A 57,671-nucleotide genomic window follows, 5' to 3' on the forward strand; every position below is an offset into this window, starting at 1 on the left:
AGACTAATGCTTGAGCGTAATTAAGGATGGTTAACATTAACTTATTACATTGTTTATACGTCCTTTTTTTCACATTTGGGCACCAAATGCAAGGGCTAATTGAGAATGGTGCAAGATCTCAGTTTTAACCGACTGAATAGCTAAGACTCTATAGCGAACACTGAATAGCCAAATCAAACCATCGCTCATTTCAGTCCTCTTGAGAGGACTTGCGCTATTAGACAGGGAATTCATTCCCTGGCGGACTGTCGGGCTGGCTACTGTATTTCTGCTATTTATTCTTCATTTCCAACCAAACGAGCATAAGATCCTCCCAGCTTTTGCAACTCCTCATGAGTGCCTCTCTGAACAACTTTCCCCCCTGCTAGCATAATAATTTCATCGCAATCTCGAATCGTGCTCAAACGGTGAGCAACCACAATACAAGAAGTACCGCGACGCCTCAAATTGCGATCGATAATTAACTCTGTTTCAGCATCCAGAGCAGTTGTAGCTTCATCCAGCACCAACACCGCCGGATTTCTTACTAACGCCCTGGCAATTTCCAAACGCTGCCGCTGTCCGCCGCTCATATTTGTCCCCCCTTCATTGAGTTGAGCATCGTATCCTCCCGGCATATTCAAAATAAGTTCGTGAATTGCCGCATCAATGCACGCTTGCACTAAATCTGATTCCGGTACTGTCGGGTCCCAAAGCGTCAGATTTTCCCGAACAGTGCCGGCAAATAGAAATATCTCTTGTTCGACCATTGCCAGCGAATTTGCTAGGATAGAACGGGGAATCAAATTGCGGGGAACCCCGTCAAATAAAATTTCGCCATTCATTGGTTCGTAAAGGCCGGTCACAAGTTTGGCAATAGTAGATTTGCCCGAACCGCTGCCCCCAACTAACGCTACCCGCTGACCGGGTTTTACGGTTAAGTTCAAGTTGTCAATTAGCGGCGCTTCCAAGCGGCTGTAGCCAAAACTAACACCGCGCAATTCAATGCTTCCTTGCAGGTGAAAAGAATCGGGTGCAAGGGCGGCGCGACCGTTTTTACTATTAAAAGAATCGCGGTCTGCTTCTGGATCGATCGGGTTTTGCAGAACGTCATCAAGTCGGTTTAAATCGGCTTCTAATTCTTGCAGAGTGCTGCCAAAATTGACTAGATTGTTGACTGGTCGGAGGAATTGTTGAGTGAGACTTTGATAGGCAATTAACATCCCGATACTCAAACCGCCGTTCATCACCCGCAAGCCCCCGACAACTAAGATAGCAGTTGCAGCTAATGCCGTTAAAAAGGCTGGTAATATTGACAATATTTGAGTGGGCAAAGCCAATTCTTGCTGGGCGTTGCTCATTTTGGCATAGTACCCGGCAAACTTAGAAAATAAATCGAATTCTAAGCCGCTAGCTTTGACAGTTTCAATAGATTGAATGCCTGCAATTGCAGCACCGCCAACCTTACCTGTTTCCTGAGCTAATCTGGTGTTAGCATCGACGCGGCTGCGGGATAAAGATTGCAGTGCCAAAAAGTTTAAGGCTGCAAAAACAGCAGCAACACTGGTCAATACCCAGTCGTACATAACCATAATTATTGCATAGAAAACCATCATCACCGCGTCGATCGCAGTTGCAGCAAGTTTCCCCGATAAAATTTCAGCAACCTTATCATTCACTTGGCAGCGACTGCTAATTTCACCGGCAAACCGCTGGGCGTAAAATCCCACAGGCAAGCGTAAAGTATGCCAGAGAAACTGTCCCGACATCGAAATCGCCAGCTTGTTGGCCAGCCGCCGCAAATAGAAAAGCCGCATCCGCGCTAGCAGCCCTTGAACGACCGCCGCAAACAGCATTCCCAGTATTAAAGGCCGCAGCCACTCGTGACGGTTTTCGACGAGAATTTCATCTACAAAAATTTGGGTAAATGCCGCGCCAGCCAAACGGGGAACAGTCAGTAATAAACCAGCAATTAAACAAAATGCGATCGCCCAACGGGAACTTTGCAATCGGGAATCTAAAGCACTGGCAATATTCGGTTTTTTCCCACCCTTTTTAAACTCAGACCCAGGCTCAAAAGTCAAAACAACGCCAGTATAAGCCGACTTAAATTCTTCTAGGGAAACAGTCCTCGGCCCCGATGCGGGATCGTTGAGATAAACGCGCTTTTTCTTAATCCCCTCAACCACCAAAAAGTGATTGAAATTCCAAAAAACAATAAAAGGTGGCGGTACAGTTTTCAACTCTTCAACAGTTTTTTTAAATCCTTTAGCATCTAAGCCGTAAATTCGGGCTGCTTTGAGGATATTAGAAGCTTTACTGCCATCGCGAGAAACGCCGCACTCGCTCCGCAATTGGGCTAAAGGTACCGGGTGTTCCCAGTAACTCAAAATAATTCCTAAAGCAGCAGCACCGCACTCTACTGCTTCCATTTGTAAGAGGGTGGGAGTACGAACTCGCCTTAAGTTGCGCGGCGTAAAAAACTTGTGAATCCAGGGTATTTTCATCGGCTATAAGGCTGAAGCCCATCCATAATAAATTTTGCTGGTATTCGAGTCTCGATCCCCCTAAATTCCCCTGGTTGTTGGGGGACTTTGACTGCTCTTGTTCCCCCTTTGTTAAGGGGGGTTAGGGGGGATAGAGACTTAGATATAAACAAGAGAAACGGTCGGTGTAACGTATTTGTTGTCAGCAATTATCTCTCCATGGGGACGAAAAAAAATTGACTCATAACAGTTAGTAAACCCCAGTCAAAGACCGAAAAATAGGAATCACGTAAGAAATCGGTGCTAACTGCCCGATTTGAACCCGAACTAGCGCCGTAGTACCGGGGGAAATCTTGAGAGGAGGCCCGTTCGAGGAAGACCATTTATAACCGCTGATAGTGTTCGGATCTTGTTGCAATTCCACAAAGATTTGCACGGGAGCACCGCCGCCAGCGATGCTTTTGGCGATGCTGTCAGCCAAATTTTCATTGCCAATAATTGCCGACATATCTTGATTAGTAACTGGAAAAGGAGAAACTTGGGTTACTTTGCCGACAATGCCACCGTAGCGTTCTCGCTTGACGACGCTAGGGGTAACTTGTACGGTCATTCCCGGTTTAATTTGCTTACCGTCTCTGTCAGCAAAATAGACAAGACTGACCATTTTTTCGCGAGAATTCTCAGATTCAACTGTCCCGATTCTTGTACCGATGTTCAGCATTTGACCTGCAACGGCGCTAACTTCTAAAACGCGGCCGTCGTATTGGCTGGTAATTTTGCTGTCGGCCGTCAACTGATTCTGCAAGTGGGCAATCTTGCGTTTAACTTCCTGAATTTGATTTGTTTGGGCGATCGACTTCTCTAAATCTTGTTGAGCTAGTTTGACCGCTTGGGTTTCCATGTCTTTAATCTTAGTTTTGATTTCGTCAATTTTGTTAAGGTTTTGCAGGTACTCCCGTTCGGTGTTACTTTTCTGAACTTTAAGTTCTTGGAGATTGTTTTTAATTTCGTTAAGGCGGTTGAGATTTTGCAGGTACTCTCGTTCGGTATTGGTAGCTTCTACCTTGAGTTGCTGCCGGCTGTTTTTGAGGTCGTCAATTTTATTGAGATTTTGCAGGAATTCGCGATCGCTATTGGTTTTCTGAACGTCGAGTTCCTTTAACTGCGTTTCAATATCCGCCAGTTGCATCTGAGAGTCCGCGAATTCCTGTCTAGCTTGCAGCATTACATCCTCGCTGATCGCCCTTTCTTGTTCGTAAAGAACGCGACGAGTTTCAAACCGCTGCTGCAAAGTTTCCACCAAAGAAGTGATGTGCTGTTTTCGCTGCAAAAGACTGTCGCGTTTTTTGGCGATCGCGGCCAGAGTTTGCTGCCGCAATATCGGCGCAACTTGTTCCCGCCGCAAACTTTCTTCCAAACTTTGGCGTTTTTCTGCTAATGCTGTCAGAGTTTGCTGCCGCAGTACCGGCGCAATTTGTTCTCGACGCAAACTTTCTTCCAAACTTTGGCGTTTTTCCTCTAATGCCACCATACTTTGCTGGTGCAATAGCGGTGCAACTGACTCTCTATTTAAGCTTTCTTGAAGGTCTTTCTTCTGTTGTTCTAAGGTTTTTAATTCCAGGGCAGTCTACTGTTTTTGCAGCTTATTAGTATCTTGTTTTTGCCCTTGCAGTTCAGCTAATTTCGCTGTTTCTTGCTCTAACTGCTGCTTGAGGTCGAGTTTATTAATTCTGCCGATTTCCTGACCCCGTTTAACAACATCTCCAGGCTTGATATTCAGCTTTACCAATTGACCGGAACTAGCAGCTTGAAATTGCACGACTCGGCGGGGCAGAAGCAACACGCCTTGACCGGAAACAGTCAGCGGAATTCGCCCGATCGCACTCCAAACCCCCGCAGCCGCAACTAAACAGCCAATTGCAGTTAGTGGCAGCCACGATCGAGGACTAACCACCTGCATCATTTCGTCGAGGCGTTCCGGTGAAGATAAGCGATCGATCGCTTCGGTAGTGAAAAGTTTGTTTTGTTTTACCTGCATCAGCTATTCCTTTCGAGAGTGCGATCGCGCTGTCAGCAGGGGTGTATTTGAAGGGAAAATTCTTTGCAAGTCAATGGAGGCACAAACAATTTCCCAACAAACGTTCAAAGCTTCCGTCCAATTACTTGAATCTTCTCACTCCTGTTTGCAGCTTGCCTGTAAAATCACTTTACGACAATTAACCCTCGTAAGACCTAACTAACAGTAGAGTTTTCAGCTAACAAAAAGACCAGCTTGCAGCCCATCTGCCGACGGGGGAATGACCCGAACTTTCGGCTAGGTATCGCCCGCAGCCAGTGTCTACACATTGGCCACCAGTTAAGTTAAAAACACTTTTGTCAATGAGTAGAATTACTCTAAGCTATCGAAGTAGCAACTTAAAATGTGGTGCGGTTTGTTCAAGGAGGTTGCAAGAAACACTGTTCAGGACTTCGCCCAGTAGCAGAAAAAGGGGAAACAATTAGCCGATTTTTAGGTTTTTGCGATCGCTGGACTATTCTTAAATCCAGATTTTGGGGTTCAGCAAAATACTCAACTTGGTCTAAAGCTAATACTTTTTGTTTAGCTATTATATAAAAATGATAAATCCCTCAATCAATCATCTCTAAAGCAATCGGCTCCAATGAAATTTCTAATTCCTCCCTCTGCAACTACATCTCCTATAGTAATCCTAAATCATTTGTGAATTTCTTACTCCCTCCCCTTAGTATAGTAAGGGGAGGGTTGGGGTGGAGTAAAAAGTTTACGACTCCTGCAAGGATTTCTATATTAAGGGTGCTAGTTTTGTTTTTGATAAGATGACTGAAGCAACCCTAGTGTAACAAAAGGTTCTAGTTTTGCTTGGTGTTTCTCTAATTTATACGCAGTAAACCGGGGGCGAAAATCTTTATTTCAAAAGCTTACTCTACACTGAATCTGCCTTTTGTCAATTGGGGAAGTTTAGTGTAATTGGTGATTGGTAATTGTAGGTGGGGTAGAACGAAGGGAAACCCCACCTACAATTACTATTAACAGTCAGCAGTCAACAGTCAACAGTCAACAGTCAACAGTCAACAGTCAACAGTCAACAGTCAACAATTAATTGTTAACTGTTGACTGTTAAAGGGAATGCCTGTGCCGAACTCGCTAGAAAATGCCTGAATGGCTGTTCATTCTCTCGATTTAGAACTTTTGGAGAGCTTACCCTCAAAAGGTTGAACTCCACTATTTGGATAGTTGTCATCGCTGGGGCTAAAAATCCGCACCGCTGCTTCCGAGACGTAACGCATCGCGTTTGCCAAAGATTTAGAAAGATTCATAGAATCTGCCTCTCTTGTCTGGGTTCTGATACTTTTAATATTACTCTGATTTTTGGGCGGTGGATGAGTTTAGCAATATTTATTTGAATTACTTATTGGTCTGCAACATTGAAGCAAGCTGAAGGTTTAAGAAATTACGTATTGTTGGACGATCGACCTTTTGCTGGTAGATTTTTCCTTGCTCAACTCAATCAGTGGCGATCGCCATCCCGACGCTCAGAAACCCGGTTTTCTACATATTTCCAAGGGCTGGAACCAAATATGTTCGTAAAAAATCGGGAACGCTTGAGTGTTTGTGCTTAATTCCTGAGTTTGTTAAAGTAAGTATTTATATTGATTTTACCATAATATTAATGTATCAATTAACCTAAATCCGTTATTAAAGGGCATAATCAGCGAATTTATTCCACAATATTTGCAATCTTTATCAAAATTTTACAAACAGATATGGTATTATTCACTATAATTTAAAAAAAGAAGTTTGTCCGGGGTTTTTCTTATGGAAACTGCGACAGAAAGCCTGCAGCTCACAGGTTTTGAAGAAATATTAGAAGACCGGGAACTGACGGTTTCTTCAGCAGATTACAGCCTTTTGACCGATCTCTACCAGCTAACGATGGCCGCTTGTTACGTCGGGGAAGGACTCGACGGGCGGGCATCGAGTTTTGAGTTGTTCGCGCGCAGGCTGCCAGAGGGTTTTGGCTACGCGATCGCGATGGGTTTGGCTCAAGTTATCGATTATTTGGAAAAATTTCGGTTTTCGCCGGCGCAAATTCAGGCTTTGCACTCCACTGGGATTTTTGCAGGTGCCCCGGAGCGATTTTGGACTTTACTCGCCACAGCCCGTTTTACTGGCGATGTTTGGGCGGTGCCGGAGGGGACGGCGGTGTTTGCCAATGAGCCACTGCTGCGAATTGAGGCTCCTCTGTGGCAGGCTCAGTTAGTGGAAACTTATTTATTGAATGCCATAAATTATCAAACTTTGATTGCGACGCGGGCAGCGCGGCTGCGGGATGTGGCGGGCCCGGAGGCTATGTTGCTGGAATTCGGGACGCGCAGGGCTTTTGGGCCTCAAGCTGCTGTTTGGGCGGCTAGGGCTGCCCTGGCTGCGGGATTCGACGGAACTTCTAATGTTTTGGCTGCTTTGAAGTTGGGCCGCAAGCCTGTCGGTACGATCGCCCATGCTTTGGTAATGGCTGTGGCTGCCCTCGAAGGCAGCGAGAATCAGGCGTTTGCAGCTTTTCACCGCTATTTTCCGGGGGCGCCGCTGCTGATCGATACTTACGATACTGTGGCGGCGGCGCGGATGTTGGCCGATCGAGTCAACAGCGGTGAAATGCAGTTGGAAGGCGTGCGGCTCGATTCCGGCGATTTGGCGCTGCTGTCTCGGGAAGTTCGATCGATCCTTCCGGGCGTTCCAATTTTTGCTAGTGGCGATTTGGACGATCGAGAAATTGCTAAATTAAAAAGTAGCGGTGCTTGCATTGACGGTTACGGTTTGGGAACCAAGTTGGTCAGCGGTTCCCCTGTGAACGGTGTTTATAAGTTGGTGGAAATTGACGGAATTCCGGTGATGAAAGAGGCAAGCGGCAAGGTAACATATCCAGGAAGAAAGCAAATTTTTAGACAGATTGAAAATGGGCAAATTCTCGGAGATTGTTTGGGATTGTCGGGAGAAAATATTCACAATTGCGATTCTTACTTACCATTAATGAAGTTGGTTGTCAAGGATGGCAAACGAGTCCAGAACCCGGAAAGTTTGGAGGAGATCGCCAAACGCACTGCTGCTTCAGTCGCCAGTCTTCGACCCGAAACTCGCCAACTTGACAACCCGATTTCGCCGTCAGTGGAAATTTCTACCGATTTGCAGAGTCTCACCCAAAAAACGAAAAAGAGTCAGTAGTCATTAGTCATTAGTCATAAATCAACGCCGTCAACAGTCAACAGTCAACTATTCCCCATTAACTATTAACAATATTACCGATTCCCTATGCAGAAAATTGCTCTTTTTGGAACCAGTGCCGATCCGCCCACAGCAGGACATAAAACAATTCTGAGTTGGCTTTCGCAACATTTTGACTGGGTAGCAGTTTGGGCGTCGGACAATCCTTTTAAGTCGCACCAAACTTCTCTAGAACACCGATCGGCAATGCTGCTGTTAATGATTCAAGAAATTAATTCGCCGAGACACAATCTTTGCTTGCATCCAGAGCTCAGCAGTCCAAGGACTCTAGAAACTGTGGAACAAGCAAGATTGCTGTGGCCGGATGCAGATTTGACACTGGTAATAGGTTCCGACTTGGTGGGGCAACTGTCTCGCTGGTACAAATTTGAACAATTGTTAAAAGAAGTGGACTTGCTGATAGTACCGCGACCCGGTTATCCATCAGAGCAATTAGATTTGTGGCAGTTGAGGCGCATGGGTGCAGACGTGGCGATCGCATCTTTGAGTGCTCCCAATGTTTCTTCTACTTCCTATCGGGAAACAGGAGACAGGGAAGCTCTGACTCCGACCATCGAAGATTACATCCATAGGGAGCATTTGTACGCATGGCACGAGGCACAAAAAAGAGCGAGGGTTGCTCATTAGCTGACTTTAAAGTAGGAGTAGATAATGTTATTTTTTCCGTCGATACCGTGCAGAACCGCTTGTTGGTGCTGTTGGTAATGCGGCAAGACGAACCGTTTATCGATTCTTGGAGTCTTCCCGGTACTTTGGTGCGTCAGGGCGAGTCTCTTGAAAATGCGGCTTACCGAATTTTGTCTGAGAAAATTCGGGTAAAAAATTTGTATTTGGAGCAATTGTATACTTTCGGAGAACCGGGCCGCGATCCTCGGGAAGTTACCAGGGGCGATCGTTATCTTTCGGTTAGTTATTTTGCTTTGGTTCGCTTTGAGGAAGCTGAGTTAATTGCTGGGAGTGTAGTGGCGGGTGTGGGCCACCGCGTCGGCGGTATTGCTTGGTATCCCGTGCAACAAGTTCCTAAGCTGGCCTTCGATCACAATCAAATTCTCGAATACGGATATCGACGACTGCGTAACAAACTTGAATACAGCCCGGTAGCTTTTGAAGTTTTGCCGGAACTTTTTACTTTGAGCGATTTGTATCAACTTTATACAACTATTTTGGGGGAAAATTTTTCTGATTATTCTAATTTTAGAGCTCGATTGTTGAAATTGGGTTTTTTGTGCGATACCGGTGTTAAGGTTTCGCGCGGGGCGGGCCGCCCTGCTAGTTTGTACCGCTTTGATGCGGCCGCTTTTGCTCCTTTCAAAAATAAGCCGCTGGTGTTTATCTAGCTGTTCCTTAGATGACATTCTGGGATCAATTTAGTAACATTAGAATAGAAGCTATTAAGGAGTGCAGACGATGAAAGACCCTGATGAATGCGCTAATATTCACGAAGTTCGGGAGGAAATTGATATTATCGATCGAGAAGTGATCGAGGCTTTGAGCAAGAGATTTCAATACGTCATCGCGGCAGCAAGGTTCAAAACGAGTGAAGCTAGTGTTCGATCGTTCGATCGCTTTCACGATATGTTACAGCAGCGGCGCGAGTGGGCTCAACAATCGGGTTTGAATCCTGATGTGGTAGAAAATATTTACCGGGATTTGGTAAATTATTATATTGAGGAAGAGTTGAAACATTACAAATCTGAGTAATCTTTCGCTACATTCAAATCTAGGACTATAGGAAAGTGAGTCCGCCCGGGCGGACTGTTAGCAATATTTATTAAGTGATTTGGTGATATGAAAATTGCGATCGCACAACTCAATCCTACTATTGGTGATATCTTGGGCAACTCCAACCTAATTCTGGAGGCTGCGAAAAAAGCTGAGGTTGAGGGCGCAAACTTATTGCTAACACCGGAACTTTCCCTGATCGGTTATCCGCCGCGCGATTTGTTAATTAATCCGAGTTTCATTGCAGATGCAGGTGCACAGTTGCAGCAACTGGCGCAAGCTTTGCCACGAAAGTTGGCAGTTATAGTAGGCACAGCCTTACCTAATGCTAAGGCTGTTAAACTCGGCGGAAAATCATTGTTTAATAGCGCTGTTTTGTTGCAAAATGGCGTTGTCAAACAAGTTTTTCATAAACGCTTGTTGCCTACTTATGATGTATTTGATGAAGATAGATATTTTGAACCTGGAGAAAACAGCAATTACTTTTCTATTGGCGAAGTCAAAATTGGCGTGACAATTTGTGAAGATTTGTGGAACAATGAGGAATTTTGGGGTAAACGCAGTTACGCAGGCGATCCTGTTTCCGATCTGGCAAAATTGGGGGTAGATTTAGTGGTGAATTTGTCGGCATCGCCTTACTGTGCGGGGAAGCGGGGAGTGCGATCGGCGATGTTACAGCACAGCGTCATCCGCTGCGGGATACCGATTATTTACGCTAATCAGGTAGGGGGAAATGACGATATTATTTTTGACGGCAGCAGTTTTGCTGTGAATCGAAAGGGTGATTTGATTCAGGTATTAGCTTCTTTTGAAACGGATTTTGCGGTGCTGGAATATGACGCCGCTAAACAAGATTTAGTTGGCAGCAATCAGCCAAGTGCAGCAGGAAGTGAGGCTGCGCCGTTGAGTTTTCATCCGGCAGAAGGAGATGCAGAAATTTGGGCTGCTTTGGTTTTAGGAGTGCGAGATTATGTCCGCAAGTGCGGTTTTTCTAAGGTTGTACTCGGTTTGAGTGGCGGGATAGATTCGGCTTTGGTGGCGGCGATCGCCAGTTGCGCGATCGGGCCCGAAAATGTTCTAGGGGTGCTGATGCCTTCTCCCTACAGTTCCGATCATTCGGTTAATGATGCTTTGGAATTAGCCCGCAATCTGGGCATCGCGATCGAACTATTGTCGATCGGCGATTTGATGAAAACTTACGATCGCACTCTCGCCGATTTGTTTATCAATACAACTTTCGGGATTGCTGAGGAAAATATTCAATCACGGATTCGAGGCAATCTGTTGATGGCAATTTCTAATAAGTTCGGACATTTGCTGCTTTCGACTGGGAATAAGTCTGAAATGGCGGTGGGTTACTGTACTCTCTACGGCGATATGAATGGGGGATTGGCGGTGATTTCTGATGTCCCGAAAACTCGCGTGTATTCGCTTTGTCGGTGGCTGAATTCTGGGAGTGATAAAATTAAAAATCAGGCTGACTTGGGAAAGGCAATTATTCCGGTTAATATTATTACTAAGCCGCCGAGTGCTGAACTGAAACCTGGTCAAATAGACCAAGATTCTTTGCCGGATTACGATGTTTTGGATGACATCTTGCAGCGGTTGATAGAAAATCATGAATCAGCGCAACAAATTGTGGCTGCGGGACACGATGAAGCCGTGGTTAAACGTGTAGTAAAATTAGTGAGGCAAGCGGAGTTTAAACGGCGGCAAGCAGCCCCGGGTTTGAAAATTAGCGATCGAGCTTTTGGTACCGGTTGGCGGATGCCGATCGCCAAATCTTCATTTTATTAAACGCATCATTAAACGCAAAATGGTTAACATCGACGGTAGTTTCGGCTTCGATTTTCTTCTGGGAACTCTCAGCAACGATACGATTAGAGGATTTGCGGGTAATGATACTGTTCAAGGTTTGGGGGGAAACGACCGGATTTTTGGCGATCGGGAAAATGATTTGCTGGCAGGAAATGAAGGCGCTGATACGCTGTCTGGCGGTCAGGGAAGCGATACCATCTATGGAGGACAAGAGTCGGATTGGATATTTGGCGATCGGGGTAACGATTTGCTAATAGGCGGCGAAGGCGGGGATATCTTGACAGGAGGCGGGGGGGAGGATTTATTTGTGATTGAAATAACCTCCGCCGCATCTACTATTACTGAAGCCGATATAATTACAGATTTTGGCAACGGCAATGATAAAATTGTCTTGACAGAAGGCATGAAGTTTAGCGATTTAGAGCTTTCTGTTTCTGACAACCAAACTATTATGAAAGATAAAGATTCTGGCAAATATTTAGGAGTTGTTTCGGGAAATTCTAATCTGACTGAATCCAACTTTATTTCGCTGTTTGGCGGGATAGATAGGGGTCAGCTTTTGCCAATTTCGGTTAACACGATTATAGCCGATCGCGCGATCGGACTGGAAGTGGCGCAAACTCCCCAAGAGCAAGCCACAGGTTTAATGTTTCGGACAGAATTGCCAGACGACAGAGGAATGTTTTTCCCGATCGAACCCGCGCGAAACGTGCGTTTTTGGATGAAAAACGTGTTGATTGAGCTCGATATGGTTTTTCTGCGGGAAGGCGTAGTGCAGGCGATAATTCCTAACGTACCGCCGTGTTTGAGCGAAACCTGCCCCAACTACGGCCCGGATGTTCCCGTTGACGGAGTTATTGAACTCAGAGGCGGAAGGGCGGCCCAATTGGGACTCAAAGTTGGCGATCGGATTCCCAATTTACCCTAAAAGGTATATGATTTTATCGCAGCCTTCAACATTTGTGCATCCAATGAATCCTATTGAATTAAAAATAATCCCCCATCAAACTCAAGACAGTTTAGCTTACCAACATTTGCGATTGCGTATTACAACTCAAGACGGTATCATCACGCCAAATGATTTACAAGGTTTGAAACTTCCTCAACACGTTCAATTGAGCCAAGGAATTGTCATTGAAGGTAGAGGAGCAATTTGGCTTTACGGGTATTTAGTACACGAATGTCATCCTGCGGCTTGGGTTGGATGTTACGATCCGCGATTAGAAGGTGCCGTGGTAGTAGCGACGCACAAGCACGAGGTATCAGTTGGACAGGTATTAAAATTGAGTTTACCGAGCGATTAAGACTCTCCGTAGCGGGTGTAGCGGCTTTGGTTTTGAATGCCAATCCGAATCTTACTCCGGCCCAAGTTGAGTATATCTTCACGACAACAGCCAACCCAAATGGGATAATAGCCTAGAAAAAATAGGCAGCCACTATTCAGAAACATTAGTCGATCGCCATACAACCGCGCAAATCTGTTTTGTCCGAACCTCCGCGCGGATGGCATGTGGATGCAATCCAGCAATGGCAAATATTGATTGACTTCGCAGTTAGAAGTTTGGCATAAACTCGGCGGTTCTAGTTGTCGAACTTGTGAAGGTTAAATTCAAAATTTTAGCAAGCAAGTAGGATGGAACATGAGCTCGCAAGTAAGTCCTATACCAAGGGAGTTTCCAGGCTAGTATCCAACAGTTGCTGCATGAATTTGGCAAAGTTATGTTGACAGCGATAAAAGCATAACTAGGTACAGTCTTTTTGCTGGCGCGCAGACATGACAAGCGTGGAGAGTTACAAAAATTAATCTGTTTTCTACTTTCGCTTGCGGCAAATAACAGTTAATACCGCATATTCCAGGTTCATGAACTAGAGTAGCAGCTATATTGTGTGGTGTTAATCTGTAGGGTGCGAATCTGCGAGATATTCGATAAAACTTGCAGATTGTTGATGGCAACGCACCTTACTTGCTGGACTTTTCAATGCTTTTTACCTATGCCTGTTTCTCACAAATCATTTAGGATTGCTATAAATTGAGAGGGGTTTAATAATATTGAGGAATTGCTGCAAAATGGTGGACGAATGATTAGGCCGCCAAACAGCAGTTAATTGAGTGGTTGTCGTTTGTTCCTGAATCTGACGATAGACCACTCCTTCGCGTTGAATATTCTGTACGTGAGATGGCAGAATGCTGATACCTGTTTCGCCTGCGACTAATCCCAAAATTGTGACCATAAAGACGGCTGTTTGAGCAACTTTAGGAACAAACCCTGCTTGCGAACATACATGGTAAATTTCCTCAGATAAGCCAGCCACAATCTGATGAAGGGGCATTACAAATTCTTGATCCTTTAGGTCGGAAAGCGAAATTTTGGATTGGGCTGTAAGCGGATGGTTTTTGGGTAAAACGACGACAAGTGGTTCTTGCGTGAGAGACATCGTTTCTAAATCATTGGCTTCAGAAATATCGTGGTAGAGATAAAGAAAAATGATATCAGTCTGGCGATCGCGCAACCTCTGAATTAAGAAAGCACTGTGTTCTTCCTGCAAAATCAGTTGTACCTCTGGATATTGCTGTCGAAAATTTCGCAGAATCTCTGGAAAGACACCATTCGCAATCGAACTGGGAAAACCCACCGTCAAATAACCCAATTCACCCTGATCGATGCGCTGGGTTTTATGTACCGCTTGTTCTAACTGTACCAAAGTTGCGCGAGCTTCTTCTAAAAACGCTTGTCCTGCTGGGGTTAGCTGAATCGGGTGACTTTTGCGATCGAATAGCTTCACACCCAGTTCAGCCTCTAAATCTTTAATTTGTTGACTTAGGGGGGGTTGGGCAATGTGCAATCGCTTGGCGGCGCGACTAAAGCTCAGTTCGTCTGCCACTGCAATGAAGTAACGAAGATGGCGAAGTTCCATAGGTTATACGATTTTAGATTTTAGATTTTAGATTTGAACGATTGGGAATGAATGATTACTATGATGGTTTGGAGCAAGGGCCTACAGTTACATTCTCTTTTGTAACGGGGATTAAATACTATATTTTTTAAGTATATTTTTATATAAAAAATAGTATTTGACATATAGAACTAACTTCTTTATCTTGAAAGTAATAGTTATAAGTTTCGGCACGAAATACCCATTTAAGTATTGCTTAATGAGGATTATTCATGATTTCGCAAGTAATTCGACGAGTTGCAGTTGTAGGAGGAACCCACGGAAACGAGTTGACTGGGGTTTATCTGATTAAGAGGTTTCAACAATTCCCAGACTTACTGAAACGATCGAGCTTTGAGGTGGTTACTCTATTAGCTAATCCTCAAGCGGTAAAGTCCAATCGGCGTTATGTCGATCGCGATTTGAACCGTTGCTTTGCCGAGGAAGATTTGTCTAACCCAGATTTGATGGGTTACGAGAACAGACGTGCTAAAGAAATCTCCGCCCAACTATGTCCGAAAGACGAACATGGGGCTGATGCGATCGTTGACCTTCACAGCACAACGGCCAACATGGGGCTGACAATTTTACCATCTAGCAAACATCCATTCAATTTGCAATTATTAGCTTATTTGAGTGAGATCGAGCCCTCACTGCGAGTTTGTGTGGGAGAGCATTCTGGTGAGGATGCCCCAATGCTTCGATCGCTGTCTGCTTTCGGTGGCACCGTAGAAGTTGGGCCCATCGCCCAGGGAGTCGTCAATGCCCATCAGCTTCAGCAAACCGAAATGCTGGTTCACGCCATTCTGGATTATCTCGACGCACAAAATCGGGGAAAGCCGCTTCCTATACCATCACATTTAACTTTATATCAGGCGATCGGCTCAGTAGACTATCCCAGAAATTCAGTAGGTGAACTGCAAGCTGCGATCCATCCCCAACTTCAGTTCAAAGACTATGAACCCTTACATCCCGGTGAACCGATGTTTCTCACATTTGCGGGAGAATCACTCCCCTATCAAGGAGAATCCACTGTTTTCCCTGTATTCATTAACGAAGCTGCCTATTACGAAAAACACATAGCGATGGTTTTGACGCAAAAACAACAGCTTCAGCTTGAAACGGCATAACTTGCCGAAAAATATGACTTTTATGAAATTAGGGTTATGACTTTTATGAAATCAAGCAATGAATTTATGAATAGACTTATCATCTCGCCGATGGAAGAATGTTAATTAATTTAAAATCAAGCATTGTCTCCCGTCAACAAAAGTGAATCTCAAATTATCGGAGCCAATTTATGGAAAGTACGCTCGGTCTACTTGCAATCGATCGCGAACAGCAGCTCACACCAGCATTAACAACCTTTGGTAATAGCGGTCAGCTTAATTTTTTCACTGCCTCCAGTCAATTTAACGGTAGCGTTCCCGGCAACGGCTTTGACGCTGATAATTTGACAGGGATCGGCACCAACGAACCACAACAAATAGCAAATTTTATAGTATCTCAAAATAGCGAGATTTTCAGTTACTCAGGCAGCGATCGAGCCACTAGCAGTACATCTCCAGTTCAACAAAAATCGAATTCAGAAGCCATGACTGCCGGCACAGATCCGCTAACCGGAATGAGAACGCCTTCTCAGTTGGATTTATCAGACCCAGGCAACTCCTTAGCCACTGCACGCAATATTGGTGTTGCTGATAACAATCGCCTCACCTTCAATGATTTTGTCGGAGTTGACGATAACGAGGATTATTATCGCTTTACTATTAACAACAATAGCGATGTAAGCTTGCGTATCGATGTTTTGAATGGAGCAGGAATCGAGTTTATTCAAGATAAGAATCGCAACGGCGAGGCTGATTATGATGAACTTCTTGGCAGCGATTATGCCTCACCCGGTGCATCCGGCGAGATAAATTTCTTCAACCTGACTCCTGGAGATTACTATGTCGCAGTTTATAGTTACTTTGACTATAAGAATTACAACCTGAATCTGGCTGCAACGCCTGGTACTGGTTTTAGCAGCAATTACGGATACGGTTTAGTGGATGCAAATGCAGCAGTAGCCGGCACTTTTAACAGTCCAGTTAAGTTCCCCGAAGTTCCTAATTTGGGCGGGAATGATTGGGCAAGAGACATGGTAAATGCGCCGGAAGTTTGGCAGGGCGGAATTACCGGAAATGGGATTGTTGTAGCTGTCGTCGATACCGGCGTTGACTACACCCATCTCGATTTAGATGCCAATATTTGGCAGAATGCGGATGAGATTCCCAATAACCGAATTGACGACGATCGCAACGGATATATTGATGATATTCGGGGTTGGGATTTTGCGTCTGGTGATAACAACCCGATGGACGAGAAGTTTTTAAGAAATGGTCAGCTTTTCGGTCACGGGACTCACGTAGCAGGTGCGATCGCGGCCGAACGCAATGGTTTTCAAATCACAGGAGTTGCCCCGAATTCCAAGATTATGCCTGTGAGAGTTTTGCCGACAGTTGGTTTCGGTAATCCGATTAATATTGCTGCTGGAATTCGCTATGCTGCTGATAATGGAGCTAATGTAATTAACTATAGTGCGGGCGGCTGGTTTCCTAGCAGGGAAATTGATGACGCAATTAAGTATGCAACAGACAAAGGAGTTGTTGTCGTCATGTCAGCAGGAAATGATGGTTTTAGCGAACCAGGTTATCCAGCTAGATATGCCGATCGCTTCGGAATTGCTGTGGGAGGAATTGATATAAATGGCAGGATGGATCAATTATTTAACCGTGCAGGTTCCCGACCTTTGGATTACGTAGTTGCACCGGGAGTAGATATCTTTTCTACAACTCCCGATAACACCTACAAAACCTACAGCGGCACATCGATGGCAGCCCCTCACGTAGCGGGTGTAGCGGCTTTAGTTTTGAATGCCAATCCGAATCTAACTCCGGCTCAAGTTGAGCAAATTTTGACTTCAACAGCCAACCCAAATGAGATAATAGCCTAGAAAAAATAGGCAGCAACTATTCAGAAACATTAGTCGATCGCCCTACAACCGCGCGAATCTGTTTTGTCAGAAGCTTGGGGCGATCGACAAAACACTCGTAAATTTAGCAAATTTGCAATTTTAGTGTGAGGACTTATGACCATTACTCGCGTCTCTGTTGACTCAGCAGGCGATCAGGCGATCCGCTTCTCAGTCGGCTCCTCCATCTCCGCCGATGGCCGGTTTGTCGCGTTTGCATATGGCACCAGCCTCGTACCGGCGGGCGCTAGCGGTAGCGGCGACATCTTCGTGCGCGACTTATCAACCAATACTACCACCCCCGTCTCTGTTGACTCAGCAGGTAATCGGGCGATGGGTGTGGGGTTCTTCCCAGGTTCCTTCTCTCCCTCCATCTCCGCCGACGGGAGGTTTGTGGCGTTTGAATCTAATGCCACCAACCTCGTGCCGGGGGACACTAACTCTTACGGAGCCATCTTCGCGCGCGACTTGTCAACCAATACCACCACCCTCGTCTCTGTTGACTCAGCAGGCAATCGGGGGAACAACTACTCCTTATCTCCCTCCATCTCAGCCGACGGGAGGTTTGTGGCGTTTTATTCTAATGCCACCAACCTCGTGCCGGGGGACAACTATAACTTCGACATCTTCGTGCGCGACACGCTCGCCAATACCACCACCCCCGTCTCTGTTGACTCAGCAGGCGATCGGGGGAACAATGACTCCTACCGCCCCTCCATCTCAGCCGACGGGAGGTTTGTGGCGTTTGAATCTGATGCCACCAACCTCGTGCCGGGGGACACTAACAATGGCAGAGACATATTCGTGCGCGACACGCTCGCCAATACCACCACCCGCGTTTCTGTTGACTCAGCAGGCGATCGGGGGAACAGTGACTCCTACCGCCCCTCCATCTCAGCCGACGGGCGGTTTGTGGCGTTTGAATCTGATGCCACCAACCTCGTGCCGGGGGACACTAACAATCGCAAAGACATCTTCGTGCGCGACACGCTCGCCAACACCACTACCCTCGTCTCAGTCAGTTCCAGCGGCGATCGGGCGATCGGTTTCGATTTCTTCCCAGGTTCCAGATCTCCATCCATCTCGCCAGATGGACGATTTGTGGCCTTTTCATCTGATGCCATCAACCTCGTGCCGGGAGACACTAACTATTACGAGGACATCTTCATGCGCGACACGATCGCCAAAACCACCACTCTCGTTTCTGTTTCAGGGGCTGGCGATCGGGGGAACGGCTACTCCTTATCTCCCTCGATCTCAGCCGACGGGCGGTTTGTGGCGTTTTATTCTCAGGCCGCCAACCTCGTGCCGGGGGATACCAACAATAGCGGTGACATCTTTGTTGTTGACTTAACCAGCACTCCAGGTGGCAACAATAACTCTGCAAACGTCATCAACGGCACTCCCGGCAACGAGAACCTCACTGGCACTCCCGGCAACGACACCATCAACGGTTTGGCAGGCGATGACGTGCTCAATGGTTTGCGGGGCAACGATATCATCAATGGTGGCGACGGCAGCGATAGCCTGTCTGGGGGAAAAGGTTTTGACACCCTCAACGGCGGTTTGGGCGACGATAATCTTGTCGGCGGCGCGGGCAACGATGTATTTGTTTTAGGTGCGGGATTGGGAGTTGATACAATCTGTGATTTCGGCAACTATCAAGATACCATTCAATTAATCAACGGCTTGACCTTCGGACAGCTATCAATTTCTCCTGGAACTAACAGCACATTAATTAGAGTAGCCAGCAGCGGTGAAGTTTTAGCTGCTTTGACAGGCGTTGCTCCCAATTTCATTGGCCCTGAAGATTTCGTGTCTGTTTAGATATCTGCCGATGCTCAATTGTTTGCTGTGTCCTTTCACCGAATATCTCACCTTTATTCAAAGAACACGATCGCGATTTACGAACTCCGACAGAGAAACCGGGTTTTTTACCGAATCTGCGAGTCACAACGCAGTATTTTCCTAAAAAACCCGGTTTCTGATCCCCGTGCAAAAGCCCTAGCAAAAAATGGTTTGACGCGCAATATACTGTTAGCTTTTAGTTATTAATTATGGCAAATTACAGAACTGTATTGTTGTTCAATAGTCTAATTTTAGTGCTAGTTGGGTTAGTGACGGCGTGTCTGAGTTTATTCGGTTCTTCAGTAAAAGGGTTATTTTTGCCGCCTTGCTCTGCCACGTATCCGGGTGCAGGTTTCTTTTTCTTGGCGTTTCAAATGTTATTTTATTTATCGGTAATGGTGTGCGCTTTTACCTTTGGATTGCTGAGAATTATTCAACCCGATCGCCCAGAAAATAGATTTATTTTATATTCGGCACTGTTTGCCGGTTGCTTTCTGTTCAATGAAGTTTTTCGCACCCACGTTCATCTGGGACGTGCGGGTTTCCCGAAAGTAACAATTGTCATATTTTACGCCGTGCTGGCTGTTGCATACGGATTAGCTTTTCGGAGACAAATTCGCTCGACTCCCTATGCTTTACTGCTGAGTGGCGTTGGTTTGTTATTTGTTGCCTTTTTTGCAGAAGCGCTGCCTTTAAAAAACGAGATAATTTCGAGCTTGCTGGAGGGAATACCGAAGCTGTTGAGCGGGATTAATATTGCACTTTATTGTTGGTTTTTGTGTCAGGGCTTGATAGTGCAATCGCTCAATTTTTCTAACAGTAAATCAAATCTTGAATGAAGTAAGAGGAAGATTTGCCGTTGGGTGGGGGCGGGTTTTTGAGATTGTCTATTTTTGGAAAATATTGTTGGTAAAACCCGCCCCTACATGATTGTATAATCGGTTAAAAAAGAGATACTGCACCATTTTAAATTAGCCTTTTATGAACAGGCAAGATGCCTGTTGCACAAAATATAAATTTTCTTGTGGAACAGGCATCTTGCCTGTTGCTGAAAATGGTGCAAGATACCAGTTAAAACAAAAAGTATCGCTGCGCCATTGGCAAAACTGTTGCCGGTTCGCAAGTTAACAATTCCCCATCCGCCCTAACTTCATAAGTTTCTGGATCGACTTCCATTTGTGGCAAATAATCGTTGAGTTTCATATCTCTTTTACTAATTTGTCGGGTGCCGGAAACTGCTACAGTGGGCTTTTGCAAACCGAGCTGTGCGGCAATATCTCGATCGCGCGCAGCTTGGGAAACAAACGTCAGACAAGTCGCCCCAATCGCCCCGCCAAAACTGCCAAACATCGGCCGCATATGCACCGGTTGCGGGGTCGGAATGCTGGCGTTAGCATCTCCCATCTGCCCGTAGGCGATCGCCCCTCCTTTAATTACCAACTCCGGTTTCACCCCAAAAAAAGCCGGCCGCCACAAACACAAATCCGCCAATTTCCCCTCTTCCACCGAACCCACATACTGACTAATTCCGTGAGTAATCGCCGGATTAATTGTATATTTGGCAATGTACCGCTTCGCCCTAAAATTATCGTTAATTTCCTCTGTTTCCCCCCCTTGGTTAGGGGGGGTTAGGGGGGGTAAATGTCCCCGCTGCACTTTCATTTTATGTGCCGTTTGCCAAGTCCGAATAATCACTTCCCCAACTCTTCCCATCGCCTGCGAGTCCGAAGAAATCATACTAAACGCCCCTAAATCGTGCAAAATATCCTCAGCAGCAATAGTTTCCCTTCTAATTCTCGATTCAGCAAAAGCCACATCTTCAGGAATGCCTCGATCCAAATGGTGGCAAACCATCAACATATCTAAATGTTCTTCTAAAGTATTGACAGTGTAAGGGCGAGTCGGGTTAGTTGACGAAGGCAAAACATTAGCTTGTCCGCACACTTTAATAATATCCGGTGCATGTCCGCCGCCAGCACCTTCAGTGTGGTAGGTGTGAATAGCGCGATTTTTGAAAGCGGCAATTGTAGCTTCCACAAATCCCGCTTCATTGAGAGTATCCGTGTGAATTGCAACTTGGACATCGTACTCGTCAGCGACACTCAAACAAGTGTCGATCGTTGCTGGTGTAGTTCCCCAATCTTCGTGGAGTTTCAAACCCATTGCACCGGCAAAAATTTGTTCGACTAATCCTTGAGGTTGACTGCTATTTCCTTTACCTAAAAATCCTAGATTTACGGGGAAAGCGTCAGCAGCTTGCAGCATTCGGTACATATGCCAAGGGCCGGGAGTGCAGGTGGTGGCGTTTGTACCCGTTGCAGGGCCTGTGCCACCGCCGATCATTGTCGTGATTCCAGAGGCGATCGCCACTTCAATTTGCTGCGGGCAAATAAAGTGAATGTGACTGTCAATTCCCCCAGCGGTGAGAATCATTCCTTCCCCGGCAATTACTTCAGTACCAGGCCCGATAATAATATCTACCCTATCTTGAATATAAGGATTTCCGGCTTTACCAATTTTGTAAATTTTGCCGTCTTTAATACCGACATCTGCTTTAACAATTCCCCACCAGTCTAATATTAAAGCATTAGTAATTACCGTGTCAACAGCGCCGTGTGCATTAGAAATAGGCGACTGTCCCATGCCGTCGCGAATGACTTTGCCGCCGCCAAACTTAACTTCATCCCCGTAGGTTGTGAAGTCTTTTTCAACTTCTATGAATAATTCTGTATCGGCTAACCGGACGCGATCGCCCACAGTCGGCCCGAAGGTTTCCGCGTAAGCGCGGCGATCCATTCTGTAACTCATCCTTGCTCCTAATATTAATAAATTTTTACTTAGCAGTTGAGACCTACTTGAATTATAGTATGTGACGAGTTCCTCAATCTGCAACAGTAAAAAAAATACAACATTAGGCAAGCTTTAAAATCCCGATAGGCATCAATTCTTGCCAATCGAAAATCGAAAAGGCTGTGAAGGGGCAAATTTACTCCAGCATTTTCTGGATTTCCCTTTTCAAAATCTCCACATCCACTGTCATATCCATGCCAATCAAACTCCAATCTTCCGCTACATTTTTGTCATCAACCATACGAGAGTATTCTAATCCCAGTAGCTGGCAAATGTAATAGAAATATGGCGGAGTGTATCCTCCATAAAAGAATTCCAATACTTTGGTTCCCGGCTGACACCACAGCAAATTTGTAAAACCAGCCCCGTGAGGGCCGACAACCACCGCCGCTTCTGCAAACAGACGAATTTGTTCATCAACAGTGCGCGAGATATCTTCCAAAATTTCAAAATCAAATTCTTTCAAAACCTCTCTCACTTCTACTTCATTTTTAACCTTGCGCCGGCCACTTCTCGACAGATAAAGTTTTCTAGAAGGCTTTACCTTTTCCTTAAGACAGAATTTTTTCCGCAAAAGCTCTATATCGTAAGGACTCGGAAAATACCAGTCTTGATTGTTTCCCACCACCAGACTTTCTGCATGATATCTCGTATCTCTAGCCCGAGTGTCGATTAGTGAACTTTCAGGAATACCGAGTTTGGTCATAAAGCCCAACTCAAAATCTGTATGTCGTAAAGGATAACAAATTTTAGCTTTTTGCCAAATTTCCTTACCTAAAGCCTCTTCAATTCGACAAAGTTTAGCCAACACAAAAATGATAAAATCATAATAACTACACCACAAATGCGACCAAGGAGCAACTACAAGGGGATAGGTAATTTTGTTAGGTTTGTAAGGCCATTCCAGAATGCCGGCACCGCTAATCCGAAAATCTAAGTCTAAAACTAACTTGTTATTCAGCAGCGTGTTGCCAGAGGTACAAATAGTTAGAGAATTTATTTTTTGATTTAGCGAAATCTTCCACACATAATCTGGGTCAAAAGACACGGGTTTTTCTGTGGCAAAAAACCGAGCAGGCACTTTGTTTACCGAGGTTAATGCGGGTATATTGATAGGTTGGTGCTGCTTTTTATAAACGATGCAGTCATCTAACAATTTGATGCTGGTGCGTCGGTCTAACGGGGTTCTCCAGACACGCCTTGATGTTGCCAGCAAGCTCTGCTTCAAGGTCTGTTTGATCTGGTCAACTAATTTTGGGTTCATCACGCACTTTTGCTGTATATCTTTGCAGTTTTAACAACCACATTAGACCGCAAACGGCTGATTTTAAATCGCTCAAAAGTAGGAGATTGAACTAACAAAAAAAGCCCGAAGGCAGTTATACAGAAGGCAGAGAAAAAGGTTTGAGCTTACTTTATCACTCTCCCGGCATAGGGCGGAAAATGATACCATTTTCGATTTTCGATTTGGGATTGGGAGGACTGATCACTATCATTGTGTGGAGATTGCTTACAGTTGCATTCTGTTTTGAAACTGTTTGAACTTTTAAGTTAAAAAGTTTCAAATTCCCAACTCAACCATCGTCAACTACCTTGTGGCTTCATACTTCAGCATCCAGATGACCGTTGACTTTTCCATTAAAGCCGTAGACTTGACGACTACCAACAAACGGCACTAATTGAACTTCCCTTTCATCTCCAGGTTCAAACCTGACTGCTGTACCTGCGGGGATATCCAACCGCATTCCTTTTGCTTGTTCTCGATTAAATTCTAAGGCTTCGTTAGCCTCATAAAAGTGATAGTGTGAACCAATTTGAATGGGTCGATCGCCTTTATTTCCTACCAGCAAACGCACGGTTTGGCGAGTGGCATTTAATTCTATTTCGCCTGCTGAAACAATCATTTCTCCTGGAATCATCTTTTCCTCCTATGAGTCTCTGTGGTTGATTTTTTAACGGATCGGATCGTGCACTGTTACCAACTTAGTTCCGTCGGGGAAAGTCGCCTCCACCTGGACTTCATGCACCATTTCTGGTATCCCTTCCATGACATCTTCCCGCGTCAGGAGAGTTGTTCCATAACTCATTAAATCGGCGACGGTGAGGCCATCTCTGGCTCCTTCTAAAATGGCTGCGGAAATGTAGGCTAATGCTTCTGGATAGTTTAATTTTAAACCTCTTTGTTTCCGGCGCTCTGCTACCAGGGCGGCGGTGAATATTAGCAGTTTGTCTTTTTCTTGGGGGGTGAGTTGCATTTTTATTCTTGTAAGTGCGATCGCATTATTTGGTTATGATATCGTTTACGGTTGTTTCTGAATGATTAAACCGCAAAGGGCGCAGAGGGCGCAGAGGAAGAGAAGAGAGAGATGAATAATCTAGTTAGGAGGGGAACTATACATTGAACCTCAAAGATCATCCTATTTTATCCAAACTCTGGGCAAACAGCAAGGGCGTTCTGAAAAAGATAAGCGCAGCAAGTGCCAAATGCTGACGAACCAGTCTCTCGCTGCGGTGGTGGATGTACCGCGATATCGGCACAGCAAACCGTTAGGAATACGAGTCACGCCGACGGTGGAATTACCTGGATAAATTGTTGTCTCCGATGGCAAATCTCGCACTTTTTCCACGAACTCTGTGGTGACTGGTTCGCCTACCCAAGCGAGGGTGGCGACTACGGGTTTTCCTGCGAGACCGTGAGGACTTTCGAGCATTTGTTCTCCACCTTTGAGCAATTGTCTGTCAATCCATAAAGGGCTGTTTTGTTGCCAGACTTCGGTGTGCGAGATCCATTCTCCAGACAAGAACTTTTCGCCCCTAGCACTGCGTCCAAATCTGGTAATTTCCCACAGTAAAATCCTTGCTGTTGGTGCTAATTCTACCCGCAAATTTTGCCGATATATTGCGCCGTCAAAAACTATTGTTTCCTGTGGCAGCCATTCTAAATTAGCACTGATATCTAGTTGAATGTCAATATTTTGTTGTGATTTTAATCCGCTGCTGCGATAGATTTTACCAGCGGCGGCCGTGGTAATCAACGCTTTGGCGTTGGGTTGGAGGTGAAAATGGCTGGAAAGTCGATCGCCCCCGACAACTCCCCCAGCCGTGTGCAAGATGACGCTGTGACAAACGTCTTGCCCTTCAGGATAAAACGGGCGCTGCACCTTGAGGGGTGCTTGCATTTGATTGTGAATGATTTGAGTTGAGCCGCTGCGGTTGGCATAGACTAAATCTAGGCGGCCGTGCCATCCTGTTTGAATGTTATTTGTAGGTGTTTCAGTCGATTTTTGAATCACAGATTTTTATAATTAAATGTTAAATTGGAAAGTTTTCTCATTTTTTTGATAGGTATATTTATCATTTTTTTGCTAATATCACATAGTCATCAAGTGCATAATTGGAGTCATAATGTAACTTAAAGTGCTGGCGGAAAAGTGGACTGATAAATTCCTTGAGAGGTAAATTCTCTCTAGCAAACTTTGGATAATTAGGATGGGATGTCCTCCTACCAGTTGAACTTAAATATTTATACCAAACTAAGTTTAAGCCCAGTTTATTAACAAATTGTTGTACTACAGTTAGCTCCTGTTGGCAATCATCCACTCGACGAACATTATATGGTATCAGCAACTTTTTTTCTTGAATAATTAGCAAAGCGTAACCCGAATCATTCAGGCTGTTTATAAATATATCCTTGTAAATTTGAAGGGACTTTTCTCTTCTATCCTCATCCTTAAAAAAACAGTGAGAAATCACAATAAAATCAAAAAATTTTTTCGGCAGTCTTTTGGACTGATTTTCCCCATCAAAGATACTAGAAGTGTCAAACCGAAAGTAAGCATTCATCGCCTGGGGTTCCATGTACTGCCGCCAAAACTGGAGTCCGCGATATTGAAAAGCTTTTTGCTGTTCCAGAGAGTAGTAGGATATGTGCATCGGTGGCATTGAAAAAAAGTCGCTACTGCTTTGTAGCAATAAACCGAGTCCGTAAGCAACAGTACCCGGCCCAGCAGCAATATCAAGGATATTAACTTTAGTTGGCAATAATCCTGCTTTGTAAATCAGGAACCAAGCTAGATATGTACAATAGACGTTATCTAGGAAATACCTGATTAAATAGATGTGAGGACTGAGTTCAAAATTGTATTGAGGATCTTCTCCTTCTTTCAGCTTTTGAATATCGTCAATAGCTTGCTGAAGTAAATAATCTAGATTATTTTTTTGACGGCTCAAATTATTAATCTCGTTCTTGATGAAGCCAGCCAAATGCTGTTCAAATTCAGTAAATACTTGCTCGTCAATGCCTGTGCATTGAATCATACTTGCATCGCATTCTGTCATTTTGAAAGAATTTTCAATGTATTCAATAAACTTGGTGTCGGGAAACAAGGTTAATTGATCAATCCGTGCCAGCGAATCGTCAAGTTGCCCGAAGCTTAGTTGCATTTCTAATTCTTCTAAATGGCGATCAGCTTCTTTGATGCGGTTACTTTTTTTCTGTAATAGCTTTTCAAGCTGTAGGCGCTCTTTAAATAGCTTCTGCTGCCATGAGAGTTTTGCCCCGGAATTTTCTATTTGTTTTAACAGTTGTTTGGCAACTCGATTATTTTGACTCTTAACGGCTTCGTTAAACTTATGGGAACGCCACCAATTTACTAGCGGATTACTCATAGCCAAATCCCTCTTTACCTTCCATAATCTCAACCCCCGGAAGCATCGCAATTAATTTATTTTTAAACTTGCGATAACTCTGTTGTTCGCTATTGTACCACCAAGCGTACTTTTGTTTAAGAGCTAATGCTTGCTCGCGAGTTGACGCAATTAGCGATCGATCGTTGCTGGCATGAAAATCCTGAATCACGACCCGATCTACAACTTCCAGCTTGCTAATAAAATTAGCTTCATCTTCGGGTAAGGTAGGGAGTAGTGGCGTCACAGTTATAGAAAATCTGACTTCGCAATTTTCTTGGTAAGGAAAGCTGTATTTCAGTTTTGCAATAGCTTTGAGTCTCGCAGGAATACTCGGCGATTTAGGCTCAAAATCTTTCCTCACTTTTTCGCTACCCGTGGGAATACTCATGTTAACTCGCAAGCGCTGAAATTGCTGTAAAATATCGATATCTCTAGTTATCATAGGACTGCGAGTTTGGATAACCAGCGTCGGTTGATAGGGAACCATCACTTCTAACAAGTGCCTAGTTAGTTGTTCTTTAGATTCAATGGGCTGATATGGATCGGTGACACTACTCATGTAAATGCTAGGTGCTCGACCGGGTTGTTTTTTGTACCATTTTTGCAGCTCTTTATTTAGAAGTTCCGCTGCATTTTGCTTAATGATTACCCAATTTCCCCAATCCTGCCGCATTTCTGAATTAGGGCTAAAAGCAGCAGCATAACAATAGCTGCATCCATACTGACAACCCCGGTAAGGATTTAGCGTAAAATCGTAAGCATTGATAAATCCAGTAGCTTTGTTAAGCACTGACTGTGCATTTTGTGCATACACTTTGGCACTTCCAAAGTTTTCTCGGAGTAAAACGGTGTGTTTTTCGGCGGAATATCCCTCATACTGAGACTTTACCATGATTGAACCTGCTACTGTATTAAAATCGCAAACGTTTAGAAATGAGAAAGGCGATCGCACTTCACTGTACCGCACTCAACAAATGTCAGCAAAGCAGTGGAGGATTACTCAACTTTACAATAAATTTTTTGAAGAGCCAACAAGTCAACTTTATAAACTTCATGAAGCGCTCGATCGCGAATGTAATGCAGCTTACGGATTTACTGACAGCGACGATATTTTAGCAAAAGTGCTGGAATTAAACCTAGAACTGGCAGAAAAAGAAAAACGGGGAGAACCGGTAGTTGGGCCTTGTGTCCCAACTGACTAAAAATACTAATCGCTGTAACCCTAAGTTTTGTAAATTTGCGTATAATCACATAGATTGTTGATAGAGATCACAAACACTCTAGTCTAAAAACAGAGATACTAGAGGAAGAGTTAAGTTTTGAGTTAAAGATTTCCCAATTCAAAATTAAACACTCAAAATAGCTTTCCGCCTTCAGCATAAGTGCATTCTGCTTTTCTTCGCTCAATTACTCCTAATTTGTTTGGGAGGAACTTCCCATGTTATTATTTACCCACAGTCAGTCCAAAAATAGCAAACTAGAGCAAAAGCACTATGCTCAAAAACATTTGTTACAAACTTCAACTATTAATCTAACTGGGCTAAAGGCAGAATGCAACCATTTGCGGATCGGCCAAAAAATTAGCTATGGCTATGCTTTAGCTATCGGCATAGCGATTTTGGGAACTGGTGCGGGACTGAGATTGGGAGACTACTTTCGCAAGCAAGCTTTAGTTCAGGTGAATGTTGCTGGGCAGCAGCAGCAACTGCTGCAAAATTTGCAAAATACCGTATTTGAAGCCCGATCGCGCGCGGCGAGATTGCCAGTCGTTTTGGGAAACACTTTGGCGCTGAAATACGAACAAGATCGGTTTTTCGCGCAAATCCATCAGGCGAAAATCCTGATTTCAGAAATGGAATCTTTCGCACGAGAACATCCCGATAGACTAGCGACAGAAGAGGCAGCATTGCACGCTATATTGAAGAAATCTGCCCTCGTCATTGATTACTACGCTCAGCTAATTAAATTGCAGTTAAAAGAAGCGGAAGTTGGGAACTTGTCGCCCAACAGCATTGAGTCCGCACAGCTACAAATGTTGAGGACTAGCAGCGGCCAAGAGGCGATCGTACTAGATAACCTTGCTCAAAGTTTAACTGACCTAATTTCTACAGTAGAAATTTACAAACAGCAAGGAACCCAAGCATTAGAAGAAGCTGGAAGTTTGCGAAACCGAATTATTCTCGGAAGTATGCTAATTTCAGCACTCATCGCCGCCACACTGGCGGACAAAACCAGCCGCGCGATCGCCCAACCCCTCGAAACCGTTACTAATGTGGCTCAGCAAGTTGCTCGCGAATCGAATTTTAACCTGCAAGTACCTGTCACAACAGACGACGAAATCGGAGTTTTAGCCGCTTCTTTCAATCAATTGATTCAGCGAGTTAGCGAGTATACACAAGAACTCAAACAAACTCAATCCCTATTAATTCAGACCGAAAAAATGTCATCTCTCGGTCAAATGGTTGCAGGGATAGCCCACGAAATCAACAATCCCGTCAACTTCATCGGTGGCAACATTGACTATGCCAACCAATACATCGAAGATTTGGCAGGTTTGGTAACTCTCTATCAAGAATACTATCCAAACCCACCAGATGCCATTCTAGAACGCATCGAAGACATTGAACTTGAATTTCTCAGAGAAGATTTGCCAAAAACCCTCTCTTCGATGAAAATGGGAGCCGATCGCATTCGCGAAATTGTCGTATCCATGCGGAATTTTTCGCGATCGGACGACGGAAAAATGAAATTAGCCGACATTCACGAAGGAATTGATAGCACCCTCGTCATTCTCAACCATCGCCTCAAACAAGGTATTCAAGTTATTAAACAATACGGCAATTTGCCTGCGGTTGAGTGCTATCCCGCGCAACTGAATCAAGTATTTATGAATATTATTTGCAATGCAATAGATGCGCTGGAGGAAGTGAAAAAGGCAGACAAAGGCTATTCGCCAACCATTTGGATTAGCACGGAATTTACAGCCGACAATACTGTCACCGTCAAGATTCGGGATAACGGGCCCGGAATTGCCTCCGCCAGTGCCCAACAGATATTTGACCCATTTTTTACTACAAAGTCGATCGGCAAAGGTACTGGATTGGGATTGGCTATTTCCTATCAAATCCTTGCCAAGCATCAAGGCAAAATTGAGGTAAATTCTCAAATAGGACAGGACACGGAATTTGTGATTGCTTTGCCAGTTGCTGCGTAACATAACGCGGGGCGATCGGGATGAAGATAAAAAATCGCTTCCCACCGTCGCCCCATTTCCAAAACCAGCCGATTTGCTCAACCAATTGAAGGCCCGACGTAAAAAGTCCGGGGCGAAGTTGGCAGATATAGAGGCGGTTTGAGAAATACTAGAAAACCATTAGCCCGAAAATTGAGCAAAAAACACAACGATTGGTGACAATAAATCTGAAACCGTTGAATCATATTGTTTTCGGTTGCACCGGAATGATACCGAGGACAGGGCACTGCCATGTCCTCTATATCATGTCGCTCGTCCAACCGGAAACGATATCAACAGTCAACAATCATTCCGGTGCAACCAGAATTGATATCACAAATGATTGAAATGGATGGGGGCGGAGGGACTTGAACCCACACGACCGTTTCGGGTCAACGGATTTTAAGTCCGTAGCGTCTACCATTCCGCCACGCCCCCCTTTGGTCAAGCTGCTGTGGTTTTGAGCCACTAAGAGCAACAGCCTTTTATTCTACAGCCAAAACCCCAATTTACGCAACCCCTAATCAAAAAATTCCCAAAAGTCGCGCTGGATCTCCCCAAGCGGTACAATAGTTAACCAGCTAACGGAGCGTGTCAATCGACTTACCCGTGTTATTATTCCCCTAAAGCAAATCTATGTATATTACCTTACTGCTTTACGCCGTCTTGGCAGGAACCTACCTCCTGGTAGTACCTGCGGCCACCTACGCTTACCTGAACAGCCGCTGGTATGTCGCTACCTCTTTTGAGCGCGGCTTCATGTACTTCTTGATGTTCTTCTTCTTCCCAGGTATGTTTCTCCTAGCTCCCTTTTTGAATTTTCGGCCCAAACGGCGGCAGATAGAAGCCTAAATGCGACGTATTGACGTAATTGGAATCAGTATCGGCTTTTTTGTAGCAGGTGGGTTTGTCTACTTGCTACTGCAATTTGCCGGACTCGACAGCATGAATGCAGGGATTTGGAGTCAGTTGTTTTTGGTCGCCGGCTTGATTGGCTGGCTGGTGACTTATTTATTTCGAGCGCTGACTCAAAATATGACCTACAGCCAGCAATTGCAAGACTACAAAGAAGCTGTCTTGCAGAAGCAACTGGATGAACTCACTCCGGAAGAATTAGCCAAACTTCAAGCCGAAATTGAGCAGGAAAAAGATAATTAGTCAACAGTCATTAGTTCTCAGTTATTAGTTATTAGTGAGCTATTAGTGATTAGTTATTAGCAATAAACTGTGAACTAATGACTGGGAAATAACAACTCATGAATAGTAATATTGACGGCTAACTAATGACTGATGACTGATATGACGTTCCCTAAAATAAGCGCGATAGGTTTGTAGTGAAAACTTCAGCCCGAGGAAGTCTTATGAGGAAGTAATTCCTCACTACAAACAAATTTGATTGCGATCTATCTATGGGAAATCCTATGTATGATGAGTGATAACCAATGACTGATGACTAATAACTAATGACTATTTCTAATTGTTTTGAAACGTTACGCAAGAACAATCAATGTGCATTGATTCCTTTTATTACTGCTGGCGATCCAGACTTGGAGACAACAGCTAAAGCACTGCAAATTTTGGATGATAACGGTGCAGACGCGATCGAGCTTGGCGTTCCCTATTCTGACCCGCTAGCTGACGGGCCGGTGATTCAAGCCGCTGCTACAAGGGCTCTACAGCGGGGAACGCGGTTAGATTCGGTGCTGGAAATGGTATCGAAAGTTAGTCCGAATTTGCGATCGCCCATCATTCTCTTCACCTACTACAACCCGATTTTGTACAGAGGTATAGAAACCTTCTTGCAGCAAATCAAAAGTGCCGGAGTTCAGGGATTGGTTGTACCAGACTTGCCCTTAGAAGAAGCAGACAGTCTCATCCAACCTGCCAACAAATTAGGGATTGAACTAACATTATTAGTTGCTCCGACAAGCCCCAAAAGTCGCATAGAAGCGATCGCTCGTCAGTCTCAAGGATTTATTTACTTAGTCAGCGTGACGGGGGTTACGGGAGTACGCGAAGGCTTAGAAACGAGAGCAAAAGAGTTGCTGCAAGAACTCCGCGCCGTCACCGACAAACCCATTGGCGTCGGGTTTGGTATATCGCAACCCGAACACGCTCGCCAAGTGAAAGAATGGGGTGCAGATGCTGCGATTGTTGGCAGTGCTTTTGTCAAACGCTTGGCCGAAGGAACTCCAGAACAGGGTTTAGAGGCGATAGGCGAATTCTGCAAGAGTCTAAAAACAGCGATTCAAAATGCTTAGCCACTGTAGAAATACTTTCAGCCATTAGACAGATGTGTGCGATCGGCACGTGCCGCCACAATTGCGATTAAAGACCTTGTTGTACTTGAGATCATACACCACCTTCCTTCTAGTTCCTGACTAGAAGGTTTTTTTTGAGCCGAACACGCAAAACATTTCAACATAGTGCGAGCATGGATAACCAAACAGCTATGTAGGGAAAGGACTTTGCCTTGTCCGGCGCGGGGTGTCCCGACTTTGAATAATTTATATAAGATGGAAGATTGTCCATTGCTTTATCCTTTGCCCTTTGTTCTTCTTCATTCTTCCTTCTTTATTCTTCCTTCTTCCTTCTTCGTTCTGCTATAACTTAAGGAATGTAACTTGGGATAGATGAAAAGCTACGGTTTCTATTCGTATACTTAAAAAAGTGTTTAAGTGCCTAATTTGGTAAGGCTAGACATCTACAAAGCCACAAGGCATTTGAGCATCTCACAATAGAAAGGAGCATTTTTATGAACAGACTAACTGCATTTGTGAAAAAAATTCGAGCTGTACAAATCTTAACAGTGTTTCTGGCAGGCATTTTAGTATTAGTGAGTACCGCCTGCAGCCGTTCTGATATGATCGCAGGAAAAACAGCGGACCAAGTTAGAGAAGAAGTACCAAGCGGGGCTGTAACTTCCCAATACAAAGGCGGCATGAACGATTACAGCGATGTCGATCCTAGAAACAAAAAGATGACAACAACAGAAGCAAAAGCTCAGCTTCTCAAAGAGCAAGCGCAGCACCGCATTGACACTAAATCTAGCAACAATGTAGGCGAAAATGTACGGCGGGTAGCGGATGACGCGCCTGACAAACTCGACCAAGTTGGCCAAAAGGTGAAGGACGATGCTCGCACAGCCCAGCGCAAAGCTGATGACTTTGGCGACAAAACCAAACAAGGCTTTGCTAATCTTAAAGAAAACACTCGCGAAGGCTTGAAGGGAGCAAAAGATATTGTTAAAGAAGCCACGCAGGGAGCAAAAGAAAGAGCAGCAGAGGGTACAGAGTCTCTGAGATATGGTACCAGCGGCGGCCAAGAAAATATCAATGATGCAGCACGAGATGCAAGATAAAACGCTCAAGATGCCTCAGACAATATTTGCTAGAAAGTGAATCTAGATATTGACTGAACTCAACGAACGGCAGAAAGACCGACAGACGACTAATCTCAAATAACGCTGTTTCCTTTTGTGGAAGCTACATTCCGACAGGGGTTAAAACCCCTGTCGGAATGTAGGTAAAATCAAGAGATTTTAGATTTTAGATTTTAGATTTTAGATTAAAGAATTGAAGCATTGAGCCTGCGGATAAATTCGTGGGCTTGTTTATCGGATACAGGTGTTTTACTTCTGGGTCCTGAGTCTGCTTTCGGAATGAATCCGGGGGCTTGTATCCTGGATGCTTTCGGTCATGTGAAGACTACTGCCTATTAATATTTGATTGGGTTTTAACCCCTGGGAGGGCTATTAGACCGGAAGTAGAGTGGAGGAGGGTTTCACCACAATGCAACGGCCCTGTCCTTTTATAGCGGGGACTGGAATGCCACTTTTTTCACGACAGATTATTTATAATTTCTATACATTATATTTAGATTTTTTAAGGTAATAACTTTTTGACCGGCTTCGCGGAAACTTGGGCTATCGAGCTATATTAAATTTAATTAATTAGCACGTGTATTTTTTAAGACATAATACGGCAGTGTTTTTACGGTATTTCGCATTCATTTAATCGCAATTGAGATTAACAACAGAAACTTATACGTAAGTAAAAAGCTTTAATCGCGATCGGCAAAGTATAAAATGTTGTTGTTTAACAGATAATGGGATTTTTTGATCTACATCTCGAAAATTATGCTGTTTATGCCCTAAGATATATAGACTAAGTTTTGTCAAGTTAATGTCTGGGTTGAGGTCAGCCGATATGGACACAATAATAAATGCAGTGGATTTGAATACGGTAATACCGGGCTATCGCGCGATCGCTCAATCGTACACAGATTCTCGATCGGCTATCGATAGGTTCAGGCGCGACAAAGACCGACAACCTGCCGCGGAAATTCTCAAACCTGCGCTATTGTGGCGGAGGATTTGCGGGAGGCGGTTCTGCCACAATCCCAAAAAGTTGCATTAGCGATCGTTAATTGCATCGGTAAAAATAGTCCTCAACCGAACAGACATTCTCGACGAACTCGAACGCAGACCGATTATTTACAAATACCTTAAACCTTCCAATCTTTCAATTGATTTTACCTGTTACCTGCTAGATGGAGGTGTATAAGTTTTAGCAAAAAGAGGCCACGGATTCGGGATATATTCGAGCCGTAATCCGCAGCCTATCGACAGGCGAAATGGAGGCAAACTTTATCTTGGGAATAGTGTTTTGATGCTAGTAACGATGATGCACGACTTTTATGATGCACTGGCACATTTGGCAATCTATGCAGATGCCGCACCGGCGGAGCGCCAACAAATCTTGAAGCGCGTTGGGGCTAGTCAGAAAAAACTCAAAGAATTCGCCCACCATACACCGATCAATTACCAACACAAGTTCGATCTGGTTGAGGCAGAATTGCTGGGTGTTTTGGGACAGACAGCAGAAGCCATGGAGCTTTACGATCGAGCTATTACCGGAGCTAAAGCTAACGAATATATCAATGAAGAAGCTCTGGCTTGCGAACTCGCTGCTAAGTTTTACCTGTCATTAGGAAGGGAAAAAATTGCCCGACTATACATGATAGATGCCTATGATTGCTATGTCCGTTGGGGAGATAGATCCAAAATTGATGACTTAGAAAAACGTTATCCTCAATTATTAAAACCGATTTTAGAAACCGCAAAACTCCCTGAACATCCATTAGCAAATTTTTCAACATCTGCTGGGCAAAATCAATCGATTCATCAATCCATTCATCCCTCCATTCATCCGTCTGTTTCGGCGAGCGTCTCTGATTTCGGAAATTTTTCAACAGTGCTCAAAGCTTGTCAAGCGCTCTCTAGTGAAAGAGAACTCGATCGACTAATTGCTAAACTGATGCAACTGGCGATGAAAAATACAGGAGCTGACAAAGGAGCGCTGATTTTGTCAAACGGCAATCAATGGGAAATCGCGGCTACCAGCGCGCTCGACAATTCGGGACTCGAGTGGGCGATCGACTTATCATCCGCAAAACTCAATGAAAATAGCGATATCTTGCCCCTCAAAATTGTTGACGGCGTTAAAAATTTATTGAAACCTGTGATTGTTCGGGAGCTCGCTCAACAACATGATTGGGATTCCGACTCCTACATCCTGAAATACCAACCGCAGAGCCTGTTGTGTTGGCCGATTCTCGATCGAGGCAACTTAGTCGGCATTTTGTATCTGGAAAATCGCTTAACCGCAAAAGTTTTTACCCGCGATCGCCTCCAACTTCTCAATCTCCTGTGTTCCCAGGCAGCCATCTGTTTGCAAAATGCTCTGCTATATAAAAAGTATCAGGATTACAACCAACAATTAGAGCGATCGCTAGTACAAATTAGCCGAACCGAAGCTCAGCTTGCCGATCAGAAAAAAATGCTCCAAGCAATTCTTGATGTCGCTCCGATTTGGATTTGGATGGTTAATCCCAGTGGTAAAGTACAGTTTTTGAACAAAACCTTTTCTCAAAATGTGGGCGTGCCTGTGAGCGCTTTCCTAGCTGTCGATCATTACAAAGATATACTGGGAGAGGATGCAGCGGGGTGTCTGCTTTCAGATGCCGCCTGCCTTGCCCAAGATTTGCCGCATTACTCCAGCGAATCTCTCAGATTTGTTGACGGTAAACTACACTATTTAGAAGTCACGAAAGTGCAGCTAAAAAATTGCCAAGGTGAGACGATCGGGATTATTGGTTTGGGTGTTGATGCCACCGATCGCAAGCGAGCAGCGGAACTTTTGCAAGAGCAAAACCAACAGCTAGAACAAACTTTAAAAGATTTACAGCAAGCGCAACTGCAACTCGTGCAAAACGAAAAAATGTCGGCTTTGGGCAATTTAGTCGCCGGAGTCGCCCACGAAATCAACAATCCGATAGGGTTTATTTCTGGGAATTTGAGCGAAGGTAAAAGAAGTTTAGAAGATGTTATAGAACACTTAGAATTGTATCGCTCCGCTGCATCGCAATCGGAAATAGCAGACCACGCCGAAGAGATAGACCTCGATTATCTTTTGGAAGATTTACCGAAGATGATTGATTCAATGCAACTGGGCTGCGAGCGCATTTGCAGCATCAGCAACAGTTTGCGTACCTTCTCCCGAGGCGACAAAGACTACAAAGTTCCTTTTAATATTCACGAAGGCATTGATAGCGCTGTTTTAATTTTGAAACATCGCCTGAAAGCAAACGAACACCGCCCGCAGATCGAAGTAATAACTAAATACGGCAATCTCCCTAAAATCGAATGTTTTCCGGGTCAATTAAATCAAGTTTTCATGAACCTGCTCGCCAATGCGATTGATGCCTTAGAAGAGTCAAATTTAGGACGCAGTTTTAGTGAAGTTGTCGCAAATCCAAACCGCATCACGATTGGCACTGATGTACTGGGCGAAGGACACATTAAAATTAAAATTGCTGATAACGGTATCGGGATGAAAGAGGAAGTGAAACAGCAGATATTCGACCATTTGTTCACGACGAAAGGTGTCGGCAAAGGAACTGGATTGGGGTTGGCAATTGTCCATCAGATTGCGGTAGAAAAACATGGCGGAAGCATCGAGGTGGATGCGGAGCCTGGAGTGGGGACTGAGTTTGCGATCGTTTTGCCTGTGAAGGGATAAATTTTAATTAAAATTAAATGTTTTTTGGGCGATCGCGTAATAAGATATACTGACTTTGATTGGGGTCTTTTTTTGAAAGCGTTGGCATAACTCTTTTAAAGTAGAATCATTTTTTTGATCGAGCAGTCTGGTTTACAAGCTGTTGCTACTGTACTTAATGAACCTGGAATATGCTGTATTTTAGACCCCCTATAGGTGAGTGCGTGACCGATTTTTAGTTGCGAGATGTCTATTATACAAAAAAATTAATCACCAAGGCTTCGCCCTATAAAAATTTATCTTAAATTTAACCAATCTTGAATTTCTTGCGCTAACCAAGCCGCCTCAACCTCTGTCACATTTGTTGCTAAAGTATAAAAGTAAGTTCCCCTCTCGTTACCTGAACGAATCCTGATTTGATTTCCCTCAGCCAGGGTATATATAAAAGTACCCAAAATTTCCGAAATTTCCCCAGTTTGTTGTAAATAACTCCAACCAAATATCTGATGTTCCAGTTTAAAGTAGTTCCGATTAAATGTAATTTTATTACCCTTGCCCAAAATCTTACCTAAGAAACTTGCTAGAATCGTAAACAATACTAATCCAATAGGTAAATTTACTGTTAGAGAAAATACTAAAATCATTGGCCCCGTTAGCAGTAAAAATAATATTCCTCCAACAGCAACTGAAAAAGGCTTTCTGACTAAACTAGAGGGAATTTTAATGTTTAACTCCGTCGCTGATTTGCTAACTTGAATGCGACAGTGACGCGGTTTAGCAATTTTCCAAACAGTCGGAATTTGAAGATTAGCCCCTTGTATTTTTCCCGATTTCAAAGCTGCTAAAGCCTCTCTAGCATTACTGAAACGCTTTTCTAAGGCGATTTCCGTCATCTTCTCAATCCAGCTTACCAAACTGGGATTCACACTCACGCGATCGCTAAACTGAATCCGAGAATCTTTCTGTGGCAAATCCGCAGGAGTCATCCCCGTTAACAAATGAATTAAAGTAGCTCCCAAAGCATACAAATCCGAAGCCGCCACCGCCCGCCCCCAAAATTGTTCTAAGGGTGCATAGCCACTCGTTCCTACCACTGTAAACGTTACACCTGTCACCGCCGCTTGAGCTTGTACCGCACCAAAATCTACTAGATAAACGTGCCGATCTTCCCCCCAAATTAAATTACTCGGCTTAATATCTCGGTGCAAAACTTGGGGGCTTAATTCATGCAAATAAATTAAAATTTCCAGCACTTCAGTGGCAATTTTTCGTACTTGTTTTTCTGAAAATCTCTGGCCTTTTTCTAACAATTCCTGAAGTGAAAATCCCGGAATATAATCTTGCACTAATCCAAACCAAGGCAATCCTGCTCCGGCTTCCCGCTCTAGGGAAAAATAATCTCGATAGCAAGGAATGCGGGGATGATTTAGCGCCTGCAAAACTTGTGCTTCTCTTTCAAAAAGCTTGAGTTCTTCCCAGTGCATTTCCGGGCTAAAAGCTAACATTTTCAGCGTTACCTGTTCTTGAGACTCTAAATCTACTGCTAGCCAAGTTTGATGACCGGCCGCTGTGCGTCCTAAACGCTGTTGCAATTGATAACGTTCTTGTAAAATTTTTCCTGTATCTAACACAGCATTGCCCTCCAGTTGTGAATGCTAAAAAATAGCCTTAACTATTAAATTAATGACTGCTCTCCTACCCAGCTCATTTTTACTCATAATTGTTAAATCACAGGGGCGGAGATTAACTCTTTTAGTGACAGCCTTAAATTCCTACTAGAAGTAATTACCCGTGCATTTCTCCATTCGGCATAATTGTACCGCGCCACTGAGCACCTGATAAATTAGCAGTGCTCAAATCTGCTCTAATCAAAGTTGTGCGGTGCAAAATTGCCTCCCGCAAATCTGTTCTAGCCAGGTAAGCATCAGTCATATCAGCTTCACTCAAATTTGCCTGATTAAAATTAGCTCGACTCAAATCAGCTCGCACCAAATTAGCTCGACTTAAGTCAGCCATGATTAAATTAGCATTGCTCAACTTAACATCAGTCATAAATGCACCGCGCAAATTAGCGCCAGCCAATTCAGCATCAAGTAACACAGCTCTTTCCAACTTAGCATTGGCCATTACAGCCCAGGAAAAATTTGTTTCTACCAAAGTTGCTTCAGTCAAAAATACGGCATCTAAAATAGCTTCGCTCAAATTTGCCTGAGTCAGATTTGCTTCTCCCAGAAATGCTTCAGTCAAATTAGCATGACTCAGATTAGCCTTAGTCAAATCTGCACCTTGCAAATTGACGCCCCGCAAATCTGCACCTTGCAAATTTGCACCCCGCAAGTTGGCACCCTCAAAAAGCCGCAGCTCCTTTCGCAAATTTGCACCCCGCAAGCACGCACCGCGCAAATCTGCACCTTGCAAATTCACACCTCGCATATCTGCATCGCTCAAATTTGCATCAATAAAAACTGCCAAAGATATGTTGGCTTTGCGAAAGTCTGCACCTTGCAAAGTCGCTCCGTGGAAGTCTGCATCGGACAAATTTGCTCCGCTCAAGTTGGCTTGATTTAAGTTAGCACCGCACAGCTTTGCCTTAGTTAAATTTGCGCGCTGAAGGTTAATTCGGCTTAGATATGACATCGCTAGGTTTGCACCGCAGAGGTCAGCACTGCTTAAATTGACGCCAATTAAATCGGCACCGCTCAGGTATACGCCTCGGAGATTCATACCTTGAAAATCTAGTTCTCCTGATGTATATCGCCTTAAAATTTCGCTGGCATTCATATTTGTTTTTGTTGTTAATTAGGTACAATCTGCTATTTCTAGACTGCTTAAATTTCTGTTCGCGCAGGCGGACTTAGTTTTTGTAGCCCCAGACTTGAGTATGAGAAATTTGATGAAATTTCTTGAATTTCAGTTGACGCAGGCCGACTTAGTTGGTGTAGCCTCAGACTTGAGTCGGGGCATTTAATGAGTTTGATTGACAAATTCTTGAGTCCAAAAAACTGTTTTGCTACCTAACTGTCGCCCGTGAATTTTCACATGAGTAAGATATTTGGATTTTAAAGTACACAGTTTTTTGTGAATGTAGGTAGCTGTCGCCTGTTGGTTTGGTAGTTCAGCAGACTCCAGAATTATATGAAGCCAACCATCTTTAAATCCCGCTGTAGCAACAATTCCTTTAGGCTGTAGCAATTGATTTATCAATTGGGCGATCGCCTTTGGTTTGCCTTGCTTTGCCATTTCCAGAAGCTGATACTGATTTGCTTTATGGCTAGAGTTTTCCTGCGGTATTTCTGAAATATCTTCGCTCAGGTTTTCTGGGATTTCCGAAGGATATTTACCGCTTTCTTTTGACTCCAATTCGCTCAAAATTTCCAGCAATTTATCGGTAAACTTCTGAACTTTCCCTACATACTCTCTGAGATTTTTATATTTCCAGTACAAACGCTCCTCTGCACTTCCCGCAGAAAACTTTCCGTTCAAAGCAGCTTCTAACTGGGTGAATATATTTTCTATTTGCGCCGTTGCGGAGTTAGCACTTTGACTGACTAATTCTGTCATTTCTTCTTCCAATTCCAACTTGCGTTTGATGGAATCGCTAATATTTATAATAACAGGAGCCGCCGGTTCTAAAATTTCGATAATAGTCGGCATTTCTGCAACTGGGAATGTTTCTACCATTTCCTGTCTGAACTCGGTAGCATAATTATGGCTGGTTTCGGGTTCTTTAAACTGTACATTTTCTGCCGTGTCCGGCACTAAGTAACTCTTTTGGGGGTCATAATGATAGTGAGGTGGAGCAGCTTGAAGGATGTGAGTAATCTCGCCTGGATCAAAATAATCGCTGGGCCTGTCAACCAGCTCGCTCTCTTCATAAACACTGTTGTTTAAATGTGTCTGATCGTAATCTTCACTAACCGAAGATTCGGCTTCATAGGATTCTTCCTGTTGCATTTTTGCGTAACAAGGATTCATCGCTTTGATGATTACGCTTGCAGCTTGGTCGTTTTCATCTCTGTTGTCGAGATTGCTAGCAGTTGTGTACAATCGAGATTCGAGTTCGGCTAGGCTGCCACAGACATTAAACAGTTGTCGCAGTAGATTGTCAAGTTCTTGAGTTTTCAGCAGTAGCCAATCGCGATCGCTAAAAGTAAACTCGTGATAAAGAGTAGAAAAAATTAGGATTTTCGCCCTCAGCGGATTTGTTTGCTGCAAAATTTTTTGTCTGACATCAAATAATTTTCCGGGGTTTCTTGCCCTTTCTTCGCTGCTGGGTACTTCCAAACTAAAGTGATCTTCAAATGCGGGAGCTTCCTGACCGCCAAAACTAGATATGTTTATTTCTAATTTGGTGAAATCTTCAAATTCATACAGCCTGCTAAGTTGACAGACTATGAGGTCTGCTACTAAAGCATACTCGGTTTTTTTATTAACCTTAGAGACTATATTATTTAAAACTGCTTCAATATCTTCTAACCTGCTGTATTTGGCGCACAGCTCTTCAATTAAAAGCCTTACATCTGCGCTGGCGAGTTGGGCCGGATCGTTTTCCCAGGACTCTTTACAAGCAAAAAATATTATTTTTTTAATGCGCGAGAGATTCACGTCTTGTTCTAATTCGCGAACAACTTCATCTAAAATAGATAAAGCTTTCATAGTTTTCCTCCCATAAAAATACCCTGTCAACACTCAGCAAGAAATAATACAATTATACCACATTTGATAAATGCAAGACTTTGATGCGATCGTCATTGGCAGCGGTATTGGGGGCTTAGTCGCCGGCTCGATGCTAGCTCGCTACGGCAAGCGGGTGCTCGTCTGCGAGAGCCACATCATAGCGGGCGGGGCAGCTCACAGCTTTTCGCGCCGGGGATTTCACTTTGATTCGGGGCCTTCTTTTTATTGCGGTTTGACTGACCCCCGGTCGTTTAATCCTTTGCGGCAAGTTTTTGATGTTTTGGAGGAATCGATCGCAGCAATTTCCTACGATCCGCTGGGGCATTACCATTTTCCAGAGGGAAGTTTGCCGATTTATTCTGATGCGAGAAGTTACTTAGATGCTGTAGCTAAGTTCGCACCGCAAGGTGCTGTAGAATTACAGCAATTTCAACAAAACTTATTAGTTTTGTATGAAGCTTTGCGTGGAATTCCGGCTTTAGCGCTGAGATCCGACTGGCAGTTAATACCTGTTTTGCTGTCTCGGTACTCACCTGCTTTGCTGAAGCTGTTGCCGCTAGTAGGTGCGATCGCGGGTTCAGCAGGTTCCTTGATGGATCGGGACGTGCGCGATCCTTGGGTGCGGCGTTTGATCGATTTGGAATGCTTTTTGCTGTCGGGTTTGAAAGCGCACGGAACTGTAGCGCCGGAAATAGCTTTTATGATTGGCGAACGATCGCGCTGTGCGATCGAATATCCTGTAGGTGGCAGCGGTGCGATCGTCGATGCTTTAGTCAGAGGCTTGCAGCGCTGGGGAGGAAAATTGCGCCTGGGATCTCCCGTCGAGCAAATATTAGTTGAATCCGGCAAAACCACCGGCGTTCGCTTGAAAAATGGCGAAGTTATCAGCGCCCCAATTGTTATTTCAAATGCCACAATCTGGGATACTTATACAAAGTTACTGCGACCTGAAGATTTGCCGGAAAGCTACCGAAAAAACGCTTTGTCGATGCCCGCAGTAGACAGTTTTATGCACCTGCATTTAGGAATTAAAGCCGAAGGACTCGAAGGTTTAACCGGCCACCACGTTGTCGTTCACGACAGCAAGATTGACATTACAGTACCCGGAAATACTTGCATGATTTCGATTCCTACAGTGTGGGATGCAACTCTCGCGCCGCCGGGACATCACGCCGTTCACGCTTATACATTGGAACCTTACGAAGGTTGGGTATATGGCGAATTGTATCAGCAGAAAAAGCAAGAGCGATCGCAATCTCTGTTTCAAGCTTTAGAAAGAATTATACCGGATTTGCGATCGCGAATAGTCTTAGAGTCGATCGGCACACCGCTAACCCACGCCCGATTTTTGCGCCGATATCAAGGAACTTACGGGCCTGCAATTGCCGCCGGAAAAGGCACATTTCCGGGGCCGCAAACACCAGTCAAAGGCTTGTATCGGGTGGGAGACAGCACCATGCCCGGAATTGGCGTGCCCGCCGTCGCAGCATCGGGTATTTTGTGCGCGAATACTTTGGTAAATTCGGATGTTACAGCACAATTTTTGTAAGCGAATGAAGAAGGAAGTTCGGCAACGAGCAATGTACGGGATGAAACTGATGTAACGGATGTCAGGAAGAAGGCAGAAGGCAGAAGGGAAATTAACTGGTTTCCTGCCTCTGGCTGAGAACCGAGCTCAAGAGGCTCTGCCTCGCTTGCAAAAAACAGGAGGCAGAGCAATAGTGAAATGCGTTCCCAGCCAGAGCCATGGAACGAGGAAAAAACTACTTTTTACAAAATCTGCCTGTTCCCAAAACTGATTATCCACCAGCGGCAAAAGCGCCCATAATTGCGATCGACAAAGCCAAACCTGGCAACAGCAGCAATCCTAACATTAAAGCATCGTGTCCGCTCATCACTTTCTCCTGATATTGACTTTTGACATTATACTCTATAAACTGCCATCTTGCCTCGACTTTAATAATTAATTAAAACCGGCATATAGATTCAGGATTGACAGGGCAAATTTTATTAACAATGGGATTCCCGCGCAAGTCCAGGGTAGTTAACTTTTGCAAAGATTGCAGGGAACTGATATCAGAGATGTGATTGTTGTACAAGTCTAGTAAAAATAAATTATTTAAAGCTTGCAGCGCGCTGGTATCCGAAATCGGGTTGTTGAACAGATAAAGTTCAGTCAAATTAGTTAACGATTTCAGCGGACTGATGTCGGATATTTGATTGTTACCGAGGTTGAGTTCAATTAAATTAGTGAGCGATGTCAAAGGAGTAATATCTGATATTTTATTTTGGAATAAAACCAATTTATTTAAGTTAGTTAGAGCTTTCAACGGAGTCAGGTCAAATATTTCATTTCCGAACAGAAACAGCGTAGTGAGATTTTTTAAAAAAGTAAGCGGGGTGAGATCCGATATTTTATTATTGTAAAGGTAGAGTGTCTGGAGTTCAGTTAAATTTTCCAGAGGAGCGATATCGGAAATTTGATTGTTGTAGAGAATCAACGCATTTAAGTTAGTTAAGTTTTTCACCGGATTGATGTCGGAAATTTTGTTGTCAAACAAGACAAGTGCGGTAAGATTAGTTAGATCTGCTAGGGGACGGATATCTGAGATTTGATTGGTATCGAGAACGAGTTGGGTCAGATTTATTAGAGATGAAAGCGGGCTGATATCTGATATTTGATTAACATCCACAATCAAAGTTTTCAGATTGATTAAAGATTGCAGGGGAGCAAGGTCAGATATTCGATTGCTGCCGAGAATAAGATTAGTAAGTTTAGTGAAAGAAGAGAGGGGACTGATATCGGTAATTTGAAGATTTTTGAGATTAAGTTCTGTTGTATTAGAAATCAGTTCGTTGGCTCGATCGCACTCGGTAGTGTCTGATATTTGCAACAGTATTTCTACCGTATGTTTGGCGTCGGGCGAGAGATTCTCTTTTTGCTTGCACCAATCGGAAAAGTTATTATAAGTTGTCATGGGCTGTGCTGGCTTAATCGATTTTAGATGCGAGATTTGAAATTTTAGATAAGTATAGCAATTCTATTTCATTTGTGAATGACATTTTTTTCGGCTTTTGATAAATTTCAGCAAAAATTGTGTAAAGTAATCTTAACGTCCTTAATTGAATTGCATTCGTAGGAGCCAAGAGCCAACTATGACACCCGAACTAATTTTTAATGCCGGTAATCTGTTCGTTGTGCCTTTCTGGGCAATTATGATTTTATTACCCAACTGGGGAATTACCAGAAAAGTGATGAATTCCTTTATTCCGTTTGCAGTCCTAGCCGTTTTGTACATATATTTGTTTGGTAGCAGTCTGACTGCGGAAAATGCGGCTGCTTTGTCGAATCCTAAGTTAGCAGATATTGCTAAGTTTCTGGGGGAAGAAACGGCGGCGGCTACGGGATGGATACATTTTTTAGTGATGGACTTGTTTGTCGGGCGCTGGATTTATTTGGAAGGGCAGCGGACAGGAGTTTGGACGGTTCATTCTTTAGCTTTGTGTTTTTTTGCTGGACCGATGGGATTGCTTTCTCATATTGTAACTGCTTGGATTACTCAAAGGTTTTTCCCAAATTCTGAGACGGCGGAAACTGTTACTTCATCGGTTTAGGCACAGGTTTTTAATACCTTGGATGTTATATCGCATCCGGTTGCATCAGAATGATTAAACCGCGAAGGCGCAAAGGACGCGAAGGAAGAGACAGAAGAAGATGCGGTTATTCCTTCGCGCTATGAGCGTCTTCGCGGTTCATTTAATCTTACGACCTAACAGAACTCGATCTAATACAAGCGGAGTTGATATCAATCATCTACTCTGGGACGCAGAACCTAATTATGTAGGGTGCACCTGAAGCACTTGACCGCTAGAAGTTAGGTAGGGGCTGGTTTATAAATACCTAGTATGTGAATTGCAGATAGGGTGAACTCGCCCCTACAGAATTTTAAGAATTGGCTAGGGGCAGCACTAAACGAGCCACAATTAAATTGTTTTCTAACATTTCTATAGAAAAGTTTCCCCCCATTAAGCGTACCGCTCGCTGACAAATTAAGAGATTTTGGACGATCGACCTATTGGAACTAGAAACCGCTAATATATCGGGTTCGGAACTGCCGTTGAAGGCAGCAATTAAGTGTCGATCGCACGCGCCGCTATCGATCACAGACAATTCTAACAAATCTTCCCCCAACAACTCAGAGCGAATCTCAATCTTGGCGCCAGCAGCAGAGCGCCTGCAAGCCGCCGCCAGCAATTCGCACAGGATCAAATCCAGCTTGATGCTGTCCCCGCGAACGCTCAAAGTCTGGCCGGTCGGCATCGACACAGCAGTTTCTCTGTGCACTTCCAGCAAGACTTTCGACTGTTTGACCAGGGAGGCCGTTCGATCGAGCGATCGCCTCAGCCAAGCGCTCACAGGCACCGCATCTTGTGCGAATTGCAGCCGCCAATGTTCCTGTTTCAGCAGCAAATGAGTTGACCCCAAAGCATTGCCAATTTGCCGCAAAACCTGTTGGTAGCGCAAAGTTTTCAGAGCATCCTTTTGTTCCTTCACTGACTGGAAAATCGACTGACTCAACTCCCCCAACTCCTTCACCCCCGCTCCCACAGTGCGGTAAAACTCCTCAAAACGGCGCTGTTTGTACCAGTTGAGCAACTCCAGATCCAATCGCTGCGACTCGCTTGCCGATTGCACCGCCAAATACCTGCGCCACCAAGCCAACTGAGACGCCATCGAGCTGAGTAAACTCACCGACAACTCCGACCACTGGCGACCCGGAGCGTCCGCAGCCACCACAATGCCCGCCGGAGCGTGTTCTGGGGCAGTCCGCAGCGCCACCGTCAGAATCTCGCCAATTCCCGGACTGCGGAGCCACCGCTTCGTCGCCAGCGGCAGTTGGCTCGTGTTCTGTTGCAGCACCCCCGCTGCTGCCAGGGTTTGTTGGATCAAAGCGTCTGTTTTGACAGGAATCACCGCCTCGGGATTGAGGGCAAATACCGGATTGGCAGCTACCGTCGCCACGATGGAACCTTCCTCCTGACCCGGATTCCAAGTAATTACGGCGACTAAAGGACAGGAAATGGTCTGGGAAAGGTGTTGAGCAAAGTTACGATCGAGCTTTTGTAGCGGCAACTCTGGGAACATCGTCGGTGAAGCAGCAGATATCTCTTGCTCAGATTGCTCATCAGGAGAATGTTGCAAAACCCCCAAACCCGATTTGAGCGAGCGCTCAAATTGCTGATATTTGTCGATTGCCGAACTCTGCTGCCACGAGTGCAGGATCAATCCTAGTTGTTGGCCCACTAGCCGAACTAATTCTTGCTCAGATCGCCTCCAAGTGCGAGTTGCATTGTGTCCGACAACCAGCAAACCCTCGATCGATTTTCGATTGGCGATTTTCGATTTTAGATTCGGGTTTTCTCCCTCTTTCTTTTTCCCCCTCGTGGTCGATGCCAAAAGCGATCGCACCCCAGCTTCCCCCAACACTTCCCGCCAAGGGCTCAACCGCCCGTCTTCCTCCCAATTTTCAATAGCCACAGGTTCGCTTTCTTGCAACAGCCCCACGTCAGCCACATCGAGGGCGTTGAGCGGCGACGGCACTGACCTGCGGTTGCGGGGCAGATTTTGGCAGACAATTTCAAAGCGATTTTGTTCTTCGCCGTACAGCAGCAGCAAAAAGTATTCGCATTTGAGCCGGTCGCACAACTGTTCGGCGGTATTTTTCAAAGTCGCCTCCCAGTCAGCATCGCTGTAGATGGCGCGAGCTATTCCTGCAGTTAAATCTCGATCGATCTCAATTTGCTGAATTTTCTCCTCCATCTCCGACACCGGAGCCGTCAGAGCCACTAACTGCGCCACTCCCCGCAGGTAATGTTTTTCATTGTCTTGCCAAATCCGGGGTTCGCCGGCTTCGACTGCCAAAAATCCCAACAATTCCCCTTCTGAAACAATCGGCGCAGCCAACAGAGAGCGAGCGCGGATTTGCTGCATCAACCGCCCCGTCAGCTCAGTTTTCAGAGAACTTTGAGATTCACCGATCCAAACCATTTCTTCCCTGCCCAAAGCCTGATAAAATTCGCCCAAGTCTTGAACGGTGATGCCCGAAGCCGCTCTGCCGGGCCCCCCCAAACCCGGAGTAACTTCCCGGTTGCTGACTCGGCGCCAAAAATAGCGCCGCTCTCGCTCGAACCAATAAACATTGGTGCGCGTCGGCTCGATAAATTCATGAGTTTGTTCGACAACCGCTTGCAAGTATTGGTCGAGCGATCGCAGTTCCCCCAACTGCGAAATCAGCGCTAAAAGAGACTCATCTGGGTGTTTAACTTGTTGTCGCTGCCAATCTTTTTCTATTTGATAAAGAGCAGTTGCCAGCGCTCCAAATACGATCGCCAACTGCGTTTTTTCCCCCGACTTGGGCGACGCTCCCCATACCTCAGTTCCGAGCAAAATCACGCCGTAGCAGCGGTCTTTGTAGCGCAGCGGAAACAGAGTCGTGCCTTGAATATTGAAAGTTTGAGCTGCTTTGCGCCATTCTCCAGCTCTACTTTCCGATCGCAAATCCGGGACTCCCACCGGGCGGAGCTGAATCACCACTTGTTCGAGCAAATCCCCTGGGCTGAGGGCAAACCGCTGTTTGAGAAAAGACTGGTCGCCGTTAGGAGTTATGCCGCCTTTCCCGAACAATCTGTGGGCCTGTCGATCGTACAACCCGATCCAAATCAACCGCCAGTCAAATTCCGTTTCCAAGTAACCGAGTGTGGTCGAAAGTAGCACTTCCACATTCTCCTCTTCTCGGAGAGTCTGGAGAACGCGCTCTAGGGTCGCGATTTGTTCGTCTAAATCCTTTGGTCTTTGCTGCTGCCCCATTTCCAAGCTTCCCCGCACCTTTGTCTGATTTAAAATTACTAACTTAAATATTCAAAAAATTAAAATGCAAAAGAATCAACTTATAATATAATCGTCTCACTTATCCCTCAATCTAAAACATTGGATAAAGTCGATCGAAGTTGAAGTAAAAACTTCGCCTTCACTGTCTGCTCCTGAATATTTTTATTTCCCTTCTCATTTCTAATTTGTAAATTGCCCCAGTACAAATCATTGGATATTTATCAATCAAGTGTACGCCCGCTGTTGTTTTCCGTATTGAAAACCGATGCCGAGTGGCTGCACAACCGCACTCTCCAATTTCTCGAACTCGCAGCCAGAACCCAGTCAAACCCCGCAACCCGCCAAATGCTCTGGCGATTGCAGAAATCTTTGGGAGTCCAAGATTCTTGCCTCGAACAATCTTTGTGGGGACTGAGCTTTAACAATCCTGTCGGCTTAGCCGCCGGATTTGATAAAAACGGCGTAGCTGCCGATATTTGGGCAAATTTTGGCTTTGGCTTTGCCGAACTCGGCACTGTCACTTGTCAACCGCAGCCGGGAAACCCCCAACCTCGCTTGTTTCGATTGACTCAGGACAGTGCAGCCCTCAACCGCATGGGATTTAACAATCAAGGAGCCGCGGCAATGGCAGCCCGGTTTCAGGCAGCACAGAAACAGTCAAAATTCGATGCCTCGCGCCCCCTGCCTCAGTCTCGGTTCCCCTTGGGCATCAATCTCGGTAAATCTAAGGTAACACCGTTAGAGCAAGCCGCAGCCGACTATTTGGAGAGTTTTAAGCTGCTGAAAGATTGGGGCGACTATTTTGTAGTGAACGTTTCCTCTCCGAATACACCTGGGTTGCGATCGCTCCAAGATGCTGCTGGGCTAAGCACAATTTTGGAAATTTTGCAACAAGAAAATCAGGGAATCAAGCCAATTTTAGTCAAGATTGCGCCGGATTTGGAGTCTGAGGCGATCGTATCAATCCTCGACTTAGCAAAAACCTACCAACTAGCAGGAATTATCGCCACAAATACCACCATCCGCCGCGACGGATTGAAAACACAAATATTGCGAGAAACAGGCAAACCAATCGCCGAAGAAGCCGGGGGAATTAGCGGGCTTCCCGTGCGGGAGCGATCGACAGAAGTAATCCGATTTATCTGGCAATATACAAAAGGCGAATTGCCCATAATTGGAGTTGGCGGCATTTTCACCGCCGAAGATGCTTGGGAAAAAATAGCCGCCGGTGCGAGTTTAATTCAAGTCTACACCGGTTGGGTTTACGAAGGGCCTTGGATGGTGAGGCGGATTCTCCAAGGGTTGTTGCAAAAGTTAGAAGAAGGCGGATTTAGTTCTATTTCGGAGGCAGTAGGTTCTGGCAATCAATAGACCTAAGAGTGAAAAGCAAGTCTTGGGCAGGCAGGATGTCAGCCCCACAAGAATTGTTGAAGAAGTCTAATAAATTATTGCAGCAGGATTTACGCACCGACTCTAACGAGTTATTAACTCTCTTATGTCACTTGAGGCAGAATAAAAATAGAAATCCGGGTAAAACAGGAATATAAAAATTGAGCAAGTCAGCCTATAAACGATAGATTGAAGTTTAGCAAGTCCTAGAGATCATTGAGGAATAGGCAAGACTGTAAGCCCCGGCTGAATTAAGTTCAATATGGTAAAAGGTTGAAGTATGATACGAAGATTGTTCAAAATATTCTTCCAGCCCTTACCGCTCCACCTCCTTCAACCCGTCCTCTAGCAGCATCCGCACAATATCGACTTTCTTGCGCCCCGTCCTGGCTGCCAGCATCGACACTTTACGATGTAGAGATTCGGACATATCCACCGTAAACCTTACCGTTGCTTCTTTGTCTGGTGCTTGGAGTCGGTGAGTCAGACTGCTCTCTTGGGATGCAGCGGGGACTGGTTCTGCTGCTGATGCTTTCGGCTGCGGTGCTGTTAGGGCTGGCAGTGCAGCTTCCAGTATTGGTGGTGTTTCCGTTATAAGTGATGCTGTAGGTGTTGTTCCTAGTGATACAACTTCTTTTGGTGCTTGCACACCTGTTTTTATGTGTGTTAGCTTATTACTTAGAAGAGCATATGTGTCAACGATTACCGTCCGTCGTCGTTGTTTGAGGATGAGGAGTGGTTGAATGCTTCTGAGTCAGGGTCGGTGGTTGTCCCGGTTAAGTCATCCACTCCAGCAAAACGGAAAGCTTCAACAAAATGTACTTCTGAGGGTTTTCCAGTTCCAAGTTTTCGGACGTTAATAACAATTTTATCGACAATCGCTAAAAACCGAGTCTAGCCTAAATTGCGTCTGGTTTCAGTTAGTTTCGACAAGCTGACAATGCCAGCTCCTTTACAACAGAGAGCTTTGGATTTACTGAAGGTTTCCCTAATATTGTAGTCATCTATTGAGGGAGGGCGTTAGCCCGATTGCCCGACTGATGGGGGTTTTGCTTGGATGCGATCGACCGCAGGGGGGAAGTTCCGATTAAAAAGTTGAGACTATCTCAACGAAAGCGACCGCTTTGCGAAAAGTTTCGTGCTTTGCATCACACCAGAAAGCACGCGCGAGCTCGCTTTCTATCTAGCTACCCTTGAACAACGAAACTATACTTACATCTTGCACCAGTGGAATAATCTCACATTCCATCTGCCCTGCTTGACAACAAAGGTTATAACTCAAAGTTAATTTCTAGCTTCTCTGACTGGGGTGAAACTTCCTAATTGGTGCATTGTCTTACTTAGAGGCACGCAGTATATTTATGAATTTTCCATTCAAAGCACGTTTGAAGAGCCAGAAGAATTCACCAAAAATGGTGATGCCGTTAATTAACCAACATTGGTTGGTGCGGATCGTCCTGCGCTCCATTTCCTACTTTCGCAAAGACTTATGGCTGATCGTCACGCTCTTGTTGTTGATCGGAGCATCGGTATTTTTCAACCTTCTCAACGCCTGGCCGATAGCGATTCTAGTCGATACGGTTTTGTCACCAACTCCGAAATCCAACTGGATTCATACGCTGTTTCTTGCTCCGTTCGGTGAAAGCACGCTGAACCGAATTTTCGGAATGGCATTCGTCGCGATGATTATTAGAATCCTGAGCGAGACCGTTTTCATGCTGCGTAAGATGTTGAACTACCGCATTCAGTACAACGGAACCTTGCGGGTTCGCACCGAACTCTACGACAAAATGCAGGCGCACAGTCTCGGCTGGCACGGCTCCCGATCGCAGGGTGACGCAATCTATCGGTTGAGCTACGACAGCCTCGGCCCCTGGGGGGTAATCGATACGCTTATCGGCTCCACTGCAGCATCGGTGACGCTGACGGCGATGATCTGGATCATGCTGTCGCGCCATGTCCTTCTCACCGTGTTTGCGCTTTCGTTCACTCCGCTTCTAATACTGGCGAATTGGTACTTCGAGGGAAGGATTAGGAGTCGAGCCCTTGAGTCGAAGCAGACCGATGCGGTGATGACCTCAACCATGCAGCAAGCTATAGAGTCGATCGGGCTAATCCAGTCCTTCGGTCGAGAAGCAACGGAGTCGCGGCGCTTCGGGCAGGCGGTCGAACGCAGCGTCAAGGCCTCCCTTCGGCTTAATTGGCAAGAAAACCTCTATCCGCTGGCGGTTCAGGTAGTTTTCGCCCTGGGAAGCGGGGTAATCTTAGGCTACGGCGGATACCTAGTTTATCGCGACCAGTTCTTGCGTCCGGTGCAGGGCGGCGTGACCATCGGCGATCTGCTCGTATTCATGGCGTACCTGGGGCAGTTCTGGGACCCGATAGGTTGGGTGTTGGGGTTCACTACTAAGATCCAGACGTTTGTAGCTTCATGCGATCGCGTCTTTACGGTCATTGACGAGCCGCCTGCTATAAAAGATGAGCCTGATGCGCGATCGCTTCCCGTCCATCCCCGCACACTAGCACTTGCCGACGTGAGCTTCGAGTACAACTCTGGGCAACCCGTCTTGCGGAACATCAGTGCTAGTATCGAGCCGGGTCAGATGGTGGCGTTTTTGGGCCCTAGCGGAACGGGAAAGAGCACGTTGCTCAATCTTTTGCCGCGCTTCTACGACCCGACATCGGGCAGCGTCCTCCTCGACGGCTTTGACCTCCGCACCCTTAAGATTGCCGATGTTCGCAAGCACATGGCGCTCGTCTCGCAAGGCAGCCCACTATTCCCCGGAACGATCGCAGAGAATATAGCCTACGGTCGCCCCGATGCTCTGCTCTCCGATATTCGGGAAGCGGCGGCTGAATCCGGGGCAGCCGAGTTCATCGAAACCTTGCCGGAGCAGTATGATACCTTGATCGCGGAGGGCGGTCAGAACCTATCGGGCGGACAGCGACAGCGCCTAGCTATTGCGCGGGCGATCGTCACTAAGGCTCCCATACTCATCCTCGACGAACCCACGAATGCGCTGGACTTGAAGCACGAGCAGTGGGTACTAGAGACTCTGCAACGTCTACGTCGCAACAGAACCATCATCTTGGTCACACACCGACTTGAAACTGCCGTAGACTGCGATTTGATTTTTGTGATGCAGTCGGGCGAGATTTTTGAGTCTGGTACTCACGCCGAACTCCTTACCAAACAGGGACTCTACTACCGAATGTTGGGCTACGGTACAGTAAAATCCACAGGACTTACGCACAAACCTTGCATCGAGTAGGGACACAACATGGCGAACTTATTCTGATTCTTTTGCTTCAATCAGTGGGCGTTGACTGCCTGACTGGGAATAGCACTGGCATTAACTGACCCAGCGGCACAGAAGGCTGCTCATGAACCAATATTAAGGACAGCAAGGCAAATAGCCACAGGACTGACTATTTCTGAAAAAGTGCAAACGTACTGGAGATTTGGGAAAAGGATGCGATCGCGATCGGCTACGATCCTGGGCGTAAAGAATATAGATGGCTTTTTGGAGGATCTCAGTCCGATCTCTGGCAATCTTTACCTCCTGTCTATAGAAAATGTGCTGTTTGTGATACTGATTTTTTGGATTCTTATTCAGAAGTGCTACCTTTTAAAAGACATCGACCTGTAGGCCAAGAATCGGGAAAAACCAGTCATATTGAAAGACTTAATAATACTTTACGGCAGCGAATCTCTCGTTTTGTTCGTAAAACCTTGTCTTTATCAAAAAAACTGCTTGCACCATATTGGGGCTATTTTTAACTTTGTACATCACTATAATTATTGCATAAGAGAACGATAAGCTGTTCTACATTTAAACTGTGTGTCAAAAATCAATAAAACTCTTATGGGACGGGCTTCTAGCCTGTCCATAATTTCCAATTTAAAGGCGTAATAGCTTCTCATTACTGTGAATGACTACCAAAAAACTATCATGGCAATACCATACCAACATTTTCCTAACCTTAATACTACAATATTTTTATTTCTCCAAGCAATTTCGATCGGTATTACATCTAAAGTAAATCGGCGCTCGTAATTTTCAATAATCTTAAAAACTCGATCGATATAATACGCCTCTAATCAAATATTTCCGCTAATTTCAAAGCATTAACTTGAGCTTGAGCTTTATGCAGCGACTCCTGCCATTCCCTTTCTGGATCGCTATCAGCAACAATCCCCGCACCCACTTGTCCCCAAACAACTCCCCCGGTCGTACCGTCACTTTTTGGTGCATATAAAAGGGTGCGAATCAAAATATTTAAATCCAGGTTGCCGCGCCAGTCTAAATAACCGCAGGAACCGTAAAATAAATTGCGCTTCACGGGTTCCAATTCTTCGATGATTTCCAGACAGCGCACTTTCGGACAACCTGTAATCGTACCGCCCGGAAATACCCCTCGAATTAAGTCGATCGCGTCGCAATCTCCTCTTAATGTACCGATAACATTACTGACGAGGTGCATCACGTGACTGTAGCGTTCAACGGTCAGAAATTCGTTAACTTTTACCGAACCCCATTCACACACCCTCCCGATATCGTTGCGCTCTAAGTCAACTAACATAATATGTTCGGCTCTTTCTTTGATATTCTCTATTAATTCCTGTGCTAACTTCTCATCTTGAATGCAGGTTAAACCTCGCGGTCGCGTTCCCGCGATCGGTCTAGTATCCACTTTTTTTCCTAATAATTGAACGAGTCTTTCCGGCGAACAACTAACTATCGCCCCCCACGGAGTTTGCCAATAACTTGCAAAAGGCGAAGGATTGATCCGTTGCAAAGCGCGGTAAATTGACCAACTACTGCAATCTGTACGGGCTTCAAACCGCAAAGATAAATTTGCCTGAAAAATATCGCCCGCATGAATATACTTCTGAGCTTTTCGCACTATTTCTTTATACTCACTCTCAGATAATTGGAAAATAGGAGTAGCGGAATTTTGTTGATAATTTTCTGGTAAATTATTCTCGATTATTTCTCGATCGGTTTGCTCTAATTGATGCTGCATAACATCGAGGTGAGAAGGTTGACTCGCAGCCAACCAGAGAATTTGCGTTTGATGGTCTAAAACCGCAAAAGATTCTGGTTCGTACCAACAGCTAACCGGGAAAGGAAGCGGATCGGTATTGAGTTGGGGCAGGTGTTCGATTTCCCATGCTAAATCATAACCTAGCCATCCCAACCAACCCCCAGTAAAAGGAATTTCCGGCGGTACATTCACTGCTAAATTTTGGTTGTGAGAGTCCAAGAGAACCCGCAAAAAAGGTAAGATTTCACCGACGGGGGGTGTCCATAGCTCAGATTTACCATCAATTATCCGGGGAGAACCTGCACAAATAGAATATCGTACCAAGTTAGTAGAAGATGTAACTGGACTTTCTAGTAGAACTGCCATATCACGGGGGAAACAATCCGATCGTGAGCCTGCACAGTCGGCAGTTTTACCGAGAAATAAAATTTCAAAAATCTCCGCTCCGCTGCGCTGATTTAGGGGAAGTTTTCGCCAATGCCAAGATTGTATTTGTTTCATAATAGATTGCATGAGGGTTAACACTTTCAGGACTTACGCTACAAGTCAATTTTGACACTATCTGTAGTAGTAAATGCACAGTTCGCACCCTACTAAAATCGATTGAAAGCGTTATTTTAGCCATTACTGACAACTTGCCAAACATCTCTGGTTGCTTCTTTTTTGAGGCGTATCCAACCCCTAACGGAGTTAATTAGAAATAGAGTTTGGGCACTGTGCAAATCATCTAAGGTAATTAATTCTTCTCTGATTTTTCCCTCCTCTAAAAGTTGAGAACGAAACGTCCCCGGTAATAAACCGCACTTGACGGGAGGGGTGATTAGACCTGCGGGTGTATCGATCGCGATATTGGCGATCGTAGATTCGGTGATAACTCCATCTTGATTCCACAGAAAGACATCCTGATATTCGGGCTGCGACTCCAAAGCCATTGTATAAGGCAATCGGTAAGTTGTCTTGTGGTAAAGAAATGGGTTTTGAGAATCTATCGGTTGGCTGGCAATTCCCACAGATGCACCGATTTTTAAGATACCGCTATCTAGTGTCTGAGCTTGTAATGTTATGTTTCCCTCACAAGATATTGTTAACCGTATTTTTTGTTTGACTGACCCGCAAGTCATACTTAATGCTTGTAAAGCTTTGCTTGCTTCTGTTAGTGATAGGGGGAAATTAAAATAATCGGCCGATCGCTCTAATCTTTGAAGATGTCTGTCTAGCAAAAAATAGCCGTTTTTGGGTTCCCATAAAAGTGATTCCAGCAATTCAAAGTTTTGCTGTTGTTGAATCATATTTTTGTCAATATAATGTAAATTAGGTAACTTGACAATTTTTAGACCCGCGAAGTTTCCTGTTTTTGTAATTATATAGGAAGTTAACTTGAATTTATGTTGCCTAAATCCTTTATATTTCAATGGCGCTTTGCTATCGGGCTGTTAATATTAACCTCAGCGATCGCACCCCTAGCCCTCAACTACTACGTCAGGCTTGTTACCAGCAACTACCGCTACAGCGATATAGCTAGCGTGCCGGCAGAACCCATCGCTATAGTTTTTGGTGCCGGAGTTTGGGAAGACGGCACTCCAAGCCCAATGTTAGCCGATCGAGTGCAAGCAGCCGTCGATTTGTACAAAGCGGGGCGAGTGGACCAACTTTTGATGACAGGAGACAATAGCAGCGTAGATTACAACGAAGTCCAAGCAATGCAGGACTACGCCGCAGCCCAGGGCGTACCGACTAATAATATCATTCTCGATTATGCCGGATTTAGCACCTATGAAAGTTGCTACCGGGCGAAAGAGATTTTTGGCATAACCCAGGCTGTTTTAGTTACCCAAAACTTTCACTTAGCCCGCGCTGTTTATACCTGCCGCCAGTTGGGCGTAGAGGCGATCGGTTTAGGAACGCCGGATTGGGGCAAATTTCGCCAAAAGGGCATGATTCGCTACACTTTCCGCGAATTTTTTGCAGTCCTCAAAGCGCTTTGGGAAGTGCGCGTTACCCGTCCAGAACCGACTTTTTTGGGGTCGTTTGAAGGAATAAAATAAAATTCATGAGTGGTCTGTTGAAGACTTTTGTTGTTGCTTTAAAGACTAAAATTTTCCCGAAAAACAGGTTTTATTACAACTAACAGGACATCATGTAAGTGCGGGAGTTGTAAGTTTTGAGTTCAACAAAACTTACAACAAAACTCACAAATCATAACTCGCCCGTTGCGGTAGTGTTCCATAACTTACTCGCGTTTGGAAAGCCCCGCCAGGGACCAAGTTAGGCTCACCATCATTAAGCGACCTAGAGCCTTCAAACGTTCTTCGGCGTTATTTTCAACCGCTTGAGACAGAGTTTCAAACTTAACATCGATCGACAATTCTTCAGCAGTTTCTGCTGGTTTTTCCAACAGGGGTTGTTCAGAAGATGTCTCAAGGCTGACTTGTGGCTGATGATTTTTTTCTTCGGTCATTTTCTGAGTCACCTCCTGGAGTTATTGCATACATAATCCTTAATACAAATGTAATTTATTTGTATCCGGGATTTGGCGAGTCAAGTTTTCCTTACCAGACAATCGCAGTTACCAAATGACTTAAAAGCTTTGATTTCACTTGTTAGCTATCTTAAATAGCACTTAGCCAATTTTCCTCAGAAAGGCGATTTATTCACCGATAGCTCGTCCTCCACCAATTTTTGGTAATAAACGGGATTTCTGAGCCTAAGTCCTGTTAAACTCAAAACTCATGCACT

Annotated in this window: 46 protein-coding genes, 1 tRNA gene and 2 pseudogenes; 26 read left to right on the top strand and 23 right to left on the bottom strand. The window is 44.9% G+C overall.

Features of this window, described 5'->3' with window-relative positions; translation table 11 throughout:
* Positions 1–275 precede the first annotated feature (275 nt).
* From QUA53_RS11370 to QUA53_RS11385, 4 genes are all read right to left on the bottom strand, one after another.
* A complete protein-coding gene (locus tag QUA53_RS11370; protein ID WP_333097308.1) occupies positions 276–2,486 on the bottom strand; it encodes an NHLP family bacteriocin export ABC transporter peptidase/permease/ATPase subunit in 2,211 nt (736 codons plus the stop codon).
* 229 nt (positions 2,487–2,715) lie between these two features.
* Positions 2,716–3,996 carry an NHLP bacteriocin system secretion protein gene (locus tag QUA53_RS11375; protein ID WP_333097306.1) on the bottom strand — a complete coding sequence of 427 codons (1,281 nt, stop codon included), beginning with the start codon at positions 3,994–3,996 and terminating at the stop codon, positions 2,716–2,718.
* Positions 3,997–4,092: 96 nt separating this feature from the next.
* The gene (locus QUA53_RS11380; protein ID WP_333097305.1) at positions 4,093–4,503 is read right to left on the bottom strand and encodes a biotin/lipoyl-binding protein; all 411 of its coding nucleotides are present in this window, start codon (positions 4,501–4,503) and stop codon (positions 4,093–4,095) included.
* A 1,148-nt stretch (positions 4,504–5,651) separates the two neighbouring features.
* Positions 5,652–5,801 carry an isochorismate synthase gene (locus QUA53_RS11385; protein WP_333049849.1) on the bottom strand — a complete coding sequence of 50 codons (150 nt, stop codon included), beginning with the start codon at positions 5,799–5,801 and terminating at the stop codon, positions 5,652–5,654.
* Between the two features lie 108 nt (positions 5,802–5,909).
* Here QUA53_RS11385 and QUA53_RS11390 point away from each other — a divergent pair, with 108 nt between their 5' ends.
* The 8 genes from QUA53_RS11390 to crn3 all read left to right on the top strand — a co-directional run bounded on the left by QUA53_RS11390 (position 5,910) and on the right by crn3 (position 12,608).
* Positions 5,910–6,104, top strand: a complete 195-nt coding sequence (locus QUA53_RS11390; protein ID WP_333097304.1) for a hypothetical protein — start codon at positions 5,910–5,912, stop codon at positions 6,102–6,104.
* Between the two features lie 196 nt (positions 6,105–6,300).
* The gene (locus tag QUA53_RS11395) at positions 6,301–7,704 is read left to right on the top strand and encodes a nicotinate phosphoribosyltransferase (protein ID WP_333097303.1); all 1,404 of its coding nucleotides are present in this window, start codon (positions 6,301–6,303) and stop codon (positions 7,702–7,704) included.
* Positions 7,705–7,791: 87 nt separating this feature from the next.
* On the top strand, positions 7,792–8,391 hold the full coding sequence (locus QUA53_RS11400) for a nicotinate-nucleotide adenylyltransferase (protein WP_333097301.1): 600 nt from the start codon (positions 7,792–7,794) through the stop codon (positions 8,389–8,391).
* A complete protein-coding gene (locus QUA53_RS11405; RefSeq protein WP_333040239.1) occupies positions 8,352–9,101 on the top strand; it encodes an NrtR DNA-binding winged helix domain-containing protein in 750 nt (249 codons plus the stop codon). Before QUA53_RS11400 ends, QUA53_RS11405 begins: the two co-directional genes overlap by 40 nt.
* Positions 9,102–9,171: 70 nt before the next feature.
* Entirely contained in the window at positions 9,172–9,465 is a 294-nt protein-coding gene (locus QUA53_RS11410) for an isochorismate lyase (protein WP_333097299.1), read from the top strand.
* Between the two features lie 87 nt (positions 9,466–9,552).
* Positions 9,553–11,283, top strand: a complete 1,731-nt coding sequence (locus QUA53_RS11415) for an NAD+ synthase (RefSeq protein ID WP_333097297.1) — start codon at positions 9,553–9,555, stop codon at positions 11,281–11,283.
* Positions 11,284–11,302: 19 nt separating this feature from the next.
* Positions 11,303–12,232: a DUF192 domain-containing protein gene (locus tag QUA53_RS11420; protein ID WP_333097295.1), complete on the top strand. Its 930-nt coding sequence runs from the start codon at positions 11,303–11,305 to the stop codon at positions 12,230–12,232.
* Positions 12,233–12,275: 43 nt separating this feature from the next.
* Positions 12,276–12,608 (top strand): CRISPR-associated ring nuclease Crn3/Csx3, encoded by a 333-nt coding sequence (gene crn3 / locus QUA53_RS11425; RefSeq protein ID WP_333097293.1) that lies wholly within the window; start codon positions 12,276–12,278, stop codon positions 12,606–12,608.
* 706 nt (positions 12,609–13,314) lie between these two features.
* Here crn3 and QUA53_RS11430 read toward each other — a convergent pair.
* Entirely contained in the window at positions 13,315–14,220 is a 906-nt protein-coding gene (locus tag QUA53_RS11430; RefSeq protein ID WP_333097292.1) for a LysR substrate-binding domain-containing protein, read from the bottom strand.
* A 251-nt stretch (positions 14,221–14,471) separates the two neighbouring features.
* Here QUA53_RS11430 and QUA53_RS11435 point away from each other — a divergent pair, with 251 nt between their 5' ends.
* The 4 genes from QUA53_RS11435 to QUA53_RS11450 all read left to right on the top strand — a co-directional run bounded on the left by QUA53_RS11435 (position 14,472) and on the right by QUA53_RS11450 (position 19,938).
* Positions 14,472–15,368 (top strand): aspartoacylase, encoded by an 897-nt coding sequence (locus tag QUA53_RS11435; RefSeq protein ID WP_333097290.1) that lies wholly within the window; start codon positions 14,472–14,474, stop codon positions 15,366–15,368.
* A 170-nt stretch (positions 15,369–15,538) separates the two neighbouring features.
* Positions 15,539–17,233: a S8 family peptidase gene (locus QUA53_RS11440; RefSeq protein WP_333097288.1), complete on the top strand. Its 1,695-nt coding sequence runs from the start codon at positions 15,539–15,541 to the stop codon at positions 17,231–17,233.
* Positions 17,234–17,368: 135 nt separating this feature from the next.
* Positions 17,369–19,078: a calcium-binding protein gene (locus QUA53_RS11445; protein WP_333097287.1), complete on the top strand. Its 1,710-nt coding sequence runs from the start codon at positions 17,369–17,371 to the stop codon at positions 19,076–19,078.
* A gap of 230 nt (positions 19,079–19,308) precedes the next feature.
* Complete coding sequence (locus QUA53_RS11450; protein WP_333097286.1) at positions 19,309–19,938, top strand: hypothetical protein; 630 nt, start codon at positions 19,309–19,311, stop codon at positions 19,936–19,938.
* A gap of 232 nt (positions 19,939–20,170) precedes the next feature.
* Here QUA53_RS11450 and ureC read toward each other — a convergent pair whose 3' ends face one another.
* From ureC to QUA53_RS11485, 7 genes are all read right to left on the bottom strand, one after another.
* Positions 20,171–21,907, bottom strand: coding sequence for an urease subunit alpha (ureC, locus tag QUA53_RS11455; RefSeq protein WP_333097284.1), 1,737 nt, complete (start codon positions 21,905–21,907; stop codon positions 20,171–20,173).
* Positions 21,908–22,085: 178 nt separating this feature from the next.
* Complete coding sequence (locus QUA53_RS11460) at positions 22,086–23,213, bottom strand: glycosyltransferase family 61 protein (protein ID WP_333097282.1); 1,128 nt, start codon at positions 23,211–23,213, stop codon at positions 22,086–22,088.
* Positions 23,214–23,550: 337 nt separating this feature from the next.
* A complete protein-coding gene (locus QUA53_RS11465) occupies positions 23,551–23,868 on the bottom strand; it encodes an urease subunit beta (RefSeq protein ID WP_333097281.1) in 318 nt (105 codons plus the stop codon).
* Between the two features lie 33 nt (positions 23,869–23,901).
* A complete protein-coding gene (gene ureA, locus QUA53_RS11470; protein ID WP_015179363.1) occupies positions 23,902–24,204 on the bottom strand; it encodes an urease subunit gamma in 303 nt (100 codons plus the stop codon).
* Between the two features lie 162 nt (positions 24,205–24,366).
* On the bottom strand, positions 24,367–25,242 hold the full coding sequence (locus QUA53_RS11475) for an urease accessory protein UreD (protein ID WP_333097278.1): 876 nt from the start codon (positions 25,240–25,242) through the stop codon (positions 24,367–24,369).
* A gap of 61 nt (positions 25,243–25,303) precedes the next feature.
* Positions 25,304–26,617 carry a photosystem II assembly protein gene (locus QUA53_RS11480; RefSeq protein WP_333097276.1) on the bottom strand — a complete coding sequence of 438 codons (1,314 nt, stop codon included), beginning with the start codon at positions 26,615–26,617 and terminating at the stop codon, positions 25,304–25,306.
* Positions 26,610–27,530: a radical SAM protein gene (locus tag QUA53_RS11485; RefSeq protein ID WP_333097274.1), complete on the bottom strand. Its 921-nt coding sequence runs from the start codon at positions 27,528–27,530 to the stop codon at positions 26,610–26,612. The genes QUA53_RS11480 and QUA53_RS11485 overlap by 8 nt, the downstream gene beginning before the upstream one ends.
* On the opposite strand from QUA53_RS11485, the gene QUA53_RS11490 reads away from it, so the two are divergent.
* Positions 27,529–27,840 carry a hypothetical protein gene (locus QUA53_RS11490; RefSeq protein WP_333097272.1) on the top strand — a complete coding sequence of 104 codons (312 nt, stop codon included), beginning with the start codon at positions 27,529–27,531 and terminating at the stop codon, positions 27,838–27,840. The two genes, QUA53_RS11485 and QUA53_RS11490, sit on opposite strands and share 2 nt — an antisense overlap.
* A gap of 236 nt (positions 27,841–28,076) precedes the next feature.
* Entirely contained in the window at positions 28,077–29,852 is a 1,776-nt protein-coding gene (locus tag QUA53_RS11495) for an ATP-binding protein (protein ID WP_333097270.1), read from the top strand.
* A 371-nt stretch (positions 29,853–30,223) separates the two neighbouring features.
* On the opposite strand, the gene QUA53_RS11500 is transcribed toward QUA53_RS11495, so the two are convergent.
* Positions 30,224–30,308, bottom strand: a tRNA-Leu gene (locus QUA53_RS11500).
* 198 nt (positions 30,309–30,506) lie between these two features.
* On the opposite strand from QUA53_RS11500, the gene ndhL reads away from it, so the two are divergent.
* The 6 genes from ndhL (at position 30,507) to QUA53_RS11530 (ending at position 36,952) form a co-directional block, all read left to right on the top strand.
* The gene (gene ndhL, locus QUA53_RS11505; RefSeq protein WP_015179358.1) at positions 30,507–30,722 is read left to right on the top strand and encodes an NAD(P)H-quinone oxidoreductase subunit L; all 216 of its coding nucleotides are present in this window, start codon (positions 30,507–30,509) and stop codon (positions 30,720–30,722) included.
* A complete protein-coding gene (locus QUA53_RS11510; protein WP_333049826.1) occupies positions 30,723–31,028 on the top strand; it encodes a DUF3007 family protein in 306 nt (101 codons plus the stop codon).
* Between the two features lie 305 nt (positions 31,029–31,333).
* On the top strand, positions 31,334–32,131 hold the full coding sequence (gene trpA / locus QUA53_RS11515; RefSeq protein WP_333097265.1) for a tryptophan synthase subunit alpha: 798 nt from the start codon (positions 31,334–31,336) through the stop codon (positions 32,129–32,131).
* Positions 32,132–32,625: 494 nt separating this feature from the next.
* A complete protein-coding gene (locus QUA53_RS11520; RefSeq protein WP_333097263.1) occupies positions 32,626–33,231 on the top strand; it encodes a DUF6658 family protein in 606 nt (201 codons plus the stop codon).
* Between the two features lie 847 nt (positions 33,232–34,078).
* Positions 34,079–34,288, top strand: a complete 210-nt coding sequence (locus QUA53_RS11525) for a hypothetical protein (RefSeq protein ID WP_333097262.1) — start codon at positions 34,079–34,081, stop codon at positions 34,286–34,288.
* Between the two features lie 252 nt (positions 34,289–34,540).
* Positions 34,541–36,952, top strand: a complete 2,412-nt coding sequence (locus QUA53_RS11530) for an ATP-binding protein (protein WP_333097312.1) — start codon at positions 34,541–34,543, stop codon at positions 36,950–36,952.
* A gap of 275 nt (positions 36,953–37,227) precedes the next feature.
* On the opposite strand, the gene QUA53_RS11535 is transcribed toward QUA53_RS11530, so the two are convergent.
* The 3 genes from QUA53_RS11535 to QUA53_RS11545 form a co-directional block, all read right to left on the bottom strand.
* The gene (locus QUA53_RS11535) at positions 37,228–38,562 is read right to left on the bottom strand and encodes a serine/threonine-protein kinase (protein ID WP_333097261.1); all 1,335 of its coding nucleotides are present in this window, start codon (positions 38,560–38,562) and stop codon (positions 37,228–37,230) included.
* Positions 38,563–38,716: 154 nt separating this feature from the next.
* The gene (locus QUA53_RS11540; protein ID WP_333097259.1) at positions 38,717–39,712 is read right to left on the bottom strand and encodes a pentapeptide repeat-containing protein; all 996 of its coding nucleotides are present in this window, start codon (positions 39,710–39,712) and stop codon (positions 38,717–38,719) included.
* 183 nt (positions 39,713–39,895) lie between these two features.
* Positions 39,896–41,587, bottom strand: coding sequence for a hypothetical protein (locus QUA53_RS11545; RefSeq protein WP_333097258.1), 1,692 nt, complete (start codon positions 41,585–41,587; stop codon positions 39,896–39,898).
* Between the two features lie 70 nt (positions 41,588–41,657).
* Here QUA53_RS11545 and QUA53_RS11550 point away from each other — a divergent pair, with 70 nt between their 5' ends.
* The gene (locus QUA53_RS11550) at positions 41,658–43,157 is read left to right on the top strand and encodes an NAD(P)/FAD-dependent oxidoreductase (protein WP_333097256.1); all 1,500 of its coding nucleotides are present in this window, start codon (positions 41,658–41,660) and stop codon (positions 43,155–43,157) included.
* A gap of 418 nt (positions 43,158–43,575) precedes the next feature.
* On the opposite strand, the gene QUA53_RS11555 is transcribed toward QUA53_RS11550, so the two are convergent.
* Positions 43,576–44,586 (bottom strand): leucine-rich repeat domain-containing protein, encoded by a 1,011-nt coding sequence (locus QUA53_RS11555; RefSeq protein WP_333097254.1) that lies wholly within the window; start codon positions 44,584–44,586, stop codon positions 43,576–43,578.
* Between the two features lie 178 nt (positions 44,587–44,764).
* On the opposite strand from QUA53_RS11555, the gene QUA53_RS11560 reads away from it, so the two are divergent.
* Entirely contained in the window at positions 44,765–45,223 is a 459-nt protein-coding gene (locus QUA53_RS11560) for an ABA4-like family protein (protein WP_333071127.1), read from the top strand.
* A 331-nt stretch (positions 45,224–45,554) separates the two neighbouring features.
* Here QUA53_RS11560 and QUA53_RS11565 read toward each other — a convergent pair whose 3' ends face one another.
* Positions 45,555–48,476 carry a GAF domain-containing protein gene (locus QUA53_RS11565; protein WP_333248855.1) on the bottom strand — a complete coding sequence of 974 codons (2,922 nt, stop codon included), beginning with the start codon at positions 48,474–48,476 and terminating at the stop codon, positions 45,555–45,557.
* Positions 48,477–48,707: 231 nt separating this feature from the next.
* On the opposite strand from QUA53_RS11565, the gene QUA53_RS11570 reads away from it, so the two are divergent.
* A complete protein-coding gene (locus tag QUA53_RS11570; RefSeq protein ID WP_333097251.1) occupies positions 48,708–49,868 on the top strand; it encodes a quinone-dependent dihydroorotate dehydrogenase in 1,161 nt (386 codons plus the stop codon).
* A gap of 102 nt (positions 49,869–49,970) precedes the next feature.
* Here the strand turns inward: QUA53_RS11570 and QUA53_RS11575 are convergent.
* Together QUA53_RS11575 and QUA53_RS11580 are read right to left on the bottom strand one after the other, a co-directional pair.
* Positions 49,971–50,219: pseudogene (locus QUA53_RS11575) on the bottom strand (hypothetical protein); the annotation flags it as partial.
* Positions 50,203–50,535 carry a hypothetical protein gene (locus QUA53_RS11580; RefSeq protein ID WP_333097249.1) on the bottom strand — a complete coding sequence of 111 codons (333 nt, stop codon included), beginning with the start codon at positions 50,533–50,535 and terminating at the stop codon, positions 50,203–50,205. The gene QUA53_RS11580 and the pseudogene QUA53_RS11575, both read right to left, overlap by 17 nt.
* 712 nt (positions 50,536–51,247) lie before the next feature.
* Between QUA53_RS11580 and QUA53_RS11585 the strand changes: the two genes are divergently transcribed.
* Together QUA53_RS11585 and QUA53_RS11590 are read left to right on the top strand one after the other, a co-directional pair.
* Positions 51,248–53,158: an ABC transporter ATP-binding protein gene (locus QUA53_RS11585; RefSeq protein ID WP_333097247.1), complete on the top strand. Its 1,911-nt coding sequence runs from the start codon at positions 51,248–51,250 to the stop codon at positions 53,156–53,158.
* Positions 53,159–53,430: 272 nt separating this feature from the next.
* Positions 53,431–53,707 (top strand): annotated as a pseudogene (locus QUA53_RS11590) (IS1 family transposase); the annotation flags it as partial.
* 277 nt (positions 53,708–53,984) lie between these two features.
* On the opposite strand, the gene QUA53_RS11595 reads toward QUA53_RS11590, so the two are convergent.
* Positions 53,985–55,436, bottom strand: a complete 1,452-nt coding sequence (locus QUA53_RS11595) for an anthranilate synthase component I (RefSeq protein ID WP_333097246.1) — start codon at positions 55,434–55,436, stop codon at positions 53,985–53,987.
* Positions 55,437–55,552: 116 nt separating this feature from the next.
* Positions 55,553–56,224, bottom strand: coding sequence for an aminotransferase class IV (locus tag QUA53_RS11600; protein WP_333097244.1), 672 nt, complete (start codon positions 56,222–56,224; stop codon positions 55,553–55,555).
* 96 nt (positions 56,225–56,320) lie between these two features.
* On the opposite strand from QUA53_RS11600, the gene QUA53_RS11605 reads away from it, so the two are divergent.
* Positions 56,321–56,980 carry an ElyC/SanA/YdcF family protein gene (locus QUA53_RS11605; protein WP_333097242.1) on the top strand — a complete coding sequence of 220 codons (660 nt, stop codon included), beginning with the start codon at positions 56,321–56,323 and terminating at the stop codon, positions 56,978–56,980.
* Between the two features lie 185 nt (positions 56,981–57,165).
* On the opposite strand, the gene QUA53_RS11610 is transcribed toward QUA53_RS11605, so the two are convergent.
* Positions 57,166–57,393, bottom strand: a complete 228-nt coding sequence (locus QUA53_RS11610; protein ID WP_333097241.1) for a hypothetical protein — start codon at positions 57,391–57,393, stop codon at positions 57,166–57,168.
* Between the last annotated feature and the right edge of the window lie 278 nt (positions 57,394–57,671).

The sequence above is a fragment of the Microcoleus sp. Pol12B3 genome (genome assembly GCF_036701355.1).
Taxonomy (GTDB): domain Bacteria; phylum Cyanobacteriota; class Cyanobacteriia; order Cyanobacteriales; family Microcoleaceae; genus Microcoleus.

Excerpts from the sequence above, each read along its gene's own strand:
- QUA53_RS11370 (WP_333097308.1), bottom strand. The coding sequence starts at position 2,486 with ATGAAAATACCCTGGATTCACAAGTTTTTTACGCCGCGCAACTTAAGG.
- QUA53_RS11375 (WP_333097306.1), bottom strand. The coding sequence starts at position 3,996 with ATGGTGGCATTAGAGGAAAAACGCCAAAGTTTGGAAGAAAGTTTGCGT.
- QUA53_RS11380 (WP_333097305.1), bottom strand. The coding sequence starts at position 4,503 with ATGCAGGTAAAACAAAACAAACTTTTCACTACCGAAGCGATCGATCGC.
- QUA53_RS11385 (WP_333049849.1), bottom strand. The coding sequence starts at position 5,801 with ATGAATCTTTCTAAATCTTTGGCAAACGCGATGCGTTACGTCTCGGAA.
- QUA53_RS11395 (WP_333097303.1), top strand. The coding sequence starts at position 6,301 with ATGGAAACTGCGACAGAAAGCCTGCAGCTCACAGGTTTTGAAGAAATA.
- QUA53_RS11400 (WP_333097301.1), top strand. The coding sequence starts at position 7,792 with ATGCAGAAAATTGCTCTTTTTGGAACCAGTGCCGATCCGCCCACAGCA.
- QUA53_RS11405 (WP_333040239.1), top strand. The coding sequence starts at position 8,352 with ATGGCACGAGGCACAAAAAAGAGCGAGGGTTGCTCATTAGCTGACTTT.
- QUA53_RS11410 (WP_333097299.1), top strand. The coding sequence starts at position 9,172 with ATGAAAGACCCTGATGAATGCGCTAATATTCACGAAGTTCGGGAGGAA.
- QUA53_RS11415 (WP_333097297.1), top strand. The coding sequence starts at position 9,553 with ATGAAAATTGCGATCGCACAACTCAATCCTACTATTGGTGATATCTTG.
- QUA53_RS11420 (WP_333097295.1), top strand. The coding sequence starts at position 11,303 with ATGGTTAACATCGACGGTAGTTTCGGCTTCGATTTTCTTCTGGGAACT.
- crn3 (WP_333097293.1), top strand. The coding sequence starts at position 12,276 with ATGAATCCTATTGAATTAAAAATAATCCCCCATCAAACTCAAGACAGT.
- QUA53_RS11430 (WP_333097292.1), bottom strand. The coding sequence starts at position 14,220 with ATGGAACTTCGCCATCTTCGTTACTTCATTGCAGTGGCAGACGAACTG.
- QUA53_RS11435 (WP_333097290.1), top strand. The coding sequence starts at position 14,472 with ATGATTTCGCAAGTAATTCGACGAGTTGCAGTTGTAGGAGGAACCCAC.
- QUA53_RS11440 (WP_333097288.1), top strand. The coding sequence starts at position 15,539 with ATGGAAAGTACGCTCGGTCTACTTGCAATCGATCGCGAACAGCAGCTC.
- QUA53_RS11445 (WP_333097287.1), top strand. The coding sequence starts at position 17,369 with ATGACCATTACTCGCGTCTCTGTTGACTCAGCAGGCGATCAGGCGATC.
- QUA53_RS11450 (WP_333097286.1), top strand. The coding sequence starts at position 19,309 with ATGGCAAATTACAGAACTGTATTGTTGTTCAATAGTCTAATTTTAGTG.
- ureC (WP_333097284.1), bottom strand. The coding sequence starts at position 21,907 with ATGAGTTACAGAATGGATCGCCGCGCTTACGCGGAAACCTTCGGGCCG.
- QUA53_RS11460 (WP_333097282.1), bottom strand. The coding sequence starts at position 23,213 with ATGAACCCAAAATTAGTTGACCAGATCAAACAGACCTTGAAGCAGAGC.
- QUA53_RS11465 (WP_333097281.1), bottom strand. The coding sequence starts at position 23,868 with ATGATTCCAGGAGAAATGATTGTTTCAGCAGGCGAAATAGAATTAAAT.
- ureA (WP_015179363.1), bottom strand. The coding sequence starts at position 24,204 with ATGCAACTCACCCCCCAAGAAAAAGACAAACTGCTAATATTCACCGCC.
- QUA53_RS11480 (WP_333097276.1), bottom strand. The coding sequence starts at position 26,617 with ATGAGTAATCCGCTAGTAAATTGGTGGCGTTCCCATAAGTTTAACGAA.
- QUA53_RS11490 (WP_333097272.1), top strand. The coding sequence starts at position 27,529 with ATGATTGAACCTGCTACTGTATTAAAATCGCAAACGTTTAGAAATGAG.
- QUA53_RS11485 (WP_333097274.1), bottom strand. The coding sequence starts at position 27,530 with ATGGTAAAGTCTCAGTATGAGGGATATTCCGCCGAAAAACACACCGTT.
- QUA53_RS11495 (WP_333097270.1), top strand. The coding sequence starts at position 28,077 with ATGTTATTATTTACCCACAGTCAGTCCAAAAATAGCAAACTAGAGCAA.
- ndhL (WP_015179358.1), top strand. The coding sequence starts at position 30,507 with ATGTATATTACCTTACTGCTTTACGCCGTCTTGGCAGGAACCTACCTC.
- QUA53_RS11510 (WP_333049826.1), top strand. The coding sequence starts at position 30,723 with ATGCGACGTATTGACGTAATTGGAATCAGTATCGGCTTTTTTGTAGCA.
- trpA (WP_333097265.1), top strand. The coding sequence starts at position 31,334 with ATGACTATTTCTAATTGTTTTGAAACGTTACGCAAGAACAATCAATGT.
- QUA53_RS11520 (WP_333097263.1), top strand. The coding sequence starts at position 32,626 with ATGAACAGACTAACTGCATTTGTGAAAAAAATTCGAGCTGTACAAATC.
- QUA53_RS11525 (WP_333097262.1), top strand. The coding sequence starts at position 34,079 with ATGGACACAATAATAAATGCAGTGGATTTGAATACGGTAATACCGGGC.
- QUA53_RS11530 (WP_333097312.1), top strand. The coding sequence starts at position 34,541 with ATGCTAGTAACGATGATGCACGACTTTTATGATGCACTGGCACATTTG.
- QUA53_RS11540 (WP_333097259.1), bottom strand. The coding sequence starts at position 39,712 with ATGAATGCCAGCGAAATTTTAAGGCGATATACATCAGGAGAACTAGAT.
- QUA53_RS11545 (WP_333097258.1), bottom strand. The coding sequence starts at position 41,587 with ATGAAAGCTTTATCTATTTTAGATGAAGTTGTTCGCGAATTAGAACAA.
- QUA53_RS11550 (WP_333097256.1), top strand. The coding sequence starts at position 41,658 with ATGCAAGACTTTGATGCGATCGTCATTGGCAGCGGTATTGGGGGCTTA.
- QUA53_RS11555 (WP_333097254.1), bottom strand. The coding sequence starts at position 44,586 with ATGACAACTTATAATAACTTTTCCGATTGGTGCAAGCAAAAAGAGAAT.
- QUA53_RS11560 (WP_333071127.1), top strand. The coding sequence starts at position 44,765 with ATGACACCCGAACTAATTTTTAATGCCGGTAATCTGTTCGTTGTGCCT.
- QUA53_RS11565 (WP_333248855.1), bottom strand. The coding sequence starts at position 48,476 with ATGGGGCAGCAGCAAAGACCAAAGGATTTAGACGAACAAATCGCGACC.
- QUA53_RS11585 (WP_333097247.1), top strand. The coding sequence starts at position 51,248 with ATGAATTTTCCATTCAAAGCACGTTTGAAGAGCCAGAAGAATTCACCA.
- QUA53_RS11595 (WP_333097246.1), bottom strand. The coding sequence starts at position 55,436 with ATGAAACAAATACAATCTTGGCATTGGCGAAAACTTCCCCTAAATCAG.
- QUA53_RS11600 (WP_333097244.1), bottom strand. The coding sequence starts at position 56,224 with ATGATTCAACAACAGCAAAACTTTGAATTGCTGGAATCACTTTTATGG.
- QUA53_RS11605 (WP_333097242.1), top strand. The coding sequence starts at position 56,321 with ATGTTGCCTAAATCCTTTATATTTCAATGGCGCTTTGCTATCGGGCTG.
- QUA53_RS11610 (WP_333097241.1), bottom strand. The coding sequence starts at position 57,393 with ATGACCGAAGAAAAAAATCATCAGCCACAAGTCAGCCTTGAGACATCT.